This window comes from Ruminobacter sp. RM87, from assembly GCF_000701925.1.
Classification (GTDB): Bacteria; Pseudomonadota; Gammaproteobacteria; order Enterobacterales; family Succinivibrionaceae; genus Ruminobacter; species Ruminobacter amylophilus.
Genome location: NZ_JNKD01000022.1, coordinates 1 through 48,897 on the forward strand (window position 1 = coordinate 1; position 48,897 = coordinate 48,897).

The 48,897-nt window shown below is 42.6% G+C and carries 42 protein-coding genes and 2 tRNA genes; 22 read left to right on the forward strand and 22 right to left on the reverse strand.

The genetic code is table 11. From position 1 onward, the window contains the following. The 4 genes from T489_RS0105875 to T489_RS0105890 all read right to left on the reverse strand — a co-directional run. Window positions 1-283 (reverse strand): helix-turn-helix domain-containing protein (locus T489_RS0105875; protein WP_031579130.1); only part of this gene is annotated, 283 nt, incomplete at its 3' end. A gap of 586 nt (window positions 284-869) precedes the next feature. Beyond that, entirely contained in the window at window positions 870-1,454 is a 585-nt protein-coding gene (locus T489_RS0105880) for a histidine phosphatase family protein (protein ID WP_037318927.1), read from the reverse strand. Between the two features lie 380 nt (window positions 1,455-1,834). Then, a complete protein-coding gene (locus T489_RS0105885; RefSeq protein WP_143066531.1) occupies window positions 1,835-2,851 on the reverse strand; it encodes a hypothetical protein in 1,017 nt (338 codons plus the stop codon). 497 nt (window positions 2,852-3,348) lie between these two features. Continuing rightward, a complete protein-coding gene (locus T489_RS0105890; protein WP_031579135.1) occupies window positions 3,349-6,222 on the reverse strand; it encodes a valine--tRNA ligase in 2,874 nt (957 codons plus the stop codon). 802 nt (window positions 6,223-7,024) lie between these two features. Between T489_RS0105890 and mltG the strand changes: the two genes are divergently transcribed. From mltG to T489_RS14190, 3 genes are all read left to right on the forward strand, one after another. Then, window positions 7,025-8,089, forward strand: coding sequence for an endolytic transglycosylase MltG (mltG, locus tag T489_RS0105900; RefSeq protein WP_051621836.1), 1,065 nt, complete (start codon window positions 7,025-7,027; stop codon window positions 8,087-8,089). A 79-nt stretch (window positions 8,090-8,168) separates the two neighbouring features. Further along, window positions 8,169-8,810, forward strand: coding sequence for a dTMP kinase (gene tmk, locus T489_RS0105905; RefSeq protein ID WP_232218290.1), 642 nt, complete (start codon window positions 8,169-8,171; stop codon window positions 8,808-8,810). Next, on the forward strand, window positions 8,795-9,772 hold the full coding sequence (locus T489_RS14190; RefSeq protein WP_051621837.1) for a hypothetical protein: 978 nt from the start codon (window positions 8,795-8,797) through the stop codon (window positions 9,770-9,772). Before tmk ends, T489_RS14190 begins: the two co-directional genes overlap by 16 nt. Window positions 9,773-9,870: 98 nt before the next feature. On the opposite strand, the gene T489_RS0105915 is transcribed toward T489_RS14190, so the two are convergent. The 4 genes from T489_RS0105915 to T489_RS0105930 form a co-directional block, all read right to left on the reverse strand. Next, window positions 9,871-10,920, reverse strand: coding sequence for an ABC transporter substrate-binding protein (locus tag T489_RS0105915; protein ID WP_051621838.1), 1,050 nt, complete (start codon window positions 10,918-10,920; stop codon window positions 9,871-9,873). Between the two features lie 12 nt (window positions 10,921-10,932). Then, window positions 10,933-11,712, reverse strand: coding sequence for an ABC transporter ATP-binding protein (locus T489_RS0105920; RefSeq protein ID WP_031579140.1), 780 nt, complete (start codon window positions 11,710-11,712; stop codon window positions 10,933-10,935). Next, window positions 11,706-12,647, reverse strand: a complete 942-nt coding sequence (locus T489_RS0105925) for an ABC transporter permease (protein ID WP_031579142.1) — start codon at window positions 12,645-12,647, stop codon at window positions 11,706-11,708. Before T489_RS0105925 ends, T489_RS0105920 begins: the two co-directional genes overlap by 7 nt. 62 nt (window positions 12,648-12,709) lie before the next feature. Then, complete coding sequence (locus T489_RS0105930; protein ID WP_031579143.1) at window positions 12,710-13,369, reverse strand: DUF1847 domain-containing protein; 660 nt, start codon at window positions 13,367-13,369, stop codon at window positions 12,710-12,712. Window positions 13,370-13,579: 210 nt separating this feature from the next. Between T489_RS0105930 and T489_RS0105935 the strand changes: the two genes are divergently transcribed. From T489_RS0105935 to dusA, 9 genes are all read left to right on the forward strand, one after another. Further along, entirely contained in the window at window positions 13,580-13,972 is a 393-nt protein-coding gene (locus T489_RS0105935) for a DUF4418 family protein (protein ID WP_031579144.1), read from the forward strand. 47 nt (window positions 13,973-14,019) lie between these two features. Next, window positions 14,020-15,222: an ABC transporter permease gene (locus T489_RS0105940; protein WP_031579145.1), complete on the forward strand. Its 1,203-nt coding sequence runs from the start codon at window positions 14,020-14,022 to the stop codon at window positions 15,220-15,222. After that, the gene (locus T489_RS0105945) at window positions 15,223-15,906 is read left to right on the forward strand and encodes an ABC transporter ATP-binding protein (RefSeq protein WP_031579146.1); all 684 of its coding nucleotides are present in this window, start codon (window positions 15,223-15,225) and stop codon (window positions 15,904-15,906) included. It begins immediately after the preceding gene. 242 nt (window positions 15,907-16,148) lie between these two features. Next, a complete protein-coding gene (gene lptF, locus T489_RS0105950) occupies window positions 16,149-17,270 on the forward strand; it encodes an LPS export ABC transporter permease LptF (RefSeq protein WP_031579147.1) in 1,122 nt (373 codons plus the stop codon). After that, window positions 17,270-18,343 carry an LPS export ABC transporter permease LptG gene (gene lptG / locus T489_RS0105955; RefSeq protein ID WP_031579148.1) on the forward strand — a complete coding sequence of 358 codons (1,074 nt, stop codon included), beginning with the start codon at window positions 17,270-17,272 and terminating at the stop codon, window positions 18,341-18,343. Before lptF ends, lptG begins: the two co-directional genes overlap by 1 nt. Window positions 18,344-18,462: 119 nt before the next feature. Further along, window positions 18,463-18,549 (forward strand) — tRNA-Leu (locus tag T489_RS0105960). 197 nt (window positions 18,550-18,746) lie between these two features. Further along, a complete protein-coding gene (locus tag T489_RS0105965) occupies window positions 18,747-19,316 on the forward strand; it encodes a thermonuclease family protein (protein WP_031579149.1) in 570 nt (189 codons plus the stop codon). Between the two features lie 136 nt (window positions 19,317-19,452). Continuing rightward, window positions 19,453-20,250 carry a tetratricopeptide repeat protein gene (locus tag T489_RS14195; RefSeq protein WP_031579150.1) on the forward strand — a complete coding sequence of 266 codons (798 nt, stop codon included), beginning with the start codon at window positions 19,453-19,455 and terminating at the stop codon, window positions 20,248-20,250. A gap of 28 nt (window positions 20,251-20,278) precedes the next feature. Further along, window positions 20,279-21,274, forward strand: coding sequence for a tRNA dihydrouridine(20/20a) synthase DusA (gene dusA / locus T489_RS0105975; protein WP_031579151.1), 996 nt, complete (start codon window positions 20,279-20,281; stop codon window positions 21,272-21,274). Between the two features lie 138 nt (window positions 21,275-21,412). Here the strand turns inward: dusA and T489_RS0105980 are convergent, their stop codons facing one another. After that, complete coding sequence (locus tag T489_RS0105980) at window positions 21,413-22,021, reverse strand: DUF4136 domain-containing protein (protein WP_031579153.1); 609 nt, start codon at window positions 22,019-22,021, stop codon at window positions 21,413-21,415. Between the two features lie 293 nt (window positions 22,022-22,314). Then, window positions 22,315-22,389, reverse strand: a tRNA-Arg gene (locus tag T489_RS0105990). A gap of 536 nt (window positions 22,390-22,925) precedes the next feature. Between T489_RS0105990 and T489_RS14200 the strand changes: the two genes are divergently transcribed. The 3 genes from T489_RS14200 (at window position 22,926) to T489_RS0106010 (ending at window position 26,989) form a co-directional block, all read left to right on the forward strand. Beyond that, complete coding sequence (locus T489_RS14200; protein WP_051621839.1) at window positions 22,926-24,632, forward strand: methyl-accepting chemotaxis protein; 1,707 nt, start codon at window positions 22,926-22,928, stop codon at window positions 24,630-24,632. 445 nt (window positions 24,633-25,077) lie between these two features. Next, entirely contained in the window at window positions 25,078-26,046 is a 969-nt protein-coding gene (locus T489_RS0106005) for a chemotaxis protein (RefSeq protein ID WP_031579156.1), read from the forward strand. A 91-nt stretch (window positions 26,047-26,137) separates the two neighbouring features. Then, on the forward strand, window positions 26,138-26,989 hold the full coding sequence (locus tag T489_RS0106010) for a CheR family methyltransferase (RefSeq protein ID WP_037318935.1): 852 nt from the start codon (window positions 26,138-26,140) through the stop codon (window positions 26,987-26,989). Between the two features lie 69 nt (window positions 26,990-27,058). Here the strand turns inward: T489_RS0106010 and T489_RS0106015 are convergent, their stop codons facing one another. Genes T489_RS0106015 through bioB form a run of 4 tightly spaced genes read right to left on the reverse strand, consistent with a single transcriptional unit; the run spans window position 27,059 to window position 30,755 of the window. Further along, the gene (locus T489_RS0106015) at window positions 27,059-27,715 is read right to left on the reverse strand and encodes a hypothetical protein (protein ID WP_031579159.1); all 657 of its coding nucleotides are present in this window, start codon (window positions 27,713-27,715) and stop codon (window positions 27,059-27,061) included. Window positions 27,716-27,722: 7 nt separating this feature from the next. Next, the gene (locus T489_RS0106020) at window positions 27,723-28,532 is read right to left on the reverse strand and encodes a methyltransferase domain-containing protein (RefSeq protein WP_031579161.1); all 810 of its coding nucleotides are present in this window, start codon (window positions 28,530-28,532) and stop codon (window positions 27,723-27,725) included. Next, window positions 28,532-29,707: an aminotransferase class I/II-fold pyridoxal phosphate-dependent enzyme gene (locus T489_RS0106025; protein ID WP_037318938.1), complete on the reverse strand. Its 1,176-nt coding sequence runs from the start codon at window positions 29,705-29,707 to the stop codon at window positions 28,532-28,534. The genes T489_RS0106020 and T489_RS0106025 overlap by 1 nt, the downstream gene beginning before the upstream one ends. 1 nt (window position 29,708) lies before the next feature. After that, the gene (bioB, locus tag T489_RS0106030) at window positions 29,709-30,755 is read right to left on the reverse strand and encodes a biotin synthase BioB (protein WP_031579163.1); all 1,047 of its coding nucleotides are present in this window, start codon (window positions 30,753-30,755) and stop codon (window positions 29,709-29,711) included. A gap of 112 nt (window positions 30,756-30,867) precedes the next feature. Here bioB and bioA point away from each other — a divergent pair, with 112 nt between their 5' ends. Further along, window positions 30,868-32,184 (forward strand): adenosylmethionine--8-amino-7-oxononanoate transaminase, encoded by a 1,317-nt coding sequence (gene bioA / locus T489_RS0106035; RefSeq protein ID WP_051621840.1) that lies wholly within the window; start codon window positions 30,868-30,870, stop codon window positions 32,182-32,184. A 134-nt stretch (window positions 32,185-32,318) separates the two neighbouring features. Here bioA and T489_RS0106040 read toward each other — a convergent pair whose 3' ends face one another. After that, on the reverse strand, window positions 32,319-34,040 hold the full coding sequence (locus T489_RS0106040; protein ID WP_031579166.1) for a proline--tRNA ligase: 1,722 nt from the start codon (window positions 34,038-34,040) through the stop codon (window positions 32,319-32,321). A gap of 386 nt (window positions 34,041-34,426) precedes the next feature. On the opposite strand from T489_RS0106040, the gene nqrM reads away from it, so the two are divergent. Continuing rightward, window positions 34,427-34,639 carry a (Na+)-NQR maturation NqrM gene (nqrM, locus tag T489_RS0106045; RefSeq protein ID WP_031579167.1) on the forward strand — a complete coding sequence of 71 codons (213 nt, stop codon included), beginning with the start codon at window positions 34,427-34,429 and terminating at the stop codon, window positions 34,637-34,639. Between the two features lie 95 nt (window positions 34,640-34,734). Next, window positions 34,735-35,802, forward strand: coding sequence for an FAD:protein FMN transferase (locus tag T489_RS0106050; protein ID WP_084155425.1), 1,068 nt, complete (start codon window positions 34,735-34,737; stop codon window positions 35,800-35,802). 138 nt (window positions 35,803-35,940) lie between these two features. On the opposite strand, the gene ppa is transcribed toward T489_RS0106050, so the two are convergent. After that, window positions 35,941-36,474, reverse strand: coding sequence for an inorganic diphosphatase (gene ppa, locus T489_RS0106055; RefSeq protein WP_031579169.1), 534 nt, complete (start codon window positions 36,472-36,474; stop codon window positions 35,941-35,943). 299 nt (window positions 36,475-36,773) lie between these two features. Here ppa and mpl point away from each other — a divergent pair, with 299 nt between their 5' ends. Continuing rightward, window positions 36,774-38,144: a UDP-N-acetylmuramate:L-alanyl-gamma-D-glutamyl-meso-diaminopimelate ligase gene (gene mpl, locus T489_RS0106060; protein WP_031579170.1), complete on the forward strand. Its 1,371-nt coding sequence runs from the start codon at window positions 36,774-36,776 to the stop codon at window positions 38,142-38,144. A gap of 109 nt (window positions 38,145-38,253) precedes the next feature. Here the strand turns inward: mpl and T489_RS14865 are convergent, their stop codons facing one another. From T489_RS14865 to T489_RS0106095, 6 genes are all read right to left on the reverse strand, one after another. Beyond that, complete coding sequence (locus T489_RS14865) at window positions 38,254-39,201, reverse strand: ribose-phosphate pyrophosphokinase (protein WP_031579171.1); 948 nt, start codon at window positions 39,199-39,201, stop codon at window positions 38,254-38,256. Between the two features lie 18 nt (window positions 39,202-39,219). Then, window positions 39,220-40,086, reverse strand: coding sequence for a 4-(cytidine 5'-diphospho)-2-C-methyl-D-erythritol kinase (ispE, locus tag T489_RS14870; RefSeq protein WP_031579172.1), 867 nt, complete (start codon window positions 40,084-40,086; stop codon window positions 39,220-39,222). Beyond that, window positions 40,074-40,664, reverse strand: coding sequence for a lipoprotein insertase outer membrane protein LolB (lolB, locus tag T489_RS0106075; RefSeq protein WP_031579173.1), 591 nt, complete (start codon window positions 40,662-40,664; stop codon window positions 40,074-40,076). Before lolB ends, ispE begins: the two co-directional genes overlap by 13 nt. A 235-nt stretch (window positions 40,665-40,899) precedes the next feature. After that, the gene (gene pflB / locus T489_RS0106085; protein ID WP_031579174.1) at window positions 40,900-43,209 is read right to left on the reverse strand and encodes a formate C-acetyltransferase; all 2,310 of its coding nucleotides are present in this window, start codon (window positions 43,207-43,209) and stop codon (window positions 40,900-40,902) included. 42 nt (window positions 43,210-43,251) lie between these two features. Continuing rightward, the gene (focA, locus tag T489_RS0106090) at window positions 43,252-44,127 is read right to left on the reverse strand and encodes a formate transporter FocA (protein ID WP_037318943.1); all 876 of its coding nucleotides are present in this window, start codon (window positions 44,125-44,127) and stop codon (window positions 43,252-43,254) included. Between the two features lie 100 nt (window positions 44,128-44,227). Next, window positions 44,228-46,384, reverse strand: coding sequence for a YcaO-like family protein (locus tag T489_RS0106095; protein WP_031579176.1), 2,157 nt, complete (start codon window positions 46,382-46,384; stop codon window positions 44,228-44,230). A 256-nt stretch (window positions 46,385-46,640) separates the two neighbouring features. Here T489_RS0106095 and T489_RS0106100 point away from each other — a divergent pair, with 256 nt between their 5' ends. From T489_RS0106100 to T489_RS0106110, 3 genes are all read left to right on the forward strand, one after another. Further along, window positions 46,641-47,087 (forward strand): hypothetical protein, encoded by a 447-nt coding sequence (locus tag T489_RS0106100; RefSeq protein WP_031579177.1) that lies wholly within the window; start codon window positions 46,641-46,643, stop codon window positions 47,085-47,087. A 237-nt stretch (window positions 47,088-47,324) separates the two neighbouring features. Beyond that, a complete protein-coding gene (asd, locus tag T489_RS0106105; protein WP_031579178.1) occupies window positions 47,325-48,437 on the forward strand; it encodes an aspartate-semialdehyde dehydrogenase in 1,113 nt (370 codons plus the stop codon). Between the two features lie 205 nt (window positions 48,438-48,642). Next, the coding region (locus T489_RS0106110) for a hypothetical protein (RefSeq protein WP_031579180.1) at window positions 48,643-48,897 on the forward strand (255 nt) is incomplete at its 3' end.

The following is a 48,897-nucleotide window of genomic DNA, read 5'->3' on the forward strand; positions in this document are numbered from 1 at the left end:
AGTGTCCATTCATTTCGAAGAACAGTTCTTTAATTGTCTCTCTGTTAATCTTCAGATAGTTATTAAAGCTGTCCTGTACCGGAGCCTTGTACTTTGGGGTTCCGTTCATGTATTTGCGAACAGATTGCCTTGAAATTCCTAATTTTCTGGCTATTCCCCTGATTGACTGTCCTTGTTTAGAAAGTTCATTGATCTGATTTTGAAAGATTGAATCAAACATCTTGTAATACCGTTTTTTCCTTACGAGATATTCCGGCATTTTACGATTTTTGACTTTTTTCATGACCACTCCGTTGTCTGTTTTTTCTTGTTTGAAGGTGGTCAACTTTAATTCGTTTAGGTGGTCAACTTTTGCGATCGTTTAACACTTTTGCGGGAATAGGTTCCATAAAATGATGTCCGCATTCTCTGCATTTATAACCATGGTAGTAAAAAACAAGACTTTGCCTGTGTTTTGGAAGAAACGGAAAATCCTTAATTTCCGTGGAATGTCTGGCATGAACATACACGTTCATTTTCCCGCAAAAAGGACATCTCATGTCCGACGTTTGGCGGTTACTTTCGAAAGAATAAACGGATTTTAAGGTTTTGGGATCGAAGCTGTGTGAAACAGCAGTAAATGGTTGGCAAACTGAGTTTATCTGTGTATCATACGTCTGAAGGGGCATAAAGTATCTCTGTTGTATTTTTGTGTGGGAACTTAAATACTAGAATACTTTTGCCCCTTCTTCAATATCTACATTCCCAACAATTCCGTGATGAACCCCTTTTTTATGCATTTATCGCAATTTATCGCAGAATAGGATTTACGACAGGTATGAATCCTGGTGTCATTCACGTGAGTGCATATACATGTCCTGAATCTGTTTTCAGATAATTTTCAGTATTTCGCAGTTGGCTACTTTCTTGCCGCGGTCATGTTCATTGAATATTCTCATCAGCTGCGCATAATCGGCATCAGGATATTCAAGAAGGATTTTTATGGCCGCCATAAACTGTCCGTGGGTGAAGATGAAGATACTGTTCTCGGATCTTTCCCTGACATGACTAAGCAGCTTGCGCGCACGGTCAATCATGTCCGCAAATGATTCCGCACCATTACCGTCGTTGTAGCGGGGGTTAAGCTCATTCCAGTAGGAATCAACCCATGGTTTTCTTTCTTCCGGAGTCGTGTTGAAACACCTTACCGGGTCAAGATAGGTGAATTCCTGTATATCCTGCCATTCTTCCGTTCTGGCCTGAGGAAATCTGCGAGCAAGCGGGGCAGCGGTTTCCATTGTTCGTGTATATGAGCTCCATGAAATCAGATCAGGGGCTTCCTTAATGGTTGCGGCAAATTCCTCTGCCTGCTGTCTGCCGTATTCTGTAAGAATGTTAGCGGTAGGATTGGTGGTTCGCAGCCCGGCATTTCCGAGGCTCTGAGCATGACGAACCAGAATAACTTGTTTTGGCATAATTATTATTGTTCCGTTTAATGGAAGTCAGATACGTAATCAGTTTCAGTTATGTTTAATTATACTGTTTTTTGTGTGGCCCTGTGGTGAACTGAGCTCAATATAAGAAACTATACAGCGGTTTTTGGTCGCAGAGTGGGGGAATTCGTCGTTCCTGATGCCGTTTCATGTCAGTATCAGTAAATCCGGGGCTGAAACAGCCGTATTATCGCAATCAAAAACTCCACGGTACAGGAAAACTCACTTTTCACACGGGGTGCCAGTTGTCATGACATCCTGTGGATAACTGATTTCCCTGAAGGTATCCGTTTCGGTTCATAAACAATCCCTGGTTCACGACACACAGAGCGTGTCCGAAACGGCGACATTCTGGTAAAAGGTCAGATTACGGGAGCCGAAGCGTATCCTTTTATGCTGGAAACTCTGTGTCCGTACGCTTTTGTGACCTTATATGACGGATTCTCGTCGCTTGATATCTGCGGGAAATAACGGTCCATGATCGCCTTTATCTGAAACTGATCCAGAGTGATTTTAAAGCTGCTGCCGATGTCGGAATCCTTACACTGAAACTTTATGCTGAATCTGTATTCGTCCCCCACGTATCTTTCACCGTATTTTCCGGTTGCATAGATAACCAGCCTTTCAATATCCCATGTACAGGCCGTAACGTTTTCCCTTAACACGGTATGGAATTTTTCTCCGTCAAACCCGTGAATGTATTTAGGGCCTATTACCACACAGAAGTATGCACATTCATAGGCATCTCCGGTGATGTATGAACGGTTTATCTCCTTCATGCTGTTCTTATACCTGGGATGATCATTAATCCATGTTTTCAGAAACCTTAACGATGACAGATAAAGAATGGCAAAATAAGGAATTTCAAATGCGGCCGTGAGGCAGGTCATTAACATGAAGAAGGATGCGTCCGGAAACATGTACTCCTGTATCATCTGGGCGAATGTTCCTCCTACCAGAGGAAAAATCAGCAGGGGAATATAGAAATCGCGTCTCAGAACCTTTTTAATGTAACGAAAACAGATGTCTTCACGCGTACCAAGTGAAGCCAGATGATGTGGTTTGTTCTCCTCATCGTACTTCCGGTACAGGAACTGCCACTCCATGGAACTGAAATATTCACCGGATTCCAGCAGTGAGCCGAAATATTCCGAATCGTTGTCATTGTTATTCAGCGAAGTCCTTTCATGACGGATTACAAAGAAAAACAACGCAATCATGACTGCCAGACTGATAATCATTATCGGTATGTAATTCTTTTCTCCTCCAGAATTTAAGCATAACCCCAGCAGCAGGATAATCATGAAAATGATTATCAAAATTCTGTACAGTTTGTTGTAAAATCCGCCTGAATCATCATTTAAACGGTATTTGCTCATAATAATTTCCTTATAGAACAGGCTCATTATTTGGAGATTGCTTCAGTAAAATATGTTCCTTATCCTGTCCATATTCAAATTCACGGGGACTGACTTCAGACTGAAGTGCCGTCGCATTCACATTCAGAACAGTAAGACTATAATTTCAATTTAACAGAACCGCCGCATAATTCAATGAATAGCCGATATCGGCGACAAAATATTCAAGCATTTTCACGTTTAGCCTGTGGACAAGGGAGGAGTTTTTATCTTCTTTTGCCTAAGCTTCAAAAACAAAATGGAGTTCAGGGAATAATCTTCTGTTTTTGATAATCACCTATATCACAAAACCGATTTCTACGATTCATTAGAAAACGTGTGGACTATGAATAAGGAGGTTGAAACATAAGGCATTATATGAGTAAAGATTTGGTAAGCTTCTAATGCATTATATGGTTCAATAAAGAAAAAACCCTGTTCATCATAGAACAGGGTTTTGTTCATAAAACTTTATGGATTTAAAGTTTGTTTATAAGATCTTTCTGGGAAAGCAGTTTATTTAGGCTTTCTTTATAGTTATCCAGCTTTTCCTGTTCCTTGGCAATTACATTCTGTGGAGCCTTTGAGGTGAAGGTTTCATTACCAAGCTTGTTGTTGATTCTTTCAATTTCAGCATTGACCTTGGCAATTTCCTTATCAAGACGTGCAAGCTCTTCATCCTTCTTTACAATACCTGAAAGCGGGAACAGAATTTCACTGTGTCCTACTATCTTTGCGATTGCAGGTGGAAATTCAGAAACCTTGGTATCAAGTTTTTCCAGATTTGCCAATGAAAGGATGAATTCCATATTGCGTTCGATAACAGCAAGTTCATCGGCTTCACCGCGCATAATAGGGCTGAGCTTTAATGAAGGAGCCAGATTCTTTTCAGAACGGATGTTACGAACAGCAATAACCAGTTCCTTAATGAAGTCAAGTTCTGAAACGGCGGTTTCATCATATTCAAAATCACTATCTGAAGGATAGGCTCTTAACATGATGGTGTCGCCTTTCTTGAAGTCGCTTCTGATTAACGGAGCTACGTTGCCGTATATTTCTTCAGTAATGAATGGCATGATTGGGTGAGCAAGACGCAGAATGGTTTCCAGTATATCCATCAGGTTGTACAGAGTTGCATTCTTGTGATTTTCACCACCCAGAGCACTGTTGTCATCCTTACACCATAATACAGGTTTGGTTAATTCGATGTACCAGTCACAGAATTCATTCCATACGAATTCGTACAGAGCTGTTGCAGCCAGATCAAAACGATAGGTTGCAAAGTCATGATTGATTTCCTTGATGCATGCGGCAAGTTTACTGCGGATGTATCTGTCCGGTAATGAATAATCAGCGAAATCAGGCTTTCTGAGTTCCCTGTTTTCCACGTTCATCAGTACGTAGCGACTGGCGTTCCACAGTTTGTTACAGAAATTACGGTAACCTTCAAGACGCTTCATGTCCCAGTTGATGTCACGTCCGGTAGAGGCCAGAGCTGTAAGGGTGAAACGTAAAGCATCGGTGCCGTGAGCCTCGATTCCGTTAGGGAACTGCTTTTCGGTACGTTTTGCAATCTTGGCTGCTTTCTGAGGCTGCATCATGTTACCGGTACGCTTCTTAAGCAGTTCTTCAAGACTAACACCGTCAATCATGTCCAGAGGGTCAATAACATTACCCTTGGATTTACTCATCTTCTGACCTTCTTCATCTCTGATAAGACCAGTTACGTATACAGTCTTGAATGGAACCTGCGGCTTACCGTTTTCATCCTTGATGAAGTGCATGGTCATCATAATCATTCTGGCAACCCAGAAGAAGATGATATCAAATCCGGTTACCAGCACGCTGGTAGGATGGAATGTCTTGAGTTCAGGAGTGTTTTCAGGCCAGCCGAGAGTTGAGAATGTCCACAGACCTGATGAGAACCAGGTATCGAGAACATCGTTATCCTGTCTGAGTACGGTATCAGCTGACAGACCGTTCTGTTCACGCACTTCAGCCTCGTTGTGAGCAACATATACCTTGCCTGATTCATCATACCATGCAGGAATTCTGTGTCCCCACCAGAGCTGACGGCTGATGCACCAGTCCTGAATGTTTCTCATCCAGGAGAAGTACATATTTTCATACTGTTTAGGAACAAACTGAATGTCCCCATTTTCTACTGCTTCAATTGCTGGTTTTGCCAGAATGCCGGCACGAACATACCACTGGTCAGTGAGCATAGGTTCAATAGGTACGCCGCCGCGATCTCCGTAAGGCTGCATCAGGGTATGAGCTTCAATCTTTTCCAGTAACCCTAAAGCTTCCAGATCTGCAACGATTACGTCACGAGCTTCATATCTGTCAAGATTACGGTACTTGGCCGGGATTTCATTTGAATAAGCGTCAGAAGGTTCTCCGTTGGTATCGAATACTTCTGCTGTTTCACGGATCTTTGCGTCCTCGGTAAGAACGTTGATCATAGGTAATGAGTGTCTTTTACCTACTTCATTATCGTTGAAATCGTGTGCCGGAGTGATTTTCACGCAACCGGTACCCTTTGTCATATCTGCGTGTTCATCGCCTACGATAGGAATTAAACGGTTTACTAACGGTAATACGATATTTGAACCGATTAAATCCTTGTAACGAGGGTCTTCGCTGTTTACTGCAACCGCGGTATCACCGAGCATTGTTTCAGGTCTGGTGGTTGCTACAACAATATAATCCTTGCCTTCAGATGTTTTTTTGCCGTCAGCGAGATGATATCTGATGTGCCACATATGTCCCTGAACTTCTTTGTTTTCAACTTCAAGGTCACTGATTGCGGTACGTAGTTTCGGATCCCAGTTTACCAGGCGTTTTCCTCTGTAAATGAGGTCTTCCTTATAAAGTCTTATGAATACTTCCTGAACTGCTGCACTGAGACCTTCGTCCATGGTGAATCTTTCACGATCCCAGTCCACTGAAGTGCCGAGACGACGCATCTGGCGGGTAATTGTACCGCCTGACTGTTCCTTCCATTCCCAAATTTTCTTGATGAAGGCATCACGACCATAGTCATGACGGGTTTTGTTTTCTTCTGCAGCTATTTTTCTTTCAACAACCATCTGAGTTGCGATACCTGCGTGGTCGGTACCGGCCTGCCAGAGAGTGTTATCTCCCAGCATGCGGTGATAACGGATTAAAATATCCATGATGGTCTGCTGGAATGCATGACCCATATGGAGAGAACCTGTTACATTAGGAGGTGGCAGACAGATGCTGAATGCCGGTTTGGTTTTATCCATGCTTGGGCGGAAATATTTCTTGTCCTCCCAGTTCTGGTAAATAGCCTGCTCGATAGCATTTGGATTATATGTTTTTTCCATCGTTTTCTTCTTTTTTTAAGCAAAACATCTAATGACTTAATGCTGGTACATTAAGACGCTAATGGTATTCTCAAAGATTTTCTGACAAAGTTTAATCATGGTTTGATTTGAAAGCTGAATCTTTAGAGACGGATAATCTGAAAATGCTGACAGTAAACTATTTTCAGATTCCCATGCGTATTTTACTCCATATATCACATTAATTCATTTCATATTTTGGTAAGACGAAAAATTAAAACGATTTGGAATGTGATTAAAAAGCAGGAAACGAAATTAAATGTTTAAGTTCTATCTGTGATAGTTCTAATAGAATGAATCTGATTTATGGCGTTAGCTATGCGAAATTATGGTAAGATGACATAATGTTCCATTGTATTTGTGAAGCTTTTCCTGGGCTGAAAGTACGGAAAATACTTTATTTTACCGAATATGGAACTGGATTTATAAATTAAAAAAATAAATATAAAAATTAGAAAAACATCATTCACGAAAGGTCGTTTTTTCAGTACTGCCGATTAGGGGTGAATGTTTTGTATTGTTAAGCTTTATTGAGACTGCTTATCCGGTGCCTGCGTGCATGTCAGCCGGAAATGTCACATTTATCAGAAAGACATGTTAGAACGACGGAAATCTCTTTTCAGATGAAAGGTCGGATGTATGCTTTTTCTGATAGTTGCCTGGGCAGAAATGTCCGTGGTCTGATTGTCGTTTCTGAATACGTTCAGAATTTTCTGATGATTATGCTTCTCAATTAAGTTTTCACAGGCAAAGTACATTTAGGTAAAAATTGAGAAGTTTAATAATGAAATTTACAACAAAAATTCTGCTGTGGCTGTTTTTTTACTGCCTTTGCGCCTTGATAACCATCAAACTGGTAATGGTATGGATAGGTTATGAAATGTATACCTTTGAATCCCTGCGCAATTCAGAAGATGTCGAACTCACTGTCGAGCCCGGATCAACAGCCTCGTCCATTATCAACAGAATATACCATCCGAAAATGAACAGGTATATCATAAAGTACTGGTTAAAGCACAATGGTAATCTTACGGCGGTAAAAAAGGGGTATTACCATATACCGAAAAATACCTGTCCGAAAGATGCCCTCGAAATGATTGTGAACGGCAGGGAAATGACGTTCAGCATTACTCTGGTGGAAGGAAATACCGTAGACGCGGTTCTTCAGTCGGTAAAAAGCAACAAGAATCTGACACATGTACTTAAAAAAGATTTCGGTGAACAGGATTTAAAGAAACTTCTCGGAGTATCGTATTCAAGTCCTGAAGGTCTGCTGATGCCTGAAACGTATTCTTTCGTTAAAGGCGAAACAGACGTGAATCTGCTTAAAAGAGCATATTCAGACATGGATAGTTTTCTGAAAAAGGAATATGCAGGGAGGAAACCTGATCTTCCGTATAAGAATGAATATGAAGCACTGATAATGGCTTCAATTGTGGAAAAGGAAACTTCAGTGCCGGAAGAACGAGCCAAAATAGCCTCTGTATTCGTGAACAGACTTAAGAAGGGAATGAAGCTTCAGACTGATCCAACAGTTATTTACGGAGTAAGATCCAGGTACAAGGGAAAAATTTATCAGAGTTATCTCAGGGATGACAACGAGTATAATACATATATCATTTCAGGATTGCCGCCAACCCCGATTGCATTACCGGGAAAGGCATCAATAGAGGCGGCTTTACATCCTGACGATACTGAATATCTGTTTTTTGTCGCCAAAGGTCCGGATCCAAAACAGGGGCATATATTCAGTGTTAACGAAAAAATGCATAACATAGCCGTGCAGAATTACAGGGAAGCAGTTAAGGAATACAAAAAACAGCATGCCTCAGAATCGAAAGACGAATAGTGATTTTACGCCGGTCAGAGTTTGCAAAGTTTAATTACCATAGTTATATTGGGTTTTATAATCAGGCAGAGAGGTTATTGTGGGGGCTTTTATAGTTTTAGAAGGCGGTGAAGGCGCCGGAAAGTCAACAGCTGTTACCGTAATCAGAGAGTATCTGATATCAAAAGGAGTACCACCGGAGGATATTCTGGAGACCAGGGAACCGGGGGGAACTGAAATAGCGGAGAAAATCAGAACAATTCTGAAAGAAAAGAATCCTCGTGAGCAGCTTACTTCGGAATCTGAACTGTTGCTTATGTATGCGGCCAGATCCCAGCTTGTGAACTGTGTAATCAAGCCTTCCGTAAGTCAGGGAAAGTTTGTGATAGGTGACAGGCATGATTTATCCACAGTTGCCTATCAGGGGGCGGGAAGGGGAATTCCTCTTGATAAAATTGCAGCGATAAGGGATCTTGCCATCGGCAGTCTTACTCCAGATCTCACCATTGTAATGGACATAGAACCGGAAGCAGGTATGAGACGAGCCAGAAAACGCGGTGACCTTGACCGCTTTGAAGTTGAGAATATCGACTTTTTCCATCGTATACGCAACTGTTTCCTGGAAGAGGCCGGAAAGCATCCTGACAGAATCAAGGTTGTTGATGCCGGTCAGGATCTGGAGCATGTAAAACAGGACATTATTAAAACTTTGGAGAATTCCGGAATATGTTCAGCTGGTTAACAAAACCTCTGCAGGAATACAACAGAATGAGGGAGATGAATCGTCTTCCTCATGCCATTCTGCTCTGTGCTCCGGAAGGCGTGGGCGCAGGTGTTCTGGCCAGAGAGTTTGCAAGGAGTTTTCTGTGTCTTGCCGGAAAGGATGAGAACTGTAACTGTCACAGCTGTTCCATGCTGAAAAACAACAGTCATCCTGATCTGACGGTAGTCGATCGGGGAAACAGTCAGAGCATAGGCGTTGATGCCATGAGACAGGGGATAAACTCTCTTGTAGGAACGCCGACCAACGGTCACGGACGTGTTCTTCTGATAAATCAGGCTAACTGCATGACTGTTCAGGCTTCAAACGCTCTGCTGAAAACGCTGGAGGAACCAGCCGGAAATACCCTGATAGTTTTAACTACGGAAAATATCAGATCCATTCTTCCTACCATAATCAGCCGTTCCATGAGAGTGCAGGTGAATATTCCTGACATTTCCGAATTCAATGAATTTCTGAAACAGCAAACCTCATCCGACAGAGATTTTTCCGTTGAACTTTATGTCAGCGGCATGTCTCCTCTTAAAGTGCTTGATTGGATTGACAACAAGTATGATGAACATCTTCATGCATGTCTCGAACTGTTTGAGTACGTGATGCGCGGTGACGGGGATATCCGCAAACTTGCATCTGAACTTGAGGCTTTAAGCAGGGAGGATTCTTCCATGCTGTACGGGCTTATGTATGCAGTAATAAAGGATGTTATGGGGTATCAGAGCGGTATAAGCCCTGAAAACCTTAAGATTCTCAGAGACAAAGAGGCACTTGGAAATCTTGCGTCCATTCATCCGGACTCTCTCAGCGAGGCTGCCCGTAAAGTAATTATGCTTAAGGGAGCCGGGGTCGGACCTACCGGTATTAAGAACAGTATCATAGGTAATCTTCAGCTTCTGAACTGGCTGGAGCTTTTAAGGGGATATTAACCGGCAGCTGATTATAAAATAGAAAAGCTCAATGTTGAAACATTGAGCTTTTTTCGTTGCTGTCTGACATGAATTACGTCAGTTTTGATATTCTGCGGTTACGGCTTCTTTGGCGGAACGGATTCTTCAGGGGAATAAGTGTCCTTCACATTATCAAAGAAGATGTAGCTGTCCTTTGCCAGCTTTTCCGGATCTGTTGATTTATCCAGAACACCGAGATCTCTCAGCTGACCGGAACTGACGACAATCGCATCATAACCGCCCTTGACTGATGGCTTGTAATTGTAGCTCTTGAGAATGGAGGCGTTGAATTCAGGATTACCGGCAACATACTTGTACTTAATCTGCAGCTTGGCGGCTTCTTCAGGATGTTCAGCTACCCATGCAGATGCCTTAAGAATTGCTCTGGTAAAGGCTGCGGCAATTTCAGGATGCTTTTCGGCAAGAAGTTTTGATACGAAAATAGCACAGCAGTATTCTGAAGCGAATTCAGGGCTCTTTGCAGTATCTACGATGGTCACCGCATCATATGATTCAATCATCTGAGCAGCGGCGGGATCTGACAGAGATACAGCGTCCACGATACCGTTCTGAAGAGCCTGACCTAACTCATTTCTTGAAAATACCACAAATTCGACTTCCGCATTACGAGGATCAATTTTGATGTCGTTCATGAAGAGAGCTCGTTTTGCGATAAGTGTTTCCGCTCCGGCAAGCCCCGGAACGCCGATACGCTTGCCTTTGAGATCCTTAATTTCGCGAATTCCTGAGTTAGGAAGGGCAAAAATTTTTATGCATCCTGTGTGAATACCTGCGGTAAACTTGATCTGAAGACCGTTCTGCAGGGGCTGCAGAAACTTTCCGATAAGCCCGAAACCGACGTCTACCTGATTTGCACCTACGGCTTCCTGAACGTGAGCCGCATCTACCTGAACGTTTTCAGCGATAATGCCTTCCTCTTCCAGAAAACCGAGTTCTACGGCAAGGTGAAGCGGGGCCTGACACAATGAAGGTGAATAGGCTATTCTTAAATGAAATTTACCGTCATCCTGAGTTTCGTCACCACAGGCGGTTACAATGAGAAGACAGCAAAGCAGACATACCTGGACCGCCAGCCATCTGAAAGGTTTAAGAAGATTACATTGCATATTTTTGTGCTCCTATATGTTGTATTCAGGCTGCTGTTTAAAGCCGCCGAATTTAAGTAATTTCAGGATTTCGCCGTGATATTTCAGGAAGTCGTAGTCACTGCGATCTCTCGGACGAGGGAGATTTACGTCCACAACAGAGGTAATTCTTCCCGGTCTGGGAGTCATTACCACAATTTTATCTGACAGATATATGGCTTCATCCACATCGTGAGTAACCATAATCATGGTCATGTTTTTTTCCGCCTTGATTCTGAGTATTTCATCCTGAATATTCATTCTGGTGAAAGCATCAAGAGCGCCAAGTGGTTCATCAAGCAGGAGTACGGAAGGATGACCGACAAGCGCTCTTGCCAGTGAGGCTCGCTGACACATACCGCCTGAAAGCTGATGCGGGTAGTATTTTTCAAAACCCTTAAGACCTACCAGCTCAAGATATTCGTCCACGCTAGATTTGTTTTCGTTAAAAATTCCTCGGGCCTTCAGACCGAAAGCCACATTGTCGTATATTGTCAGCCAAGGAAAGAGGTTGTGTTCCTGAAACATGAAACCTCGTTCGTATCCTGGTTTTACGATTTGCTTTCCGTCAAGCTCGAGTTTACCGGAACTTGGTTCTATCAGACCGGCTATGAGTCTGAGCAGAGTTGATTTACCGCAACCTGAAGGGCCAATCAGTGAAATAAAGGAGTTTGAGGGAATATCAAGGTTAATGTCTTTAAGTGCGGTAACCTGTTCCTTCTGCTTGTTGCTGAACAGCTTGTTTACGTTCTCTATTTTTATGGAACCTACCATTTGATAACTCCTTTCTGCCATACCAGAACATGATCTCTGAGTTTGAAAAGCGCGGTGATGACTACAAAGCATACCAGTGACATTACAATCAGACCTGCGTATACATTCGGATAAGACATCATTTCCTTCTGCCAGTTGATGTACCAGCCTATTCCGTATTTGGCCCCAAGCATTTCGGCTGTTACCAGAGTTATGAAAGATGAACACGTACCGTTAAATATACCGATAAACATGAATGGCATTGCAGCAGGTACGCCTACCTTGAAAATTGAATAGGTTCTGGAGGTGCCGAGTGTCGCAGCCACTTCAAAATATGAATTCTTTATATTGGCGATACCGTTGGCGGTAAGGACGGTTGTCGGGAACCACACGGCCAGGGCAATCAGGAAGCTGCTGGCTACTATTACTGAAGGAAACATCACTAATACGATGGGAATCCAGGCTGTCGGCGGGATCGGACCAAGAATTCTTACAAGAGGCTGAACCCAGTATCTGAAACCTTTGCTGAATCCTAAAGCAATACCTGTGGCAATGCCGGAAAGGCATCCTAAAAGCCATCCTGATAACTGAATTCTTAGTGTGTACAGCAGACACTGACCGAGAAACTGGAAGTCGCTGACAAGAACTCCGAAAATTCTGTCCAATGACGGAAAATACAGTACAGGAAAAAGGGCGAATTTTGCGGTTATGATATTAAATATGTTCAGCACCAGAAAAAACACTGCCAGAAAAGGAGCTCTGTACTTCATTCCTTCCTTCATCTTTTTTGTACCAGACAGAAGGAACAGCTCGTAGATGGCGGTAACTGCTGTCAGAAACCAGACAAAATATGCATGCTCGGCTGTCTGCTGTAACGGTGAGTCCGGCAGGAACAGTGCCGCAACTATCGCCAGCAGGGCTGACAGCAGTGGTAATTGTGATTTAAGAATCTTCATGTTCTTTTTATTCCTGATAAATGGTTAACGGTTAGGTATTCTCCTTGTTCAGCCATGTCCGTTTAACAGATTTTCAGTTCTTTTTTAAATCTTGAGTAAATGGTGTTGGCTGTATACAGTGCCTGTACAGGGTTGTGACCGAGGACTCTGTCCTTAACTACCAGTACAGTGGTCGGAGCTTTTGAATGTTTGATGAACAGCGTGTCGTGTCCGATGCAGAGCCCCATAACTATATTGAAATCAGTGTTTTCATTTTCCAGAATTTTGGCCTGAAGAATAGGATTGCACAGGGATTCATGACCGCATCCCTTATTTAGTTTCAGTTCGTTAGGCACGCCTATTTCTGTCTTGTCCACTGCCCCTGTTTTACATCCGACCACATAGTTGTCAATTCCGCTTGCAGTAAGAATCTTTGCTAGGATTCTTGATTCGTTAAGCAGACCTACGCAGGTGGCGATTCCGACTTTTTTGTAGTTCATTCTTCTGATGAATTCGATGGTTTCTTCAACACGGGTCAGACGACCGTAGAATTCGCCTTCTATTTCAGCGGAAACTCGGGCTATTTCTCCGAGGACCTTGTCTTCCTTATATATGCTGATGGTTTCCTGTACGAGTTCATTGTCAGCATTTGCCGTAAGACAGAACTTTGGATATTTTGCTTCATTCTTAAATCTGCATGCAGCTGTGGTACAGCTGGAACAGGTGAGACATTTATCGGTCATGGCATCTCCTAAAACATAGTAAAATAGTATGAAATATAATGCTATTAAAAACCAAAAAATTAAGAATGTCAACAATAAAATCATACTAAAACTGTATGAAAAATGTAAAATAATGTAGACCCTGTAAATACAAGTATGTATAATGCATAGTTATTAAGTAGGAAATACTCTTAATAATTTTTTAATCGTTACTATTTGAGGTCTGTTTGTATGTCTAGAAGTAAAATTATTTCTACTCTGGTTCTTCTTCTTGAAGTGGTTCTCGTAGCCGGTATTTATTCATTTCTTGCGCCGTGTCCTGTTAAGGATCACATTATGCCGTGTCACTGGGTGGCCAATGTTTCTGTAGGAATTTCAGCCGCTGTTATTCTTCTCAGTATTCTGAATCTGGTTCTCAGAGACAATCTCGTAAGAAAAGGTGTTAATTACGGTGTGCTCGTAATTTCTGCTCTTCACGTTTTTGTTCCGGGATTCCTGGTTGCAGTATGTGCTCACGAAAACATGAGATGTAATGTTTATACCCAGCCTGCCATCGTGACTGTTGCCGGCCTGGTGTTTATTCTTGTTTTAAGCGATCTGATTCTCAGCAAGGCTGACAGATAAATAAAAACGATGGACGGCAGTTCAGCAGTGGGCTTCCTGGGTGGATTATGAATACCTTATTCAAATTATCTCTGGCCAATCTAAAACATAAAACAGCCAGAACATTTTATCTGACTGCATTAGTGGTCTTTATGAGCTTTACCGTTTTTTTCGGAGCAACGGTTACTCTCGGGCTCAACCGGGGGCTTGACAGTCTTAAGACAAGGCTGGGAGCCGATATTATCGTAATTCCGCGAAAAGAGGCTAATCTGCATCAGGTGGAAGGGATGCTGTTCAGCGGCAAACCCGGATATTTCTACATGAATAAGTCTGTTCTTGATGATATATCCTCTATGGACGGTATTGAAAAAATTACCGCACAGTTTTATCTGGCTTCACTGACAGCAGACTGCTGTTCATCTGAAATGCAGCTTATAGGCATAGACCCTGATACTGATTTCGTGATTTCTCCATGGCTAAATCAGGCTTATTCCGGAGATCTGGGAGAAATGGAGGTAATTGTAGGCAGTGATGTTTTCATACCCAAAACAGGCATAATCAAAGTCTACAATCAGGATCTCAGGGCTGTGGGAAATCTGGAAAAAACCGGTACCGGACTTGATATAACCGTTTACGGAAACACTGATACGATAAAAAGACTGCTGAAATCCGCTCAGAACCTTGGGGTAACCACTTATTCCTCTGACCCTGACGAAATGATTTCTTCAGTTATGATTAAGGTCAGCAGAGATTACGATAAGGGAAAACTTACTGAGGAAATCAACAAACGCTTTACTGACGTAAGGGCTGTGGAAAACCAGCACATGATATCGTCATTCTCTGAGAAACTGGATGTGGCTACAGTGGTGATAAAGACTGTTGTAGGGGTTATCTGGCTACTGGCACTGGTTATTATCGCTTTCGCCTTTTCAATGCTCCTTAACGAAAGAAAAAGGGAATTTGCGGTTCTGAGGGTTTTGGGGTTTACGAGAAAATCTCTGCTCATAAGTATTTTTTACGAAATCATTCTGATTTGTGCCGCAGGTTCAGTCATAGGAGTGCTGCTGTCTTCTTTCTGGTCTCTGCAGATCAAATATTTTCTGGAAACAAGACTGGAGGTTCCGTTCCTGTTTGAAGATTACGGTTCGTTTATACTGCAGGGGATTCTGACGATTGTTTCCAGTGTATTAATGGGGCTGGTTGTTCTGATTATTCCTGTTCTCAGGATTGTAAAAACCTCACCGGAAGCTGTATTGAGAGAGGTGGATTAAATGGAAATTTCCCTAAGCAACGTTGAAAAGCATTATGTCAGAAAGGGAAAAGGGGGAACCATCAGAGAGATTCCCGTGCTGAGTAAAATCGATTTCAGCCTGAAATCCGGAAAGATTATCCGAATCATAGGTGAATCAGGATGCGGAAAAAGCACACTGATGAATATGATTTGCGGAATGCTTCCTCCTTCTTCAGGCAGCATCGTATACAACGGACGCAGTATTTACGACCTTGGCGACGATGATTTGTCGTTATTGAGAAACCGTAAATTCGGTATTGTTCCTCAGAGAAGTGTGGCTGTCGGAAGTCTTTCCGTTGAGGATAACATCAGACTTCCTTTCCTTTATGCTTCCTCAGAAACCTCCGAACTTAAGGAAAGAACAGAAAAGCTTCTGCAGTATTTGAATATCTCAGGACTTGCTGACAGTTTTCCGAATGAACTGTCCGGCGGGGAAATGAGAAGAGTATGCATAGCCAGGTCTCTTATCAATGAACCTGAATTCATTTTTGCGGATGAGCCGACAAACGATCTTGATAAGGACAATATGGAACTGGTACTCTCACTGTTAAGAAAAAAAGCTGATGAAGGTGTCGGAGTTATGATTGTAAGTCATGATTCTTCCGTAGGTGATTATGCCGATGAAACATACAGGGTTGCGGACGGTCAGGTTGTCAGGATTTAAAACGGTAGTAATGTTTTAGGCGGCTCAGTTCATTTGTCGATTTTTTCTGTATGGTGCGTTTTCCGTAAGGTATGCCGATGTATATGGAAAAACATCCATACAGATTTCCGTACTAGCAGGACAGTAACTTTAATCCGTGGTAGAATTGGAGGTATATTATTCTTTTATAACAGCAGTAATCAGTTTCCGGCAGCTGACGATCGGAACTGTGTTTATCCTTATATGGATTTCGGGATAATAACGTGAATACAATATCCAAATACATATTCAAAGATGTTTTAAAGACTCAGGGTGCCATTTTCGGGGTACTGATGCTGATCTTTATGAGTCAGACCTTTATCAAATTCATAGGAAGAGCATCCAAGGGGAGTATTCCTGCAGAACTTGTTTCACAGTTACTTGCTCTTTCAGTGCCGTCAATGACCAATTTCATGCTTCCTCTGTCCCTGTTTCTTGCGGTTCTTTTTTCAATCGGCAGTTTCTGTTCTCAGAGTGAAATGGTGGTAATGCGTTCCGTGGGATATTCCCATCGCAGACTGTTGGGCGTCATTTCCCTGCTTATAGCGGTCAACATGGTAATAAACGTGGCCTGTACGTGTTTTCTTTCACCATGGTGCGAATCCAGACAGATTGAACTTATCAACAAGGCAAAATCCGATCCTACTATGCTGTCCATTGACAGCGGAAAATTTATAAAGCTCAACGGAAGCAACGTTGTTTATATTGAGAACAACGGGGATGTTGACAGAAATTACAATGTAATGAATCAGATTTATATTTTTTCTTCTGATAACGGTAACAATGTTCCTTCCGTAACCATTTCGACAAGTGCAAAATCAGAGTATGATTCTGACGGACTGTTCTGGCTGACACTGTACAGAGGCACAAGGTATGAGGGACCTGATAAGAGAGGTGAATTTAAGGTATCGCTTTTTGATGAATACAGGGCTCTGGTTCCTGAAGGTTCAGGCAGCCATGACAAGGTTAAGGCTTCCACAAAAAGTAATGCTGAACTTCTTGAGTCAGGTACTTCACAGGATTATGCCGAACTGCAGTGGCGTATAGTTCAGCCTATTACCATCTGCATCCTGGTGCTGCTTGTCGTCCCTTTGTCAATGGTCAATCCCCGCAGGGGACGTTTCGCCAAATTCCTGCCGGCAATAATAATCTACATAAGTTATTACCTGTTTGCCTTCGGTTTCAAATCCAGTATCGCCAGAGGTAATTTACCGGTATTTCCAGGAATATTCATTGTTCCGGTTATTTATTTGTTTGTATTCACTATTCCGTTCAATCTGACCAATACCGAATGGTTCAACAGAATGAGAGCTGGTAAGAAAAAGCGTATTGAGGAAAAGAAGTAGTGTATAAGGTAGTTGATAAATACGTCGGCCGTAATGTTGCCAGTATGGTTGTATTCTGTACCATCGGACTGGTGTCACTGAGTTCTCTGATTAAATTTGTGGATCAGCTGCGTAACGTAGGGCGAGGAGAATTTGATTTCGTTGCCTGTATGCAGTACGTGCTGCTGACCGTCCCAGGACAGATAGTAATGTTTTTTCCTTTAGGGGTTTTGCTCGGAACGGTGCTTGCTTTGGGAAACCTGGCATCAACATCCGAACTAATTGCCATGCAGGCCCTGGGCAAATCAAAAATGCGTATTGTATGGAGTGCGTGTAAATCCGTGATTCCTCTCATTTTTGCAATTATGCTGACCAGTGAGTTTGTTGTTCCTGATTTTGAAAAAAGGGCAGAGAGTCTTATATCTGAGGCTGTTTCCAACGGGCAGGTTGCGGTAACCAGCCGCGGTATATGGTTCCGGGAGGGAAACAGTTTTATAAATATTGCATATTTCATGTCTGACGGTGATCTGCAGTCTGTTACCAGATATGTGTTCAGCAGTACAATACCAAAGAGACTTATCAGGTCCGAGAGTGCCAGTAAGGGAAGCTGGAAGGATAATAAGTGGGAAATGGAAGACATTAAAATAATTTCCTACGAGGATGATGTTATTTCACGCAGCACCAAGGAACGTGACATATGGGATATAAACCTGACTCCGAATAATGTGGAGGTAGTCGGAGTTCATGCCAATGAACTGTCAATCAGCGGACTGCATGAGTATATCAATTACGTAACCAAAAACGGTCAGAAGGCTGATCGCTATATCCTTGAACTGTATCGTAAGGTGATATCTCCGATTACCGTGCTGGTTGTACTGCTGCTTGCATCCAGTACAATTTTCGGACCTTTAAGAAGTTCCTCAATGGGAGCACGTATAGTTGTCGGTATTTTGGTGGGATTTACATTCTATGCCGTTAATGAGATTCTTGCTCCGTTTACCATCTTTTACGGAGTGCCTCCTATAATCGGCGCCGTGATGCCGACTCTGACTGTGCTTGCGGTATCAGTCGTGCTACTGAGAAGAAATAATTAGCAGTTTTAATGATTTTGCCGGCGAAATGCTGTCTTTGACTGTTTTGTCGGCAAATTCGTCTAATTTTATAATAAAGCTTGCACATATAAAAAAATAATGTATCATAACTACTGTCATTTGCCAGAATGGCGGAATTGGTAGACGCAGCGGATTCAAAATCCGCCGGTAGTGATATCGTGAGGGTTCAAGTCCCTCTTCTGGTACCAGACTCACTTGTCGGAGTCATCAAACTTTTTCTTTCTCAGCTCTTTTGTTCATTAAACAAATTGTGGTCATATTCGGATTCTGTTGTCCGGATGAATGTTTTTTTTCTGTTCCCGTGATATTGTAATAGCTATAACAATTATTGAATATCATTCCGGTTTTCATGATATCCGGAATTCACTGATACGCGGGGACTGATATGAAAATTGAAAAATATATTACCGTGGTATGTGCTTCTTTTTTTCTGTTTTTCACTCAGGCTGAAGCAAGACCGACGGAACACAACAGGTACGTGACATGCGTGGTGACTGCCGTACTGAACGGTAATCTGTTTCATTGTGTTGATTCAAAGGATCAGAAACATCTCATAAAAATGGCAGATATAGAGGCTCCTGAACTTGGTCAGCCGTATGGTCCGGAAGCCAAGGAATATTTAAAGGATCTTATATATGACGATAAGATTAGCGTAAAAATCAAAGGAAACAGAGACGGTGCTATTCTGGGGGAACTTTACCACAAAAAACAGAATGCTAACCGTGAGATGATCCGCAAGGGACTGGCATGGTCAGACCGAAACAACAAGGATTCAATGTATCTTCGTCTCGAAAGAGATGCTCATTCAAATGGAACCGGACTGTGGTCTGATCCTGATGCGGTTTATCCTGCAGTATTTCGTGAAAAAAATCCGACTGACATTGACGCTCTGATTGAAAATGAGGCGGCTGAAAATACGGAAACTGCTGCCTCGAATGATAAGAAAACTGAATGATTATCTATATTCAGCGGGGGTATGTGTACACATGTGTGCGTAGTCAAAATATGTTTGCAGGATTTAGAAATAATTCACATATTTGAATAATGTGACAATTGTATAATCAGAAAGCATTTTTCTGGAGATTACTCATATGAATAAATTTTTCTTATCCATGGCCGTTTGTTTCGGACTGGTGTCATCAGGTTCTGTATATGCTGCTGAGCTTTCCGGAGGCGAAAGCTGTGAAGAAGCAATGAAGCATGCTCATTATGATGTCGCCGTTCAGCAGTGTGAGTATGAGGCGGAAAAGGGCAGTGCCGAGGCGGCGGAATATCTCGGATATATATACCTTAAGGGAAAAGGAGCTCCGAGAGACTGGGGGCTTGCTAAAAAATATCTGGAACAGGCTGTTGACGGCGGGGTGGTTACCGCCAGCAGATATCTTGCCATACTGTATTGGAACGGACTTGGTGTGGAAAGAAGCAGAGATAAGGCAATGGAGCTTTTCAGAGACTGTATCAGTTATGAAGAACAGAATGGAGGTGTCAGCTGCAAGGTTCAGCTGGCTCAGACCCTCAGCTTTGGTACAAATTCTCAGGATGATCACCGGTATGCCAAGGACATTTATGCAGGTCTGGTTGAAAACAAAGACTATCAGTACTCCCTGGATCTTGCTAAAATGTACCTTACCCTTGGTAATGATGCCAATGCCTACAAGTATGCTGAGTTTTATATCTGGTGGGCTAAAAGATATGGCGATATCGAGCAGATAAGACTGAGCATGAGCGAAGCTTCTGTGGTGAAGAACAAAGCAGCTGCAAGCCTGAGCGACAATCAGGTTAACAGTGCCTATACCTGGGTAAAGAATGAGATACACAAGATAAACGAAGAACATTTGCAGCAGAAACAGGCAACTGAGAAAGAAAAGAACGTCGAAGTTAAAAAGTAGACCCGGTTGCTGACTGATTTTACTTTTTATGACAACAAAAGATTATTCAAAACTATCACTTGCGCCAATGCTGGACCTTACGGACCGGCATTTTCGTTATTTATGCAGAATTCTTTCAAAGAATATGCTTCTGTATACCGAACTGGTTACCACCGGAGCGATAATATACGGTAAAGGAGATTATCTTGCATATAATCAGGAAGAACATCCCGTATCACTGCAGCTCGGCGGTGCGAATCCCGAACATCTGGCGATCTGTGCCAGAAAAGGGAAAGATCGCGGATACGATGAAATAAATTTGAACGTGGGATGTCCGTCCGACCGGGTACAGAACGGTTCGTTCGGGGCTGTGCTTATGCGTTCACCTGAACTTGTGTGTGACTGTATCAGAGCCATGAAAGATGCTGTTGATATTCCTGTTACCGTAAAAACCAGACTCGGAGTAGATGAACTGAACAGCTACGATTATATACATTCGTTCCTGGATAAAATGATTCAGGCAGGCGTTGACGGTGTTACCCTTCATGCACGCATGGCTTTTTTAAAAGGAATGAGTCCAAAGGAAAACAGGGATAAGCCTCCTCTTGATTATGAGAGAGTTTATGCATTGAAAAAAGATTTTCCCCGGCTGCATCTGTCCATTAATGGGAATATCAATTCGTTAAATGATGCCATGAAACATCTTGAACATGTTGACGGAGTAATGATGGGGAGAGCTATATATCAGAATCCTTACATGCTTGCTGATGCTGATGAGCTGATTTTCGGGGAAAAACAGACAAGGAAGCTTTCCCGCAAGGAGTGCATCAGAGCCTGTTATCCTTACATTGAAAATTATCTGTCTCAGGGAGGGGCGTTAAAACATATTTCACGTCATTTTCTGGGAATGTTCAATAACTGTCCTAACAGCAGACAGTACAGACAGTACATCGCAATGAATCACTATAAGGAAGGGGCTGATCTTAAGGTTCTTGAAACTGCTATGAGTTTTGTTCCTGATGATTCAGAACAGACGGCTTCTTAAATTACTCTTTTATCTGAAATAAAAAATCCCTGTTGTTCCGGTACAAACCAGAAAATTGATATTTTAAGTTTCTGGTTCGTACAAAATCGAAATACAGGGATTTTCGTTTTATCTGCAGACGGACTGTGCCGTTGTTTTCTATTGAGCCACTGGAAGTTTTCTGGTAAGGGATTCCAGAACGCTGTTTACAGCTCTGCGTTTCTGTGTTTCTGTTACCAGAGGTTTGTCAGTGAGAGTGCTTGCGGCACCTGACCAGATTTCACGACCGCTTCTGTTGTCCTGGATGACAATGTCAATGGAATTGTTTACACCGTGAGATGTTCCCCCTACGGTAAGACCGAGGGAATCGAACATCAGTTCGGCATTATCGTTACTTTCTGATTTTGTGAGAATACCGTAACTGATGGTGAGATTTGAGGATGCTCCGGCATCAACCTTGGTTAAGCCTTTTGCAGCCAGTTTCTGAGTGAGAATTTCTTCAATGATCTGTTTCCACTGACTGACATCCTGTGAAATTGTTACAAGATCCTTGTTCACAAGCTTATAGGTTAATTTGGAACGTTCATAAGGCCACTGAGGAAGATTTTTGGCAACAGTGGTGGTCTGCAGTGTCGGCTCTGATTCAGCGACAAGCAGTCCGTTGTTATCCTTTACCCCGTTTGCCGCAGGAGAACTGGTACCGGTAGAGGCGCAGCCTGTGATTACCAGTCCCGCAATGGCGGAAAGTGCTAAATATTTATAATTCATATTGTATACCTGTTATGACCCTCAAACAGAAGAATGTTCTGTCAACTGTTAATGAGTCCTGTTTATTAACTAAAATTAAAAAATTATGTAAACCACAGAATTTCTTATACCTTAAAATTGAGGGTGTTAAAGGTATAAAACTGCAAAAAAATGATCTGGTTCAAATGTTTTTGTGTGTAAATGTAAAAAACGTTAAAGAGTGTTTGGGAAAAACATAGAAGTTCTTCGTATTGTATTGAATGGGAAATGACTGAAAAATATCTTAATAAAGTCAGCTGCTGTTTTGAAAAGGATGGCCTCCCCAATAGGAATCGAACCTATAACTAACCCTTAGGAGGGGTTTATTATATCCATTTAACTATGAGGAGTTGCTCGTATTATATCAGTTTGCAGTGATTATACAATAAGTTAGTAGTGATTCATTTTGGCAAAAAGTAAAAAAAGAGCAAAAATCACAGATAATGAAGAATGTTTGGTTTGGTGATCCTGGGGATTCATCGGGAAAAAAAGAGGAAACAGTGATGGTTGTAATTTTTAAGGTTAAAAAACTATTCTGATAGTTATGTTGTGTGACAGGAAAAAATTGCCGAGTTTTTGTTACATGATTGCGTTATTTTTAATGATGAATTGTGATGTATATAAATAATCAGAAAATGAGATAAAGAAGATTTGAGAGATCTGTAGAAACTTAAGGGAACGTCAGTACTAAAAAAAACGTCAAGGTTATATCATTTTAGTATAGGTGTTAATGTATCGATAGTCTGTCATATTTTTTCTTTTTGAAACTGCGGTTCGTTTTTGTTTCTGATATGACAGGTATGAGTGATATACAGACAAACTGCAGTCTGAGCACTGAAGTCAATAAATCCGTGTGACGATTGCTGTGAAATTCCGGAGCTGTACTATGTCTGATGGAAGAAAAAATTCTTTGATATTTTATTTCAAGGTTATCACATTTCTTGTTGTTGTTCTGATTGTAGCCCTGAGTACTCCTTTCATGCTGGCCAATCATAATAATATAGGTCGTATAGATCGTATCAAGACAGAGGTTTTTCCGAACATGCGGGAGCTGAGTGAGGTTAGAAGCAATTTTGTCTATTTGTATGAAATCACCAATGGTGTCATGCTTGGAGTCGAAAAAGAGTCTTCTTACGATAATACCAAGGAAAAGCTGGACGGAATTGTTGCCGGACTGAATAATCAGATTGATGAAAAAGACAGAGATGCGCTTCGGGCCGCCATTAATGAATTCGATGTGTCCGCCAAGGAGGCTTTTCATCTGGAGGCTGCCGGTGATGAACGGGTAAATGAGCTGAGAAACAAATACGATGCCATGGTTGATAAGGCCGGAAACGTTACTTCTCAGATTAAGTTTATGATAGATGATCAGATTGATTATGTTCATTCCATCAAGACTGACGGCTTCATGGGGAATTTTAAGTTCAGTATTGCTGTTGTAATTCTGGAAATAATTCTGATTTCAGTGGTTATTTTTACTCTGTCCTTCATGATTTCAGAACGAATCAACAGACTTGTTGAAGCATCAAAGGAGATGCTCAATGGTAATTTTCAGGTAAGAATTCAGGATGACAACAATGATGAAATTACCCTGATTGCCGATAATATCAATAATCTGGCAACCAATCTCAGCACCTTGTCAGAAAGTATGTACGATCAGGCGTCAAATCTGTCAGATGCTTCCAGTGAACTTAAAGGTGCAAGTTATAACATTAACACCTCAAGTGAAGATCTTCTCTCACAGGTTATTACGGTCAGTGCCGCAGCTGAGGAAATGGTGGCGACATCCGTGGATATTGCAAATAACTGCAGTCAGGCTGTGAATAAGTCTGAAATGACCTGTAAGGTGGCAACAAACGGTCTGGAAGTTGTTCATCAGACAGTTGACGGAATTAGGGAACACAGTCGCAAGACTAAGGAAGATGCGGAAATAATTGTTTCACTCAGTGAACAGACCAAGGTTATAGGCAGTGTAATTTCCACCATTCAGGATATTGCCAGTCAGACAAATCTGCTGGCTCTTAATGCCGCTATTGAAGCTGCAAGAGCAGGGGAATACGGTCGCGGCTTCGCTGTGGTTGCTGATGAGGTTAGAGCTCTGGCAGCTCGTACAGCACAGTCAACGACGGAAATAAGTGAAATGATAAATCAGGTTCAGGCCAAGGCAACACAGGCCAATGAGTCTATTATTTCCACCGTGGGGCAGATGGATAAACTGGCTGTTCATGCCGAAGAGCTTCAGAAGGTTCTTGATAACATTCTTGTGGACATTAATAATGTAAACATGCAGATTACTCTGATAGCTACCAGCACCGAAGAACAGTCTGCCACCTCATCAGAAATGTCCAAAAATCTGCAGAATATAACCGGACACGTGCGCAATATGTCTGAAAAGGTTTCAGACATATGCAAGACCACCGGTAAGATAGAGGATGCTTCCATGCTGATGGTTGAAGGTATAGAGAAATTCAGAAACAATCAGCTTGAAACAGAACTGAGCAATTATGCAGAAGAAGATGTCATTGAGGAGAATGGTGAGGAAGATTCTGAAGAAGGAGTGAGAATTGAAAATAGTGAAAACATTCAAGCATAAGTCAAAGTATGAATATGTGGATGTTTTTTCTATTCAGTTATTAGGTTAATATTATTATTACTGTAGTGTCAGCTGACAGTTTTGAAAACGGGAGTGGAATAGCCGTCCGTGCGGGATGCCTTGACCAGATTCCCGAAAATCATGGTTGCACTGCGGTAATTTTTACTGAGGTGTAAGTATCCGGTACAGCTGATAATCGTGTTTTATGTGACCGGTCCTGTATTGCTGGGGATTGTATTCTGACGGTATACGTGTCGAGATAATCTTTTATAATTGGCCCTGTCGGAAGTATGAAAATCAGAATATGATTACGATGATTCTGTAAGTAAATGTGATATATCCAGCTCCTTCAGATCTTCTGTATGGCAGTGCAGAGGCAGAAAACTCGGCACCTTGGTATCGAGTGAAATTCACATCGAAGTAAGTTCATCTGCGGGGATAGAATATGGCAAGTGTATTGGATTCAGTGAATCAGCTGACACAGATAGTTGGTCAGAACCGACTGGAGCTGCTGTTGTTTTCGCTTGCCGGCAGAACAGAAAAATTCGGGGTAAATGTATTCAAGGTTCGTGAAGTTCTGCTGTGTCCAAAATTAACGTCAATGCCAAAACTGCATCAGTCGGTTGTAGGTGTTTCATATATCAGAGGTCAGACCATTTCGGTCATCGATTTAAGTTATGCCATAGGCGGAAAGCGAACTCAGGATATTGACAGAAGCTATGTTATCGTGGCCGAATTCAGCAGATCCGTTCAGGGGTTCCTGGTAAGCGGTGTTGAAAGAATCGTCAATATCAACTGGGACAAGGTAATGCCTCCGCCTCAGGGAATGGGAAAAAATAACTATCTGACAGCTATAACTGAAATAGACGGCGGTATTGTGGAAATACTGGATCTTGAGAAGATTCTTGATGTTATCTGTCCTAATGATATGGAAGTAAGCAAGGAGCTTATTGAAGAGTCTGTTTCTCACAATGAAAAGCAGCAGCAGATAGCTGAGGAAAGCGGGGAAGAACCGATTAAACGCAAGATTCTGATAGCTGATGACTCTACCGTTGCCCGTAAGCAGGTTGAGAAGACCGTGACTTCCCTTGGTTACGAGGTTATTAAAGCCAAGAATGGTCTTGAAGCATATAACATCCTTAAGGAATATGCTGCCAAAGGTCCTCTGACAGACCAGATCGGTCTTATAGTATCTGATATCGAAATGCCTGAAATGGATGGGTATACATTGAGTGCCAAGATTAGAAGTGAACCTGAACTGGCAAAGATAAAAGTTATTCTGCACACATCACTGAGCGGTGTGTTTAATCAGTCTCTGGTAAAAAAGGTCGGGGCTGATAATTTTGTGGCTAAATACAAGCCTGATGAGCTGGCAAAAGCCATAAAGGATCTTATGGTTGTTTACGACAGATAGCAGTTCTGAACTGCAGTTTTCATAAGATTTTGCAGCTGGGTTAAATAATAATTTGAAGAAGCCCGCGTTAAAAAGTTTGGTTACAGGAATTATGGAAGATGAATATCTGGGAATAACGCAGAAAAACTATGCTTTGTTCTGTGATTTCCTGAAAAACAACAGTGGAGTTGATTTAAAAAGCAATCGGGCTTATCTGGTAAACAGCAGACTGAGTCCATTGATTGATGCTTTCGGCTGCAAAAATCTGAATGAGTTTATAAGCAAGATACTCATTTCAAATGATGCACAGATGAAGAAATCAGTAATTGAAGCCATGGTGACCCATGAATCCAAGTGGTTCCGTGACGGATATCCTTTTGAGTTCTTACTTCAGAACATTATTCCAAGCGTCAAAGATAAGTCAAAAGACGTAAAAATCTGGTGTGCCGGATGTTCCAGGGGACAGGAACCGTATTCAATAGCCATGTCCATTCTTTCAAACTGCATCAGTTTGAGAGGTCTGCCTGTCAGCAGAATACGTATTTTTGCAACAGATCTGTCCATGGCTGTGCTGAATTTTGCGAGAGAAGGCGTTTATAGTGCCACGGATCTGTCAAGGGGACTGGATGATCGTTACATAAAGTCTTTCTTTATTCCCGTTGATCATTCCTGCACTCAATACAGAATTTCAGATGAAGTCAAGTCAATGGTCAGTTTCAGACATCATAATCTGGTGAACACGGAAAACAGGCCGTTTCTTGGAAAATGTGATGCAATTTTCTGCAGAAACGTAATGATCTATTTTGACAGTGAAACAAAGATTAAAGTACTGAATCATCTGAAAGGAAGCCTGAAAACTGGCGGATATCTGATTCTTGGAAGTTCCGAGTTTATTCCGGAAGAAGTGTCTGATATGGATATGCGGCGTTTCAGTAACGGAGTTGTTTACCAGAAAGTTACCTAAACGGAACGGGGAAAAGCCTTCAAGACTTTTCCCTGTTGTGCTCTTATGAATACAGGTCACAATGACAGTCTACTTTTCTGTTTTCTGAGAACTGTTTCCGGCTTTTTCAGATTTAGGTGCAACCTTAATCATGGCGGCCTGATTCATTAGGTCTGTCAGATATTTAATCTGTTTCTGATCTTTGGCTATACGTCGTACATAGAAATATATGCTGTGTGATACATTTGATATGGCTTCAATCTTTTCCGGATCGTTGTAACTGTCGGAAGTAATAAGATTTTCAGTCAGTCCTGAAGGCAGATCCATAAAGTATGTAACGTATTTGCCGTCCGGAGTATCACAGCTGACGGCATACCCCTGAGTATTATCCGGAAGAGCTTCACATTCCTCTAATGAACTGAGTTCTTTGGCAAATTTTTCGGGGGGCAGTTTTTCATTAGCTAACATCATAACAGTCAGTATTTCATAGTCTTCACATCTGTATCTGGAAGATGTCCCGTCAGATGTATAGCTTATCAGGTTGCACTCCTGCGGAAGTCTGACTTCAACATTCTTTCGTTCTTTTTTCTGATGTTCCATAAGTTCTGCATCATTACTGGTGATTTGATTACCTTCGCCTTGATTCAGCAACTTATTTGCCGCTTCCTTATCAAAAGCCTGTGCGGTGTTGAATGAGCATAGCAGGGTTGCTCCTGCAAGTATTGCACCTATAAAACCGTAGTTCATAAAAACCTCATATAGTCCCGTAAATAAAAACAACAGGATAAGTATGACTCAGGTAACCGTGTTCGGTTAACTGTCCCTGCAAGTATAACATTAAATCACGGTATTGTGATTTACTCAGAGAATGATGTTGTGAAGTGGTATTCGCTCCTATGCTTCTGATTGCTTCAAGATACGACTTGATATTACTGTGTTTATCCGTAAAAGTGTGTTTACTGACGTTTATATTGCTTCCAAGTATTTTTTTAGCAGCCGTACAGACGTGTTCAAAGTCTGTGAACTGATAGGTTCTGTCTCCTGCTCCGATATTTTTCAGTGCGGAACGAAGTTCAGGCAGGGTACCGCAGAGAGGTAAAGACAGGGCAACGGTCTGGTATTCCCTGTATTTTTTAATTCCAGTTATCTGATTTAAAACGGTGGTGATGTTGCACCACTGCATTGCCAGTGAGGAGAATATGAAATCATAGGTGTATCCTGTAATCTTGGGAACGGACTGCAGCTGTTCCATGTCGGCTACAAAAGATTCGGTTCCGGGGATATTCAATTTTAAGGCTTCTTCCACCATCACAGGTGACAGATCCGCACCAACAACATATTCCGCATACTGTTTCAGTTCAGAATAATTTACGCCGGGACCGCATCCTAAATCAAGGCATCTCTTAAAAAGATAATTACTGCCGGAATCAGTGTTTTTTTGAGTGTTGGAAACACAGTTGACGGTATCATTTAATAATTTCAGGGCAATTTCCTTCTGAATTACAGCATGTCTTGAATACTGAGATGCACCGTGGTCAAAGTGCTTGATAACCAGTTCTTTCATTATTGAGAAATTTCTCCAAGTGCTTCGGTCAGTCTCACAATATCCTCTTCCATGTGGGCGGCTGTTATGGTTATACGCAGTCTGGCAGTGCCCTTAGGTACCGTAGGAGGTCTGATGGCGCCACAGAGGATGCCTTGATTTCTGAGTCTTTCGTTTACGGCAATGAGTCTGCTGTTGTCTCCTATAATTACCGGCTGGATGGATGAAGAAGACTCAAGAAGTTCGGCACTGATGTGATTTTCATGAAATCTTCTGCGGAAAAAATCCGTCATTTCGGAAAGATGTTTTCTAAGCTCATTACCTTTAGGACCGGTGATTATTTCGAGGGATTTTATCAGTGCGTGAGCGATAAAGGCAGGGGCTGCGGTTGAATAGATATATTCACGCCCCGTGTTAATCAGGTAGTCAATAAAATCCCTGTCCGAAGCTACAAATGCCCCGCTGAGTCCGCATGCTTTGCTCAGGGTTCCCATATACACATCTATATCCTTCATTGATATTCCCTGATGCTCAGGGGTTCCGCGACCGTGCTGTCCGAGTACTCCGAAACCGTGTGCGTCATCCAGTACCAGAGTGGAAGCATATTTTCTGGATAGTGTTACGAGCTGTTTGAGATTTGCCATATCACCGTCCATGCTGAAAACCCCCTCGGTAAAAATAATCGAATTGGGGTTCTTTTCCAGCATGGCCTCGGCATGCTTCATGTCGTTGTGACGGTATCTCTGGAATTTTTCTGCTGAAAAGACGGCATCCTGCATGGAGGCATGAACCAGCCGGTCAAGAATCATATTTGTTTTGAGACTGATGCCGGCCTTAATCAGAGTCTGATTGGCGGCAAACCCAGTGTTAAACAGAATTACAGCTTCCTTGCCGGTAATCTCCTTAAGATATTCTTCAAGCTCATGATGGGCTCTGGTGTGTCCCGTAACCACGGCACTGGCTCCGGTACCGGCCCCGTACAGTCTGATGCCCTCATTCAGGGCTTCGCAGATTTCAGGCATGGTACTGAGCCCCAGGTAGTCGTTTCCTGCAAAATTTAGGTACTGTTTCCCGCTGATACTGATGGTGGCTGATGTACGTTTATCAACGGTAATAAGTTCCCTGTGCAGCCTGTTTTCCTTCAGTCTGCTGAGATTTTGGACCAGGACCTGACTCAGAACACGGTTTGCAGACATGCTATTCTTCCTCTAATTTGAAGCATTTATGGTCTGAATGGCCGGTATGCAGCGCTTTGAAAATGGCAATTCTGTCATCATGAGGAGTACTGTTTTCAGTGTTAAGAGTGGTTTTAATTCCCAGTTTGTGCATGAGGTATTCATCAGAATCCATTTCCGCATTAGGTGTGGTCAGAAGCTTGCATCCATAGAAAATTGAGTTTGCTCCGGCCATGAAGCACAGAGCCTGTGCTTCCGTACTGAGACTGCTTCTTCCTGCTGACATTCGTACATGGGATGTAGGCATTATGATTCTGGCTACGGCTATCATTTTGATGAAATCAATAGGGGCAACATCATCCGAATTTTCAAGAGGAGTTCCTTTTACCTTGACCAGAAGATTGATGGGTACTGATTCCGGGTGGGGATTTAGATTGGCCAGTGATTTCAGAAAACTGGCTCTGTCTCTCAGACTTTCTCCCATGCCGACTATGCCTCCGCAGCATATCTTGATGCCTGCACTGCGAATGTGTTCCAGAGTTTTCAGTCTGTCATTAAATGTTCTGGTGGTTATTATCTTGTCGTAGAATTCCGGACTGGTGTCAATGTTATGGTTGTAATAGTCAAGACCTGCTTCCTTCAGCTCCTTTGCCTGTTCAGGAGTGAGCATCCCCAGAGTCATGCAGGTTTCAAGTCCCATGCCTTTTACGGTTCTGATGATTTCCTTGAGATACGGCATGTCACTGTCTTTAGGGTTTCTCCATGCTGCGCCCATGCAGAAACGCGTAGCTCCGCTGTCCAGTGCCATCTGAGCTCTTGTTTTGATGGTGTCGAGATCAAGAAGTTTTTCCTTTTCAACTCCTGTATTGTGATGTGCACTTTGAGGACAGTATTTACAGTCTTCAGGGCAGCTGCCGGTCTTTATGGAAAGAAGAGAACTTATCTGAACCTCATTTGCCGGAAAATTTTCACGGTGAATCTGCTGGGCTCTGAATACCAGATCCAGAAAAGGAGTATTAAACAAATCCAGTATTTCTTCAGTTGTCCAGTCGTATCTCAGCTCGGTCATGGTTTCTCCTGTTTAATGTACAGCGGTATTATCAGTGCCTGTTTAATTTTTTTTACAAGATAGTATACTGTTAAGCAAAATTCAATACTTATGTATAACAAGTGATTAAATTATGAACAACATAAACAGTAATGATGAAAAAGAACTGAAAGAGTTCGACGAGAACCATGTATGGCATCCGTATACATCACTGAACAGTCCGATACCAACCTATCATGTAGTAAGTGCCGAAGGATGTCTGCTCCGGCTTGATGACGGCAGGGAGCTTATAGACGGAATGTCGAGCTGGTGGGCATGCTGTCACGGATACGGAAATCAGCATCTGATTGACTGCATAACGGATCAGCTAAACAGACTGTCTCATGTCATGTTTGCTGGATTCAGACATGATCCTGCCACTGTTCTATGCAAAAGACTGACATCCATGCTGCCGGAGGGACTTGATTATGTATTTCTTGCTGACAGCGGATCCGTAGCCGTGGAGATTGCCCTGAAAATGGCTATTCAGTATCAGTCGGCAAAGCATCCTGAAAGAACCAGATTTCTGACTGTACGAGGCGGTTATCACGGAGATACCATGGCCGCAATGTCGGTTACCGATCCTGGAAGCGGATTCAGTTCCGAGTATCAGAGCTATATTCCGAAACAGTATTTTATTGAGAGACCGGCGATATCCTTTCATGATGAATGGAATGATTCAGCCATTGAGCCGCTGGCTCTGTTTCTGAAGGAACATCATCAGGAGACTGCCGCATTTATTCTGGAGCCGGTAATGCAGGGAGCAGGAGGAATGTATTTTTATCATCCTCAGTATCTTGTAAAGGCGAGAGAACTGTGTGACAGGTACGATATAGTCATGATATGTGATGAAATAGCCACAGGATTCGGCAGAACAGGAAAAATGTTTGCCTGCAACCATGCGGGGATTGTACCTGATATCATGACTCTCGGTAAGGGGCTTACGGGGGGAATGATGACTCTCAGTGCCGTAGCGGTTACGGCCAAAATCCGCGACGGAATAAGCGCGTCTCCTGCAAAGGTTCTGATGCACGGACCTACATTCATGGCTAATCCTCTGGCTTGTGCTGCAGCGAACGGCAGTCTTGATCTGCTTTTATCCGGGGACGTATGTGCAAGGACTGTACACATAGAGAAGCTTCTTTATGACGGACTGAAAGAGCTGACGGCATGTAAACGGGTGGTTAAGGATGTAAGATCACTGGGTGCCTGCGGAGTGGTGGAACTCAACCGACCTGTTGATACCGTCAGAATGCAGAAATTCTTTGTAGACAGGGGAGTTTGGCTCAGACCTTTCGGCAATATCATATATATATATCCTCCGTTCATTATAAGCGATGAACAGCTTGAGGCTTGTATGAAGGCCGTAAGGGAGCTTGTGCATATTCTGGAAAGAGACGGAGAGTACTGATACGCCGTTTCATATTAGGGGGAATAAAAGAAGGGAATGCGATTTTTTCATGGCATTCCCTTATTATTTATCAGCTTAGAAAAACCGGTTGCTGCAGTTCAGCATGACCGGATTCTAAGATGATGACGGATAAATTACTTAAGCTGAGATTCAATATTGGCAACAATTTCAGCAAGAGGCAGCTTAACCTTTTCATCACTGGTTCTGCTTTCGTATTCAGCCATGCCGTCGGCAAGAGATTTTTCACCGAGAATGATTGAATGAGGAACACCGATGAGCTTCATATCCGCGAACATTACACCAGGACGTTCTCCGCGGTCGTCAAGAATAACTTCGTATCCCTTTGCGGTAAGTTCTTGATAGAGTCTGTCGGCTTCCTTTCTCACTACTTCACTCTTGTTGTAGTTGATTGGGATAATGGCAATCTGGAACGGAGCCATGGATGCCGGCCATACAATCCCCTTGTCGTCATGGTTCTGTTCAATGGCGGCTGCGATTACGCGGGTAACACCGATGCCGTAGCATCCCATTTCCATAGGAATATTCTGACCTGCTTCATTAAGAACGGTACAGTTCATGGCCTGTGAGTACTTGGTTCCAAGTTCAAATACCTGACCTACTTCGATACCATGCTTAAGTATCAGGGTTCCCTTGCCGTCTGGGCTTGGGTCACCTTCAACAACGCAGCGGAGATCCTGAACCTCATAGTTCTGAACATCGCGATCCCAGTTAACGCCTCCTAAGTGGAAGCCGTCTTCATTGGCACCGCAGTAGAAATCACTGCATACGTTGGCGGTTCTGTCAACGATGATACGGCCTTTGAAACCTACAGGTCCGAGTGAGCCTGGTGCGGCACCGAAGGCATTTTTGATTTCTTCGTCTGAAGCCATGGTGAGAGGTTTGGCAATGCCAGGAACCTTTTCAGCCTTAACTTCGTTTAATTCGTGATCGCCGCGAAGAACAAGTAGAACAAGTTCCTTTTCTCCGGTTTCCTGATTGAATCCGTGAACAACCAGTGACTTGCATAATTCCTTTTCACTTACGTTAAGGAATTTTGCAACTTCTTCGATAGTCTTGGCATTCGGAGTGCTGATCTTTTCCAAGACCTTTGACGGAGCCTTTCTGCTTTCTGCTGGAGCAACAGCTTCAGCCATTTCAATGTTGGCTGCATAATCTGATTCGGTTGAGAAGGCGATGATGTCTTCACCGGCATCGGCAAGAACCTGGAATTCATGTGAGTGACTGCCGCCGATTGAACCGGTATCGGCTTCAACAGGACGATAGGTGAGTCCCAGTCTGTCGAAAATGCGGCAGTAGGTATCATACATGAGTTCGTAGGTTTCTCTTAAACTTTCCTTGTTCAGATGGAATGAGTAGGAGTCCTTCATTACGAATTCACGACCTCTCATTACGCCGAATCTTGGTCTTACTTCATCTCTGAACTTGGTCTGAATCTGATACATGTTGATTGGTAACTGCTTGTAGCTCTTGATTTCGTAACGTGACAGCCAGGTTACCACTTCTTCATGAGTAGGACCGAGAACAAAGTTGTTGTCCTTGCGGTCGTTGAAACGGCACAGTTCAGGACCGTAATGTTCCCAGCGGCCTGATTCCTGCCATAACTCAGCTGGCTGAACAACAGGCATATTGATTTCCAAAGCTCCGGACTTATCCATTTCTTCTCTGATGATGTTCTGTACCTTCTGGAGAACTCTCTGACCTGTAGGTAACCAAATGTATAAACCTGAAGCCAACTGTCTGATTAAACCTGCTCTGAGCATCAGCTGATGGCTGGCAATGGATGCTTCTGCAGGAGTTTCCTTAAGAGTAGATAATAAAAATTTGCTTGTGCGCATTTTTTTGAATGTCCTGGACTAAATCTAAAATAACTGTTTGGACAGACTTTTTCCCGATAAAAAGCTAACCGGGGCTGTAGGTACCGAATAAATCCGCAGCATCCGCCGTGGCCGGCTGAAGTCTGTAAAATCGGTGATTATTTTATCAAAAAAAGTGTTGATACAGAAATAAATCTGACAAATGTATTTATTGTTTAACCGTACTTATATAAATTGTTGACAGGATAAAATGTGATATATAGCAAATTTTGATTCTTTATGATAAAATTTACAGGATTTTATTGACTGAAACCATGCTTATCCGTGTTGTGATGTCTTTTGTCGTCATAATATAATTAACATGGAGACACAGGGTTTTGCTACCGTATACATAGTAGGAAAAAGAAATGGCACTGTTTCTGTACACACTGATGATTTTTGGACTTTTTTTTCTGTTGGGAGCTGTGGGATACATTTTTCAGAAGAAGGTTATCAACGGTTCATGCGGCGGTCTGGCAAATGTAGGTGTGGAAAAGGTGTGCAGCTGTGAAAAACCTTGTTTCAAGAGAAGAATCAGAAACAAGATTGCCGAACTCAAAGGCGATAAAAAGCAGGATTGATTTATTCGGTTCGTCAGAAGACCGATGTAAAGAATGTGCAGGATGCGCATTTTCAGGCACTAATGAATAATAGAAAAATTATTATCAGAGGATGTATGAAAAAAAATAATTTTATAAAGAATATTTTGCTGACGGCAATGTTTTCAACAGCTCTTGCCGGATGTGATTTTGCTAGTGCTCCAAAGGATGAGATTCATGCTGACGGCAAGACCATGGGTACTTTTTTCAGTATAACCGTGGTCGGTGATTATCCGGGCGGTCAGAAAGGGCTTGATAAGGACGCTGATGAAGTTCTTCGTAAAATCAATAAAGAAATATCTACATTTGACAAGGACAGTCTTTTATCCAAATTTAATAATTCAAAGAGTACAGCTCAGTTCCGCATAACTCAGGATATGGCGGACATTCTTATTGAAAGTCTGAGAGTCGGAAACGATCTCGACGGGGCAACTGATATAACTGTAGGACCGCTGGTGAATCTCTGGGGATTCGGTCCGAAGAAGGTTGAACAGCAGGACAGAATCCCTACTGACGAGGAAATCAGTGCAGCTAGGGCCAATATCGGACTGGACAAGCTCCATGTGGAAATCAGCAAGAATGCGGCTTATGTAAGAAAGGATAATCCGGATATATACGTTGATTTATCCACCGTCGGTGAAGGATACGGCGCTGACAAGCTTGCCGAACTTCTGGATCGCAAAGGTGTTCAGAATTACATGGTGTCTGTAGCCGGCGCAATCAGAACCAAGGGCGTCAACAATCGTGGCAAAGACTGGGTTATTGCAATCGAGGACCCTAGCAATGAGCATGCGGTAGGCAGAAACGTGATTGTACCTGTATGCACCAAGGGGCAGGCAATTTCAACAGCCGGAAGCTACAGAAACTACATTTCCTCCAAAGACGGAAAGACATTTTCACATATCATAGATCCTGCAACCGGAAAGCCTGTTGACCACAAGACTGTGTCAGTAACAGTTGTTGGGCCTACTGCACTGTGGACAGATGCGGTTGATACCGGTCTGATGGTTAAGGGCGGTGAAGAAGCATTAAGGTATGCCAATGAACGCAATATCGCGATTTATGTGGTTACCAGAAATGCAAAAGATGACGGATTTGAAACTCACTACAGTCGTGCAATGCACAGATATCTGGAATGTGAATAAAAATCTTTACTGAACTGACTGGCCCGGAACTGTGTTTCGGGCTTTCTTTTTGGAAAATAAAAAAGAAAGAGGAGAAAATGAATTTTCTCCTCTTTCTGCATTTAAACTTGATACAAGCTATCGAACTCAGCAGTTAAATTACTTCTGTTCTTCGTAACGCTTGATAGAAGCTTCGATTTCCTTGATAGCTGCAGCCTTGTTGTCCCAACCGTCTACACGAACCCACTTGCCGGCTTCGAGTTCCTTGTAGTGTTCGAAGAAGTGCTTGATCTGGCCCTTGAGTAATTCTGGAAGATCATCAACATCCTTGATGTTTTCGTAAAGCTTGGTAAGCTTGCTGTGTGGAACAGCGATGATCTTGGTATCTTCACCTGATTCGTCGGTCATCTTGAGCATAGCTACAGGACGGCAACGGATTACAGAACCAGGAAGTAATGGGTATGGAGTTGGAATTAAAACATCAATTGGGTCGCCGTCAAGAGACAGAGAGTGATTGATGAAACCGTAGTTGCATGGATAGAACATTGGGGTGGCCATGAAACGGTCTACAAATACAGCACCTGAAGCCTTGTCAACTTCGTACTTGATTGGGTCTGCATTCTGTGGAATTTCAATAACTGCGTAAAGATCTTCAGGTAATTCCTTACCTGCTGGAATATTGTCTAAAATCATTGTTTAAGTTCCTTAGATGTGTTATCCGAAAATTGGCAATATTATATTAGATATTGCTATATTTTTCACTATGTTTGTATTGTTTGATTCTTTTAAAAACGGGAAAAAATCCTGTTTAATCTTATGGTGTGAGATTAGGCTTAAGTTCTGAGTCTGAGTTCAGTAAATGTTTAGGTATTTACGGCTGTTGTGCTATATTATGCCATTGGTTGTTTTAAAGTATTTTATTTTTTAAGTACAGAAATATTTGGCCGGTTAATGTATGTCCGGTCTGATCTTCGTTCTGCGGGAGAAGTTTAATGCACGTCCATATTTTAGGTATTTGCGGAACCTTCATGGGAGGAATTGCCGTAATAGCCAAACAGTTAGGTTACAGGGTTACCGGTTCTGATGCCAATGTTTATCCTCCTATGAGTACCATGCTGCAGGAACAGGGAATTGAAATAATGGAAGGCTACGGGCCTGAACAGCTGCAGCCGGCACCAGATCTGATTATTGTCGGTAACGCCATGAAAAGAGGTATTCCTTGCGTGGAATACATGCTTAACGAGGGACTCCCGTATATTTCAGGTCCTCAGTGGCTTGAAAATTACGTTCTTAACACCAAAAAGGTTATAGGTGTGGCTGGAACTCACGGTAAAACGTCAACTTCAAGCATGGTTGCCTGGATTCTGGAATATGCAGGTCTCAACCCTAGTTTCCTTATCGGTGGTGTAACCGGTAATTTCGGTATTTCCGCAAGAGTTACGGATTCTCCGTTCTTCGTGATTGAATCCGATGAATATGACTGCGCCTTCTTTGATAAGCGTTCAAAGTTTGTTCACTACAGACCTTTTGTGCAGATTTTAAATAATCTGGAATACGACCATGCCGATATTTTTGAAAATATCGATGCCATCAAAAAGCAGTTCCATCATCTGGTAAGAATCATTCCCGGAAAAGGAGAGATTGTTGCTCCGTATGGTGACAAGGCCATTGATGATGTCCTTAAAATGGGCTGCTGGTCAAATCTTGTTTATACCGGTAAAGAAGGTGCTGAGCTAAGCTACAGACTTATAAACACTGACGGCAGTTCCTTTGAAGTTCTGGATAAGAGCGGAACTTCACTGGGAACAGTTGAATGGGAATCTATCGGTATCCACAACGTGTTGAATGCACTAATGGCCATAGAAGCCGCAAAATATGTCGGTGTTGCGTATGAAACGGCAATCAGAGGGCTCTGCGATTTCAGAATGCCTAAGCGTCGTATGGAACTCAAGGGGGTGGTTAATGACATTGCCGTGTATGATGACTTTGCCCACCATCCTACCGCCATAAAGACCACTCTGGACGGCTTAAGAAAGAAGGTTGGAGCCGACAAGCGCATTATTGCTGTATTCGAACCTCGTTCAAATACCATGAAGATGGGAGTTAATCATGAGCAGCTTGCGGATTCGCTGGCTATAGCCGATGAGATATACATGTATGCTCCAGACGGTCTCAAGTGGAATACAGATGAACTGGCTGACGGCCATAAGTTTAACGTGTGCCATGATTTTGAAGCCATGGTTAAGGCCATAACGGCTTCGGCTCAGCCCGGTAATGTTATTCTTGTCATGAGTAACGGCGGTTTCGGTGGAATTCAGAACAGACTGCTTGCCGAACTTGCTGAAAAACAGAAAGCAGGTTAAAAGCACTTATCGCCCTCCATTGTCATAATGATGGGTGATATTTAAAAATAACAATAAAAAAACGGGAGGTTTTCAGACCTCCCGTTTTCGTGTCATGAATTATGACTTATTAGGCTTCAAACATTGCAGAGATTGATTCTTCGTTAGAAATACGACGAATAGCTTCAGCAAGCATTGGAGATAAGGTGAGAACGCGAACCTTACCGGTAGCCTTCATTTCTTCAGTCAGAGGGATTGAGTCAGTTACGATAACTTCATCAAGGCTTGATTCAGAAATGTTCTTTAAAGCTGGACCTGATAATACAGGGTGGGTAGCATAGGCAAATACTCTCTTTGCGCCACGCTTCTTTAATGCGTCAGAAGCCTTGCAGAGAGTACCACCGGTATCAATCATGTCGTCAACGATGATACAGTCACGGCCTTCAACGTCACCGATGAGGTGCATAACTTCAGATACGTTTGGACGTGGACGACGCTTGTCGATGATGGCGATATCAGTATCGTCGAGAAGCTTAGCGATAGCACGGGCACGAACAACACCGCCGATATCCGGAGAAACAACTACAGGATTTTCGAAGTTGTGGTTCTTCATGTCTTCAATGAGAATAGGGCTGCCGAAACAGTTGTCTACAGGAACATCAAAGAAGCCCTGAATCTGTTCAGCATGAAGATCAACGGTAAGAACACGGTCAACACCAACACTTGATAAAAGATCTGCAACAACCTTTGCAGTGATAGGTACACGTGCAGAACGTAAACGGCGATCCTGTCTTGCATAACCGAAGTATGGAACAACTGCGGTAATACGACCTGCAGAAGCACGGCGCATAGCATCGATCATAACGATGAGTTCCATAAGATTATCGTTGGTAGGAGCACAGGTGGACTGGATAATGAAAATATCACCGCCACGTACGTTTTCGTTAATCTGAACACAAATTTCGCCATCGCTGAAACGACCTACTTTAGCATCGCCAAGCTTGGTGAATAACTTTTCTGCTATCTTTTGAGCAAGATCCGGAGTACCGTTTCCTGCAAATATCTTCATGTCTGGCACGATATCAACCTCTGTGGTTTAAAGTTTTTGATTTGAACGGCTGTAGCTGTCGGCAGCTTCTTTTAAAGGTGAAACGTTAACCGCCTTTGCCACAAAGCCTCTCATATCATTTGGTATGTTCTCGAAAGCCGCCAAAGCCGCTTTCTCATCTTCAAAACAGGCAAAACAGGAAGCTCCTGTACCTGTCATCCTCGACGGAGCGTATTGTAACAGCCATGAGAGCGTTTTGGCAACCTTTGGATAATATTTTTTAACCAGTTTTTCGCAATCGTTGCGTGTATTTTCAAAGCAAACGTCGGCAGGGCATAGCTTCGGAGTGTTTCTAGGCAGTTCAGGATGGTTGAATATTTCTGCCGTGGATACGCTGGTGTCGGTCGGAGTAGCGATCAGATAGTATTTTTCTTCAATATTTACTGGGGTCAGTATTTCTCCGACACCTTCGGCAAAAGCGGATCTTCCCCTTACAAAAACAGGTACGTCAGCTCCGAGTTTACGGCCTAGAGTTGCCAGAGTGTCTTCATCAAGTCCCAGTTTGAAAATCAGATTAAGAGCTACCAGAGCCGTTGCCGCATTGCTTGAACCTCCTCCAAGTCCACCGCCCATCGGAATGTTCTTGTTTATGTGTATGTCCGCTCCGAATTCTCTTCCTGTGTATTCTTTAAGGATTCGTGTGGCCTTGAATACAATATTGCTTTCCGCCGGGAATCCCAGGTCCGGAGTTATTGTTATGGCGTTGTCATCACGGGGAGTAATGTCAAGGGTGTCACCTTTGTCAAAAAGGACAAATATTGACTGCAATTCATGGTAACCGTCCTGACGGCGACCGTTGATGTGTAAAAAAAGATTAATTTTAGCCGGAGATGGCCAGGATGTTATATTTCCCATTTGTTAACCGCTATCCTTAAAAGAAAATTGTTTCCCTTAATATCTATTTTTTTAGGAAGAAGTATACCGTTAACTTCCATGTAGTTTTTGTAGTTTACGGTAAATTCGCTGAATTCTATGCTTTCGATGGTGCCGTCATCGCGATAGTGTGCCGGATTGTTTCCCGGAATACCGGTTACGATATCCGGAAGACTGTCGCACGGAATATGGAAGCCTGTGAGATTATATACAAGTTCTTCGGCATTACTTCCTGTATGAATATTTCCCTTGTCATCAGTGATTTCAGTAAGAGAGGTGGTTTTTCTGATTTTCAGCAGAGTCGTACCGGTGATGCCTGAAACGTAGATGGTGTAGTCAGGTCTGCTTACGGAAATGTTCAGCAGGGTGCTGGTCTTGACCTTTTCATCGAAAATTCCCAGTTTCCCGCTGACCGCATAATCTTTTTTTGCTGCCAGATATTCTTCGCGGAAAGTCTGCTGTTCAGGTGTCAGAGTGGCGGTACATGCGGAGGTTATGACTGCTATGGAAACCGCCAGGGGAAGTACAACCACTGATTTGATATTGGAAAGTATGCTCATATGTTTTCTGATAAATGTTAACTTATGTTGTTTCAATACGATTTATTATAAAGCAGAAGGGGAACTGTTTTGGATTATTTGCGGAAAATTTAATGATAAATTTCTGTAGGATTCTGATTGTCTGAAAGTATTTCTGAAATTTTTTCTGAAAGTCTTTCGTTGTTTTGATAAAAAAACTCCGAATTTTCTGAAAAATCCGGAGTTTCAATCAATACACTATTTCACTAGATATCTGTTAGAGAGATGAAGTGAAGGTACGTGAAATTACGTCGTCCTGCTGTTCCTTGGTTAAGGAGTTGAAGCGTACAGCGTAACCAGATACACGAATGGTGAGCATTGGGTACTTTTCTGGGTTCTGCTGAGCATCAATCAGGGTTTCACGGTTAAGAACGTTAACGTTCAGGTGCTGACCGCCTTCGTGGTTAGCATCGTGGTGGAAGTAACCGTCAAGCAGACCGATTAAGTTAGCATTCTGCTGATTGCTTTCCTTACCTAATGCAGCTGGAACAATTGAGAAGGTATATGAAATACCGTCCTTAGCATAGGTGAATGGAAGCTTAGCAACAGAAGATAATGAAGCAACTGCACCCTTAACGTCACGGCCGTGCATTGGGTTTGCACCAGGACCGAATGGCTTACCACCGATACGACCGCAAGGAGTATCACCGGTCTTCTTACCGTATACTACGTTAGAAGTAATGGTTAAGATTGACTGAGTTGGTAAAGCGTTTCTGTAGGTTACGCGGCTCTTGATCTTCTTCATGAAGCGTTCAACGAGGTCACAGGCAATGCTGTCTACGCGATCATCGTTGTTACCATACTTAGGGAAGTCGCCTTCAATTTCGAACTTGGTAGCTACGTTGTCAGCGTCACGGATAGCCTTAACCTTTGCATACTTGATAGCTGACAGAGAGTCTGCAGCTACTGATAAGCCGGCAATACCGCAAGCCATGGTACGGAATACGTCACGGTCGTGGAGAGCCATCTGAATTGCTTCATAAGCATACTTATCGTGCATGTAGTGAATGATGTTAAGAGCGGTTACGTACTGGGTTGCTAACCAATCCATAAAGTGGTCAACACGGCTCATTACATCATCAAAGTCGAGGTATTCACCAGCTGGGATATCGGTCTTAGGACCAACCTGCATGTGAACGCCGTTTTCGTCTACGAGACGTTCATCCTTACCGCCGTTGATGGAGTAAAGAAGGGTCTTGGCGAGGTTAGCACGAGCACCGAAGAACTGCATTCTCTTACCAACAACCATTGGTGATACACAACATGCAATTGCGTAGTCATCGCTTTCGAAGTCTGGACGCATTAAGTCATCGTTTTCGTACTGAATTGATGAAGTATCGATAGATACCTTGGCACAGAACTTCTTCCAAGCAGCTGGAAGCTTTTCAGACCAGAGGATGGTCATGTTAGGTTCTGGTGAAGTACCCATGTTGTATAAGGTGTGGAGGTAACGGAAACAGGTTCTGGTTACCAGGGTACGGCCATCAAGCCCCATACCGCCTAAAGATTCGGTAGCCCAAATTGGGTCGCCAGAGAATAATGAATCGTATTCTGGAGTACGGAGGAAGCGAACCATACGGAGCTTCATGATCATATGGTCAACAAGTTCCTGAGCTTCAGATTCGGTTAAGATACCTCTCTTGATATCACGTTCAATGTAGATATCGTGGAAGGTAGCGGTACGGCCGTATGACATAGCGGCACCGTTCTGAGACTTAACAGCAGCGAGGTAACCGAAGTAGGTAGCCTGTAAAGCTTCCTTTGCAGTCTTAGCTGGGCCAGAAATATCACAGCCGTAAGAAGCTGCCATCTGCTTTAACTGACCTAAAGCCTTGTACTGATCATTGATTTCTTCACGAGCACGGATTACGTCTTCGAGTTCTCTTTCATCCTTTGGATGTTCAAGCTGAGCCTGATAAGAATTGTACTGCTTGAACTTGTCCTTCATCAGTGCGTCAACACCGTAAAGAGCGATACGACGGTAGTCACCGATGATACGGCCACGACCGTAAGCATCAGGAAGACCGGTTAATACTGCACTCTTTCTACAGTTTCTGATATCAGGAGTGTAAACGTCGAATACACCCTGGTTGTGAGTCTTACGGTATTCAGTGAAGATCTTTTCAACTTCTTTGTTGAATGGCTTGTTGTAGGTTTCACATGAAGTCTTGATCATGCGAATACCACCGAAAGGCATGATAGCTCTCTTGAGAGGAGCATCAGTCTGGAGACCAACGATCTTTTCGAGATCCTTGTTGATGTAGCCAGGCTTGTGGGAAGTGATGGTTGATGGAGTGTCTGGATCGAAATCTACAGGAGCGTGAGTCTTGTTTTCGATCTTGATGCCTTCCATTACTGAATTCCAAAGAGTCTTGGTAGCTTCAGTAGCTGGAGCAAGGAATGATTCATCACCTTCATATGGGGTGTAGTTAGTCTGAATAAAATCGCGGGTATCGATTGATTCCTGCCAAGCACCTGGTTGGAAGCCTTCCCAAGCTACTTTCTGAAGCTCATTTAATTCTGCCATTTTCATTACCTCTGTTTGGTTTTAGGTAGTTTAATAAACGCTTTATGCCTTTTTGTGGCTAGCGCGACAATTTGCATACCAGTTAAATACGCCAATCATGAGGCCACCGCCTATGATGTTGCCGATTGTCACCGGTATTAGATTCTTAACAATAAAGTTTATTATTGTTAAATCGGCATACTTATCGGCGGTTTGTCCGATGGTCTGCCAGAATTCATTTCCTGCATAGTTTACCACACTTATGCCTGCAGGGATCATAAACATGTTAGCAATACTGTGTTCAAAACCTGAAGCAACAAACATTCCAACAGGGAGAATCATTGCCAAAATCTTATCGGTAAGTGTTTTTCCTGCAAAACCGAGCCATACTGCACCGCATACCATGATGTTACAGAAAATACCCATGGACATGGCTTCTGTAAATCCTATCCAGTAGCTTTCGCCGGGATGCATGTGACTTACCTTGTGAAGGGCAGTGTTAAGAATGATACGACCCCATTCACCGTTAAAACCGTTGTACTGTCTTGCAAGCATCATCAGAAGAACAATCAGAAGTCCGCCGATAAGATTGCCGAAGTATACTACACACCAGTTTTTCAGAACCGTTTTCCATGTCACTAACTTGGCAGATTTTGCAACTAAAGTTAATGTTGATGAGGTAAAAAGCTCACATCCCATCAGTACACAGAAAATGAGTCCCAGAGAGAAGCACAGACCTCCAACAAGTTTACCGTGACCGTCTGCGAGAGCTGTAGTGTAGAACATGAATGCCAGAGCGATGAAGGCTCCTGCATTTATAGACATAAGAAGACATTTCAAAAATGGCTTGGTTGCCTTGTGTTCTGTTATGTTTTCAGCAGCTTTTGCTGTTTCTTCAGCTGACAGACAGCATGTTGTAGGTATTTTGACTGGTTCCATAATCTCGTTTCTTTGGTTAAATTATAATTAAGTAAAAACCCAATAATTTTGAACTGGATCACATTTATCTGTAAAATACTTTTGTAATTAATTTACATAATTAAAGGTTTTTATGTAATTTTGTTTGTATTTTAATCAGTTTTCTGAAAGTTTTTATCAGATTGTCGTGTTTAGGATTTCTTTCGATATCCAGACGTATTAAATTCATTAATTCAGTCTGAGTGTCAGCACTGATAACCCTGTCGGCAAGCTGCTGTGTTGCATTATCGCAGAAAATTTTAATAAATCTAGTGGCATTTTTATTTGAATAGCCTTTTTCGTCTTCCAGGAAAAGTCTGAGGTGCATAATTAAGCATACGGAATACAGAAGCGAACTTTCATTTACGTAAGGAGAGTTCATAAAATGTTCGGCCAGATCTATGGCTTTATCGTATATGAGCTGTCCAGGATCCTCCTGAGTATCGTCTTCACATTCCTCAATGTTTTCATGGACGAGATTGTACAGGTCAATCATGCTTTCCAGTGAATAGAGGTTAAGACCTGCGTACTGATTGCCGTTTTCCACCAGGTGGAGAACGTCAGACAGTTTTCCTGCAGTATCGGCATCAGGATAGTCAGGCAGACTCAAGTCATCAGGTGAAAGCTGTTTGAAGCTGCGGGCGATTGACGGATCGTTTAGTTCATCCTCGTTTTCGCGTCCATCGAAAATATAGACTTCGGAAAGATTTGGAATAATCAGTCTGTATGCGTACAGATCCTTGTAGCTGGCATCGTAACACCACACCTTTTTGTCAAGCTTGCGGGCAATGTTTAAAAGGTATTTGTATTCTTCTTCGGTTGTACCGTTGTCTAGAGACCAGTCGGTAAATTTGAATTTACTTTCATGAGTGAAGAAACTAGGATGAACTTCTCCGGAACCGTCAATGAAATTGCCGATGAAATTGAGAGAATCCCTGAAGTGGTACTCTTCCTGCTCAGCCTGCTCGGAAATGTCCTCGCCGGCAAGTGCTGAAAGGCTGCTGAACATTTCTTCCTGATTGTTCCAGGTAAGTGTTTTTCCGTCTGATGCCTGTTCTGAACAGTCCTGTTCATCACCGTCATTTGCGTATTCATCTTCGGAACCGGTACAGTCTTCCTCCTGATATGTATCGGAAGATTTGTATTTCAGAACACTGTCACTGTATTTTCTGCTGTTGTCAGTGAAATCGTGGTTTATGTAAGGTTTAAGACTGAAGTTTACGTAATCAAGGTTATTCCATTCCACACCCTGCATGAGTTCCGTGAGGGTTCTTTCAAGCGCTATTTTCATGTTTGGATGTGCACCGATGGAAATTTTGTATTTAACTGAATTCACCGGCTGGGCACACACTGCAACAACCGGGAACACGCCACCGAGTGAGGCGTCATAACAGGTGACCCTGATGTTGTGTTTGGAGAATTCATTAAGAGTCTCCGTTATTTCAGGATACTTTCTGCTGATGAATTCTTCAGGAATCACCGGAAGGGCTCTTATATTGGTGTTTGCAAGAGTCTTGCTGTAACTTTCCGGAATGTAACCGAACAGGAAACGTCTTACGAATCTTTCGTAGATTTCGGAAAGCCCCTGAACCTTTGCTTCTTCAGGTGTGTTGCCTGCACACATGCCATTTGTGCAGAAGCATGATTCCAGATACCTTAACGGAAAATAAGCCTTTTCATCCGGAAAATGCTCATTGGTCATGGGAACGGCGCAGATGCCTTTCTGGGTATCTGATGTCGCATAATCGGTCAGAGGTCTGAGGGCCATCCAGCCTATTTCATCAATAAGTTTTTTGGAGAACAGATTGTTTTTCAGAAAAAAGTCGGAAACCTCCTTTTTTCTGCGGGAGCTGAAAACTTCCATTTTGTCCAGACGCAGACGGTTGTTTTTATCCATGTAGCTGTCCGGGTATTTTACCCAGATTTCGTCATGGTAACGGTTGAAAGGAAGATCGTCTGAGGCGTTCCCCATGTAGTAGGAGTCAAAGAATGACTGATTAAGCAGTCTTTCCGCCATTTCTCCCAGTGCTGATGCAATGGAGGCTTTTTCACTTATGCCCTTTCCGTTGGTGTGTATGAGAGAAGGATTGTTTCTGTCGACCAGTTCGCAGGAATAAAGATTGATTCCGGGATTCAGTTTGGTGGTGAATTCAAGATCAAGTCCAAGTTCCGTAAGTTCCTTGGTGAATAAATCAATAGTCTGTTCTATTTCTCTGTCTTTACCGGCAAGAAAAGTCATGAATGAAAAGTCCTCAGGGGGTGGATAATTAATTTATTTATGCGGGGCATTTTATCATAATTGATACCCAGTGATGAAAGTTGTGATAAATTTGTTCCGGGCTGCTAATCCTGTTCTAATGCTTCAACAACGTTTTCTGGTATCCGGATTGAAAAGTGTATGAAGGAGGACAGTCGGTTTTTTACTAAAATATTTTCTGATTTGTTATGATGACTTACGAAAAAAAATAACAGATCCGGATTTTTAAGGTTTTGTCATGCGTGAAAAGTTAAAGAAATATGCGGTACAGGCATTAATTGTGCTTCTTCTGCTGATTGTATACGTCGGTATCAGAATTTTTGTCTTTCCTCTTCTGGGATTCGGAAAGGACGGGGATTTGAAGACGGAACTTGATATTGCTGACGGAACACTCCCTTTTACAATGGAAGGGGCAGGGTTCACGTTTGAGAGGATTACTTATGATGATGCCCTGAACGTGACTTTTCACGTGGGATTCACTCTTGAAAAACTTAATAATCATTTTGATGATGAGACTCTTAGAAAGGCTTTTAAAGAAAACAGACTCAATAACGTGTTTTGCGGAATGAAGATCGTCAGGGCTGTTTATGAACAGGATGGTACAGTGACAGCCAGGGTTCACGGCATAGGTCATGACGAATCCGTGTCAGTTCCTCTTGAATGTACCAAACAGGCAACTAAGTAAATCAGACATTCGTTGAGATATACAGTCTGCCGTCAGCTGTTTGAATACCGCTTATAACGGCAGACTTCAAGCCTGTTGGAAAAACACGCAATAATATCTTGAACAACCTCTATTTTTTGTTATGAGGATTTTATCTTTTTTGATATAATTGTCGCCAAATTTTTGATTTGATAATCAAATGCCGGCAGAAGCTGTCGGTAATTTCAGAATTTTATAATTATTTAGGTGTAATTAAATATGAAGAAAGTTGGTTTTATTGGCTGGCGTGGCATGGTTGGCTCAGTATTAATGGGCCGTATGGAAGAAGAAAATGACTTCGCTAATATCGATCCAGTATTTTTCACTACCTCTCAGGCTGGCCAGAAGGCTCCTGTATTCGGCGGTAAGGATGCTGGTGTTTTATTAGACGCAAATGACGTTGATGCTTTAAGCTCAATGGATATCATTGTTACCTGTCAGGGTGGCGACTACACCAAGAGCATGTATGACAAGCTCATGGCTACCGGCTGGAAGGGATACTGGATTGATGCTGCTTCTACCCTGAGAATGAAGGACAATGCAGTTATCATCCTCGATCCGGTAAACAGAGCTGTTATTGATGAATCTCTCAACAAGGGAATCAAAACCTACGTTGGCGGTAACTGTACTGTAAGCTTAATGTTAATGGGCTTAGGCGGTTTATTCCAGAATGACTGCGTAGAATGGATTCAGTCTTCTACCTACCAGGCTGCTTCTGGTGCAGGTGCCAAGAACATGCGTGAATTATTATCTCAGATGGGTGTATTACACGCTTCTGTTGCTGAAGAATTAAAGAATCCTGCATCTGCTATCCTGGATATCGAAAAGAAGGTTCGTGATACCATGAGAGCAGACAGCTTCCCAACCAAGGAATTCCTCGTTCCATTAGCTGGTTCTTTAATCCCATGGATTGATGTTCAGCTCGAAAACGGTCAGAGCAAGGAAGAATGGAAGGGTATGGCTGAAACCAATAAGATTTTAGGTCTTGCTCCAGCTACCATTCCTGTAGATGGCAACTGTGTACGTATCAGTTCATTACGTTGTCACAGCCAGTCATTCTTAATCAAGCTTAAGAAGGACGTTAGCATTGAAAACATTCATGAAATGTTAAAGAACCACAACCAGTGGGCTAAGGTAATTCCTAATAATAAGGAAGAAACCATTCATGAATTAACTCCAGCCAAGGTTACCGGTACTTTAAGTGTTCCAGTTGGTCGTATCCGTGAAACCAACTTCGGTAAGGGCTATGTTTCTGCATTCTCAGTAGGTGACCAGTTATTATGGGGTGCTGCTGAACCTTTACGTCGTATGCTTAACATTCTCGTTAAGTAATACGTAAGCAGTCAGAACCTGACTGATAAGTTAAAACCCGTCGGATTTCATCATTCGACGGGTTTCTCTTATTAATAGTGTTGTAACCGGAGGTAGTGATGAATTGTTACGGTTTAGTTCATTTGTAAGCGTGTACGCAACAAGGGTTATTCATTTTTCAAAAACAACGCTTTAAGATGTCACCGTATTTTACGGAGATAATCTTATGACTAAAACACATCCAAGGCATCAGCTGTGGCTGAATCAGTATTATGAACAGCAGAGCAGCGGTCTAAGCACCACTAGGTGGACTTCAGAACAGGGAATATCGTATAAGACTTATTTGAAAAGAATCAGCAGATTGAGAGAACTCGGTCTTATCAGTGGTGGTTCCGGTAAATGTAAAGAGCCGTCAGCTGATGATACCACTGAAAGCAGTTCATTTTTCATGATTGAAGTGCCTCCGGCTACGAATGTTCAT

Bases quoted from the DNA above. Each gene is read 5' to 3' on its own strand.
- T489_RS0105880 (WP_037318927.1), bottom strand. From the start codon at position 1,454: ATGCCAAAACAAGTTATTCTGGTTCGTCATGCTCAGAGCCTCGGAAAT.
- T489_RS0105885 (WP_143066531.1), bottom strand. From the start codon at position 2,851: ATGAGCAAATACCGTTTAAATGATGATTCAGGCGGATTTTACAACAAA.
- T489_RS0105890 (WP_031579135.1), bottom strand. From the start codon at position 6,222: ATGGAAAAAACATATAATCCAAATGCTATCGAGCAGGCTATTTACCAG.
- mltG (WP_051621836.1), top strand. From the start codon at position 7,025: ATGAAATTTACAACAAAAATTCTGCTGTGGCTGTTTTTTTACTGCCTT.
- T489_RS14190 (WP_051621837.1), top strand. From the start codon at position 8,795: ATGTTCAGCTGGTTAACAAAACCTCTGCAGGAATACAACAGAATGAGG.
- T489_RS0105915 (WP_051621838.1), bottom strand. From the start codon at position 10,920: ATGCAATGTAATCTTCTTAAACCTTTCAGATGGCTGGCGGTCCAGGTA.
- T489_RS0105920 (WP_031579140.1), bottom strand. From the start codon at position 11,712: ATGGTAGGTTCCATAAAAATAGAGAACGTAAACAAGCTGTTCAGCAAC.
- T489_RS0105925 (WP_031579142.1), bottom strand. From the start codon at position 12,647: ATGAAGATTCTTAAATCACAATTACCACTGCTGTCAGCCCTGCTGGCG.
- T489_RS0105930 (WP_031579143.1), bottom strand. From the start codon at position 13,369: ATGACCGATAAATGTCTCACCTGTTCCAGCTGTACCACAGCTGCATGC.
- T489_RS0105935 (WP_031579144.1), top strand. From the start codon at position 13,580: ATGTCTAGAAGTAAAATTATTTCTACTCTGGTTCTTCTTCTTGAAGTG.
- T489_RS0105940 (WP_031579145.1), top strand. From the start codon at position 14,020: ATGAATACCTTATTCAAATTATCTCTGGCCAATCTAAAACATAAAACA.
- T489_RS0105945 (WP_031579146.1), top strand. From the start codon at position 15,223: ATGGAAATTTCCCTAAGCAACGTTGAAAAGCATTATGTCAGAAAGGGA.
- T489_RS0105965 (WP_031579149.1), top strand. From the start codon at position 18,747: ATGAAAATTGAAAAATATATTACCGTGGTATGTGCTTCTTTTTTTCTG.
- T489_RS14195 (WP_031579150.1), top strand. From the start codon at position 19,453: ATGAATAAATTTTTCTTATCCATGGCCGTTTGTTTCGGACTGGTGTCA.
- dusA (WP_031579151.1), top strand. From the start codon at position 20,279: ATGACAACAAAAGATTATTCAAAACTATCACTTGCGCCAATGCTGGAC.
- T489_RS0105980 (WP_031579153.1), bottom strand. From the start codon at position 22,021: ATGAATTATAAATATTTAGCACTTTCCGCCATTGCGGGACTGGTAATC.
- T489_RS14200 (WP_051621839.1), top strand. From the start codon at position 22,926: ATGTCTGATGGAAGAAAAAATTCTTTGATATTTTATTTCAAGGTTATC.
- T489_RS0106005 (WP_031579156.1), top strand. From the start codon at position 25,078: ATGGCAAGTGTATTGGATTCAGTGAATCAGCTGACACAGATAGTTGGT.
- T489_RS0106010 (WP_037318935.1), top strand. From the start codon at position 26,138: ATGGAAGATGAATATCTGGGAATAACGCAGAAAAACTATGCTTTGTTC.
- T489_RS0106015 (WP_031579159.1), bottom strand. From the start codon at position 27,715: ATGAACTACGGTTTTATAGGTGCAATACTTGCAGGAGCAACCCTGCTA.
- T489_RS0106020 (WP_031579161.1), bottom strand. From the start codon at position 28,532: ATGAAAGAACTGGTTATCAAGCACTTTGACCACGGTGCATCTCAGTAT.
- T489_RS0106025 (WP_037318938.1), bottom strand. From the start codon at position 29,707: ATGTCTGCAAACCGTGTTCTGAGTCAGGTCCTGGTCCAAAATCTCAGC.
- bioB (WP_031579163.1), bottom strand. From the start codon at position 30,755: ATGACCGAGCTGAGATACGACTGGACAACTGAAGAAATACTGGATTTG.
- bioA (WP_051621840.1), top strand. From the start codon at position 30,868: ATGAACAACATAAACAGTAATGATGAAAAAGAACTGAAAGAGTTCGAC.
- T489_RS0106040 (WP_031579166.1), bottom strand. From the start codon at position 34,040: ATGCGCACAAGCAAATTTTTATTATCTACTCTTAAGGAAACTCCTGCA.
- nqrM (WP_031579167.1), top strand. From the start codon at position 34,427: ATGGCACTGTTTCTGTACACACTGATGATTTTTGGACTTTTTTTTCTG.
- T489_RS0106050 (WP_084155425.1), top strand. From the start codon at position 34,735: ATGAAAAAAAATAATTTTATAAAGAATATTTTGCTGACGGCAATGTTT.
- ppa (WP_031579169.1), bottom strand. From the start codon at position 36,474: ATGATTTTAGACAATATTCCAGCAGGTAAGGAATTACCTGAAGATCTT.
- mpl (WP_031579170.1), top strand. From the start codon at position 36,774: ATGCACGTCCATATTTTAGGTATTTGCGGAACCTTCATGGGAGGAATT.
- ispE (WP_031579172.1), bottom strand. From the start codon at position 40,086: ATGGGAAATATAACATCCTGGCCATCTCCGGCTAAAATTAATCTTTTT.
- lolB (WP_031579173.1), bottom strand. From the start codon at position 40,664: ATGAGCATACTTTCCAATATCAAATCAGTGGTTGTACTTCCCCTGGCG.
- pflB (WP_031579174.1), bottom strand. From the start codon at position 43,209: ATGGCAGAATTAAATGAGCTTCAGAAAGTAGCTTGGGAAGGCTTCCAA.
- focA (WP_037318943.1), bottom strand. From the start codon at position 44,127: ATGGAACCAGTCAAAATACCTACAACATGCTGTCTGTCAGCTGAAGAA.
- T489_RS0106095 (WP_031579176.1), bottom strand. From the start codon at position 46,384: ATGACTTTTCTTGCCGGTAAAGACAGAGAAATAGAACAGACTATTGAT.
- T489_RS0106100 (WP_031579177.1), top strand. From the start codon at position 46,641: ATGCGTGAAAAGTTAAAGAAATATGCGGTACAGGCATTAATTGTGCTT.
- asd (WP_031579178.1), top strand. From the start codon at position 47,325: ATGAAGAAAGTTGGTTTTATTGGCTGGCGTGGCATGGTTGGCTCAGTA.